Origin of the sequence: Bacillus sp. Au-Bac7 (assembly GCF_021341655.1) — a bacterium.
GTDB lineage: Bacteria > Bacillota > Bacilli > Bacillales > Cytobacillaceae > Niallia.
On the sequence record NZ_JAJTTG010000001.1, the window covers coordinates 115,343 to 173,013 of the forward strand.

The 57,671-nt window shown below is 39.0% G+C and carries 60 protein-coding genes (2 of these 60 running past the window's edge); 46 read left to right on the forward strand and 14 right to left on the reverse strand.

Features of this window, described 5'->3' with window-relative positions:
- The 24 genes from rpsU to LXM54_RS00715 all read left to right on the forward strand — a co-directional run.
- On the forward strand, positions 1 to 33 hold the final stretch of the coding sequence (rpsU, locus tag LXM54_RS00600) for a 30S ribosomal protein S21 (RefSeq protein WP_003152957.1). 141 nt of this gene lie to the left of the window's left edge; 33 of the gene's 174 nt are visible here — the last part of the coding sequence; its start codon lies off the left edge, out of view; the stop codon is at positions 31 to 33.
- Positions 34 to 48: 15 nt separating this feature from the next.
- Positions 49 to 492, forward strand: a complete 444-nt coding sequence (locus tag LXM54_RS00605) for a GatB/YqeY domain-containing protein (RefSeq protein ID WP_233313110.1) — start codon at positions 49 to 51, stop codon at positions 490 to 492.
- A 158-nt stretch (positions 493 to 650) separates the two neighbouring features.
- Complete coding sequence (locus tag LXM54_RS00610; protein WP_233313111.1) at positions 651 to 1,991, forward strand: NfeD family protein; 1,341 nt, start codon at positions 651 to 653, stop codon at positions 1,989 to 1,991.
- Complete coding sequence (gene floA / locus LXM54_RS00615; protein ID WP_233313112.1) at positions 1,991 to 2,992, forward strand: flotillin-like protein FloA; 1,002 nt, start codon at positions 1,991 to 1,993, stop codon at positions 2,990 to 2,992. The genes LXM54_RS00610 and floA overlap by 1 nt, the downstream gene beginning before the upstream one ends.
- Positions 2,993 to 3,017: 25 nt before the next feature.
- Positions 3,018 to 3,464 (forward strand): hypothetical protein, encoded by a 447-nt coding sequence (locus LXM54_RS00620; RefSeq protein WP_233313113.1) that lies wholly within the window; start codon positions 3,018 to 3,020, stop codon positions 3,462 to 3,464.
- Positions 3,465 to 3,558: 94 nt separating this feature from the next.
- Entirely contained in the window at positions 3,559 to 3,843 is a 285-nt protein-coding gene (yqfC, locus tag LXM54_RS00625) for a sporulation protein YqfC (RefSeq protein ID WP_233313114.1), read from the forward strand.
- Between the two features lie 14 nt (positions 3,844 to 3,857).
- Positions 3,858 to 5,051, forward strand: coding sequence for a sporulation protein YqfD (gene yqfD, locus LXM54_RS00630; RefSeq protein WP_233313115.1), 1,194 nt, complete (start codon positions 3,858 to 3,860; stop codon positions 5,049 to 5,051).
- Positions 5,048 to 6,013, forward strand: a complete 966-nt coding sequence (locus tag LXM54_RS00635) for a PhoH family protein (RefSeq protein WP_233313116.1) — start codon at positions 5,048 to 5,050, stop codon at positions 6,011 to 6,013. Before yqfD ends, LXM54_RS00635 begins: the two co-directional genes overlap by 4 nt.
- Before the next feature lie 290 nt (positions 6,014 to 6,303).
- The gene (locus LXM54_RS00640) at positions 6,304 to 8,457 is read left to right on the forward strand and encodes an HD family phosphohydrolase (protein WP_233313117.1); all 2,154 of its coding nucleotides are present in this window, start codon (positions 6,304 to 6,306) and stop codon (positions 8,455 to 8,457) included.
- A 14-nt stretch (positions 8,458 to 8,471) separates the two neighbouring features.
- Complete coding sequence (ybeY, locus tag LXM54_RS00645) at positions 8,472 to 8,942, forward strand: rRNA maturation RNase YbeY (RefSeq protein ID WP_233313118.1); 471 nt, start codon at positions 8,472 to 8,474, stop codon at positions 8,940 to 8,942.
- On the forward strand, positions 8,920 to 9,321 hold the full coding sequence (locus LXM54_RS00650) for a diacylglycerol kinase family protein (protein ID WP_233313119.1): 402 nt from the start codon (positions 8,920 to 8,922) through the stop codon (positions 9,319 to 9,321). The genes ybeY and LXM54_RS00650 overlap by 23 nt, the downstream gene beginning before the upstream one ends.
- A 409-nt stretch (positions 9,322 to 9,730) precedes the next feature.
- Positions 9,731 to 10,651, forward strand: coding sequence for a GTPase Era (era, locus tag LXM54_RS00655; RefSeq protein ID WP_233313120.1), 921 nt, complete (start codon positions 9,731 to 9,733; stop codon positions 10,649 to 10,651).
- Between the two features lie 131 nt (positions 10,652 to 10,782).
- Entirely contained in the window at positions 10,783 to 10,926 is a 144-nt protein-coding gene (locus LXM54_RS00660; RefSeq protein WP_233313121.1) for a YqzL family protein, read from the forward strand.
- 31 nt (positions 10,927 to 10,957) lie between these two features.
- Positions 10,958 to 11,716 (forward strand): DNA repair protein RecO, encoded by a 759-nt coding sequence (recO, locus tag LXM54_RS00665; RefSeq protein ID WP_233314703.1) that lies wholly within the window; start codon positions 10,958 to 10,960, stop codon positions 11,714 to 11,716.
- Positions 11,717 to 12,089: 373 nt separating this feature from the next.
- The gene (glyQ, locus tag LXM54_RS00670) at positions 12,090 to 12,968 is read left to right on the forward strand and encodes a glycine--tRNA ligase subunit alpha (RefSeq protein ID WP_233313122.1); all 879 of its coding nucleotides are present in this window, start codon (positions 12,090 to 12,092) and stop codon (positions 12,966 to 12,968) included.
- 5 nt (positions 12,969 to 12,973) lie between these two features.
- The gene (glyS, locus tag LXM54_RS00675; RefSeq protein ID WP_233313123.1) at positions 12,974 to 15,040 is read left to right on the forward strand and encodes a glycine--tRNA ligase subunit beta; all 2,067 of its coding nucleotides are present in this window, start codon (positions 12,974 to 12,976) and stop codon (positions 15,038 to 15,040) included.
- Positions 15,041 to 15,132: 92 nt separating this feature from the next.
- On the forward strand, positions 15,133 to 15,753 hold the full coding sequence (locus LXM54_RS00680; RefSeq protein WP_233314704.1) for a helix-turn-helix transcriptional regulator: 621 nt from the start codon (positions 15,133 to 15,135) through the stop codon (positions 15,751 to 15,753).
- A gap of 14 nt (positions 15,754 to 15,767) precedes the next feature.
- Positions 15,768 to 16,595 carry a pyruvate, water dikinase regulatory protein gene (locus tag LXM54_RS00685; RefSeq protein ID WP_233313124.1) on the forward strand — a complete coding sequence of 276 codons (828 nt, stop codon included), beginning with the start codon at positions 15,768 to 15,770 and terminating at the stop codon, positions 16,593 to 16,595.
- A gap of 320 nt (positions 16,596 to 16,915) precedes the next feature.
- Entirely contained in the window at positions 16,916 to 17,371 is a 456-nt protein-coding gene (locus LXM54_RS00690; RefSeq protein ID WP_233313125.1) for a YaiI/YqxD family protein, read from the forward strand.
- Between the two features lie 59 nt (positions 17,372 to 17,430).
- The gene (gene dnaG, locus LXM54_RS00695) at positions 17,431 to 19,239 is read left to right on the forward strand and encodes a DNA primase (RefSeq protein ID WP_233313126.1); all 1,809 of its coding nucleotides are present in this window, start codon (positions 17,431 to 17,433) and stop codon (positions 19,237 to 19,239) included.
- A gap of 37 nt (positions 19,240 to 19,276) precedes the next feature.
- Positions 19,277 to 20,401, forward strand: a complete 1,125-nt coding sequence (gene rpoD / locus LXM54_RS00700; RefSeq protein ID WP_127737424.1) for an RNA polymerase sigma factor RpoD — start codon at positions 19,277 to 19,279, stop codon at positions 20,399 to 20,401.
- A gap of 111 nt (positions 20,402 to 20,512) precedes the next feature.
- Entirely contained in the window at positions 20,513 to 21,046 is a 534-nt protein-coding gene (locus tag LXM54_RS00705; protein ID WP_233313127.1) for a hypothetical protein, read from the forward strand.
- A gap of 144 nt (positions 21,047 to 21,190) precedes the next feature.
- Positions 21,191 to 21,910: a tRNA (adenine(22)-N(1))-methyltransferase gene (locus LXM54_RS00710; RefSeq protein ID WP_233313128.1), complete on the forward strand. Its 720-nt coding sequence runs from the start codon at positions 21,191 to 21,193 to the stop codon at positions 21,908 to 21,910.
- Entirely contained in the window at positions 21,897 to 23,012 is a 1,116-nt protein-coding gene (locus LXM54_RS00715) for a Nif3-like dinuclear metal center hexameric protein (RefSeq protein WP_233313129.1), read from the forward strand. The genes LXM54_RS00710 and LXM54_RS00715 overlap by 14 nt, the downstream gene beginning before the upstream one ends.
- A gap of 41 nt (positions 23,013 to 23,053) precedes the next feature.
- Here the strand turns inward: LXM54_RS00715 and LXM54_RS00720 are convergent, their stop codons facing one another.
- Both LXM54_RS00720 and LXM54_RS00725 read right to left on the reverse strand, forming a co-directional pair.
- Positions 23,054 to 23,998 carry a 4-hydroxy-3-methylbut-2-enyl diphosphate reductase gene (locus LXM54_RS00720; RefSeq protein ID WP_233313130.1) on the reverse strand — a complete coding sequence of 315 codons (945 nt, stop codon included), beginning with the start codon at positions 23,996 to 23,998 and terminating at the stop codon, positions 23,054 to 23,056.
- Between the two features lie 230 nt (positions 23,999 to 24,228).
- Positions 24,229 to 24,804, reverse strand: coding sequence for a YqfQ family protein (locus tag LXM54_RS00725; RefSeq protein ID WP_233313131.1), 576 nt, complete (start codon positions 24,802 to 24,804; stop codon positions 24,229 to 24,231).
- 319 nt (positions 24,805 to 25,123) lie between these two features.
- Here LXM54_RS00725 and LXM54_RS00730 point away from each other — a divergent pair, with 319 nt between their 5' ends.
- Together LXM54_RS00730 and LXM54_RS00735 are read left to right on the forward strand one after the other, a co-directional pair.
- Positions 25,124 to 26,434: a DEAD/DEAH box helicase gene (locus LXM54_RS00730; protein ID WP_233313132.1), complete on the forward strand. Its 1,311-nt coding sequence runs from the start codon at positions 25,124 to 25,126 to the stop codon at positions 26,432 to 26,434.
- Between the two features lie 26 nt (positions 26,435 to 26,460).
- Positions 26,461 to 27,354: a deoxyribonuclease IV gene (locus LXM54_RS00735; protein WP_233313133.1), complete on the forward strand. Its 894-nt coding sequence runs from the start codon at positions 26,461 to 26,463 to the stop codon at positions 27,352 to 27,354.
- 56 nt (positions 27,355 to 27,410) lie between these two features.
- Here LXM54_RS00735 and LXM54_RS00740 read toward each other — a convergent pair whose 3' ends face one another.
- The 4 genes from LXM54_RS00740 to LXM54_RS00755 form a co-directional block, all read right to left on the reverse strand.
- Positions 27,411 to 27,743, reverse strand: a complete 333-nt coding sequence (locus LXM54_RS00740) for a hypothetical protein (protein ID WP_233313134.1) — start codon at positions 27,741 to 27,743, stop codon at positions 27,411 to 27,413.
- Positions 27,744 to 27,855: 112 nt separating this feature from the next.
- Positions 27,856 to 28,704, reverse strand: a complete 849-nt coding sequence (locus tag LXM54_RS00745; RefSeq protein ID WP_233313135.1) for a TIGR03943 family putative permease subunit — start codon at positions 28,702 to 28,704, stop codon at positions 27,856 to 27,858.
- A 12-nt stretch (positions 28,705 to 28,716) separates the two neighbouring features.
- Positions 28,717 to 29,583 carry a permease gene (locus tag LXM54_RS00750; protein WP_233313136.1) on the reverse strand — a complete coding sequence of 289 codons (867 nt, stop codon included), beginning with the start codon at positions 29,581 to 29,583 and terminating at the stop codon, positions 28,717 to 28,719.
- Between the two features lie 160 nt (positions 29,584 to 29,743).
- Positions 29,744 to 30,001 (reverse strand): DUF2624 domain-containing protein, encoded by a 258-nt coding sequence (locus tag LXM54_RS00755; RefSeq protein ID WP_233313137.1) that lies wholly within the window; start codon positions 29,999 to 30,001, stop codon positions 29,744 to 29,746.
- Positions 30,002 to 30,209: 208 nt separating this feature from the next.
- On the opposite strand from LXM54_RS00755, the gene LXM54_RS00760 reads away from it, so the two are divergent.
- Positions 30,210 to 30,623 carry a Fur family transcriptional regulator gene (locus LXM54_RS00760; protein WP_233313138.1) on the forward strand — a complete coding sequence of 138 codons (414 nt, stop codon included), beginning with the start codon at positions 30,210 to 30,212 and terminating at the stop codon, positions 30,621 to 30,623.
- A gap of 35 nt (positions 30,624 to 30,658) precedes the next feature.
- Here the strand turns inward: LXM54_RS00760 and LXM54_RS00765 are convergent, their stop codons facing one another.
- Positions 30,659 to 31,234 (reverse strand): 5' nucleotidase, NT5C type, encoded by a 576-nt coding sequence (locus tag LXM54_RS00765; RefSeq protein ID WP_233313139.1) that lies wholly within the window; start codon positions 31,232 to 31,234, stop codon positions 30,659 to 30,661.
- 148 nt (positions 31,235 to 31,382) lie between these two features.
- On the opposite strand from LXM54_RS00765, the gene LXM54_RS00770 reads away from it, so the two are divergent.
- The 3 genes from LXM54_RS00770 to LXM54_RS00780 all read left to right on the forward strand — a co-directional run bounded on the left by LXM54_RS00770 (position 31,383) and on the right by LXM54_RS00780 (position 35,539).
- The gene (locus LXM54_RS00770) at positions 31,383 to 31,826 is read left to right on the forward strand and encodes a DUF308 domain-containing protein (protein WP_233314705.1); all 444 of its coding nucleotides are present in this window, start codon (positions 31,383 to 31,385) and stop codon (positions 31,824 to 31,826) included.
- A 373-nt stretch (positions 31,827 to 32,199) separates the two neighbouring features.
- Positions 32,200 to 34,083, forward strand: coding sequence for a beta-glucoside-specific PTS transporter subunit IIABC (locus LXM54_RS00775; RefSeq protein ID WP_233313140.1), 1,884 nt, complete (start codon positions 32,200 to 32,202; stop codon positions 34,081 to 34,083).
- Between the two features lie 58 nt (positions 34,084 to 34,141).
- The gene (locus LXM54_RS00780; protein WP_267913249.1) at positions 34,142 to 35,539 is read left to right on the forward strand and encodes a 6-phospho-beta-glucosidase; all 1,398 of its coding nucleotides are present in this window, start codon (positions 34,142 to 34,144) and stop codon (positions 35,537 to 35,539) included.
- A gap of 105 nt (positions 35,540 to 35,644) precedes the next feature.
- On the opposite strand, the gene ispG is transcribed toward LXM54_RS00780, so the two are convergent.
- The 3 genes from ispG to LXM54_RS00795 form a co-directional block, all read right to left on the reverse strand.
- Positions 35,645 to 36,781: a flavodoxin-dependent (E)-4-hydroxy-3-methylbut-2-enyl-diphosphate synthase gene (gene ispG, locus LXM54_RS00785; protein WP_233313142.1), complete on the reverse strand. Its 1,137-nt coding sequence runs from the start codon at positions 36,779 to 36,781 to the stop codon at positions 35,645 to 35,647.
- A 153-nt stretch (positions 36,782 to 36,934) separates the two neighbouring features.
- Positions 36,935 to 37,261 (reverse strand): hypothetical protein, encoded by a 327-nt coding sequence (locus tag LXM54_RS00790; RefSeq protein WP_233313143.1) that lies wholly within the window; start codon positions 37,259 to 37,261, stop codon positions 36,935 to 36,937.
- 285 nt (positions 37,262 to 37,546) lie between these two features.
- Positions 37,547 to 38,323: a DUF1189 domain-containing protein gene (locus tag LXM54_RS00795; RefSeq protein ID WP_233313144.1), complete on the reverse strand. Its 777-nt coding sequence runs from the start codon at positions 38,321 to 38,323 to the stop codon at positions 37,547 to 37,549.
- A gap of 133 nt (positions 38,324 to 38,456) precedes the next feature.
- On the opposite strand from LXM54_RS00795, the gene LXM54_RS00800 reads away from it, so the two are divergent.
- Positions 38,457 to 38,939: a DUF456 domain-containing protein gene (locus tag LXM54_RS00800; RefSeq protein WP_233313145.1), complete on the forward strand. Its 483-nt coding sequence runs from the start codon at positions 38,457 to 38,459 to the stop codon at positions 38,937 to 38,939.
- 10 nt (positions 38,940 to 38,949) lie between these two features.
- Here the strand turns inward: LXM54_RS00800 and LXM54_RS00805 are convergent, their stop codons facing one another.
- Positions 38,950 to 39,645 (reverse strand): Crp/Fnr family transcriptional regulator, encoded by a 696-nt coding sequence (locus tag LXM54_RS00805; RefSeq protein WP_233313146.1) that lies wholly within the window; start codon positions 39,643 to 39,645, stop codon positions 38,950 to 38,952.
- Positions 39,646 to 40,072: 427 nt separating this feature from the next.
- Here LXM54_RS00805 and LXM54_RS00810 point away from each other — a divergent pair, with 427 nt between their 5' ends.
- From LXM54_RS00810 to LXM54_RS00825, 4 genes are all read left to right on the forward strand, one after another.
- Entirely contained in the window at positions 40,073 to 40,681 is a 609-nt protein-coding gene (locus tag LXM54_RS00810; protein ID WP_233313147.1) for a superoxide dismutase, read from the forward strand.
- 144 nt (positions 40,682 to 40,825) lie between these two features.
- Positions 40,826 to 42,061: an MFS transporter gene (locus LXM54_RS00815; RefSeq protein WP_233313148.1), complete on the forward strand. Its 1,236-nt coding sequence runs from the start codon at positions 40,826 to 40,828 to the stop codon at positions 42,059 to 42,061.
- A 142-nt stretch (positions 42,062 to 42,203) separates the two neighbouring features.
- Positions 42,204 to 44,291: a peptidoglycan D,D-transpeptidase FtsI family protein gene (locus LXM54_RS00820; protein WP_233313149.1), complete on the forward strand. Its 2,088-nt coding sequence runs from the start codon at positions 42,204 to 42,206 to the stop codon at positions 44,289 to 44,291.
- 183 nt (positions 44,292 to 44,474) lie between these two features.
- Complete coding sequence (locus tag LXM54_RS00825; RefSeq protein ID WP_233313150.1) at positions 44,475 to 46,556, forward strand: peptidoglycan D,D-transpeptidase FtsI family protein; 2,082 nt, start codon at positions 44,475 to 44,477, stop codon at positions 46,554 to 46,556.
- A gap of 44 nt (positions 46,557 to 46,600) precedes the next feature.
- Here the strand turns inward: LXM54_RS00825 and LXM54_RS00830 are convergent, their stop codons facing one another.
- Together LXM54_RS00830 and LXM54_RS00835 are read right to left on the reverse strand one after the other, a co-directional pair.
- Complete coding sequence (locus LXM54_RS00830; protein ID WP_233313151.1) at positions 46,601 to 47,104, reverse strand: hypothetical protein; 504 nt, start codon at positions 47,102 to 47,104, stop codon at positions 46,601 to 46,603.
- Positions 47,097 to 47,495 (reverse strand): hypothetical protein, encoded by a 399-nt coding sequence (locus tag LXM54_RS00835; RefSeq protein ID WP_233313152.1) that lies wholly within the window; start codon positions 47,493 to 47,495, stop codon positions 47,097 to 47,099. Before LXM54_RS00835 ends, LXM54_RS00830 begins: the two co-directional genes overlap by 8 nt.
- A 401-nt stretch (positions 47,496 to 47,896) precedes the next feature.
- Between LXM54_RS00835 and LXM54_RS00840 the strand changes: the two genes are divergently transcribed.
- The 7 genes from LXM54_RS00840 (at position 47,897) to LXM54_RS00870 (ending at position 53,559) form a co-directional block, all read left to right on the forward strand.
- Positions 47,897 to 48,592, forward strand: a complete 696-nt coding sequence (locus LXM54_RS00840) for a DUF4912 domain-containing protein (RefSeq protein WP_233313153.1) — start codon at positions 47,897 to 47,899, stop codon at positions 48,590 to 48,592.
- The gene (locus LXM54_RS00845) at positions 48,589 to 50,997 is read left to right on the forward strand and encodes a glycosyltransferase (RefSeq protein WP_233313154.1); all 2,409 of its coding nucleotides are present in this window, start codon (positions 48,589 to 48,591) and stop codon (positions 50,995 to 50,997) included. Before LXM54_RS00840 ends, LXM54_RS00845 begins: the two co-directional genes overlap by 4 nt.
- Positions 50,998 to 51,025: 28 nt before the next feature.
- Positions 51,026 to 51,652, forward strand: a complete 627-nt coding sequence (locus tag LXM54_RS00850; RefSeq protein ID WP_233313155.1) for a hypothetical protein — start codon at positions 51,026 to 51,028, stop codon at positions 51,650 to 51,652.
- Between the two features lie 68 nt (positions 51,653 to 51,720).
- Positions 51,721 to 51,870: a 50S ribosomal protein L33 gene (rpmG, locus tag LXM54_RS00855; RefSeq protein WP_101175018.1), complete on the forward strand. Its 150-nt coding sequence runs from the start codon at positions 51,721 to 51,723 to the stop codon at positions 51,868 to 51,870.
- Between the two features lie 94 nt (positions 51,871 to 51,964).
- A complete protein-coding gene (locus tag LXM54_RS00860) occupies positions 51,965 to 52,543 on the forward strand; it encodes a 5-formyltetrahydrofolate cyclo-ligase (RefSeq protein ID WP_233313156.1) in 579 nt (192 codons plus the stop codon).
- On the forward strand, positions 52,527 to 53,303 hold the full coding sequence (locus LXM54_RS00865; RefSeq protein ID WP_233313157.1) for a DUF92 domain-containing protein: 777 nt from the start codon (positions 52,527 to 52,529) through the stop codon (positions 53,301 to 53,303). Before LXM54_RS00860 ends, LXM54_RS00865 begins: the two co-directional genes overlap by 17 nt.
- 61 nt (positions 53,304 to 53,364) lie before the next feature.
- Positions 53,365 to 53,559 carry a hypothetical protein gene (locus LXM54_RS00870; RefSeq protein WP_233313158.1) on the forward strand — a complete coding sequence of 65 codons (195 nt, stop codon included), beginning with the start codon at positions 53,365 to 53,367 and terminating at the stop codon, positions 53,557 to 53,559.
- Positions 53,560 to 53,627: 68 nt separating this feature from the next.
- Here LXM54_RS00870 and LXM54_RS00875 read toward each other — a convergent pair whose 3' ends face one another.
- Positions 53,628 to 54,500: a hypothetical protein gene (locus LXM54_RS00875; RefSeq protein ID WP_233313159.1), complete on the reverse strand. Its 873-nt coding sequence runs from the start codon at positions 54,498 to 54,500 to the stop codon at positions 53,628 to 53,630.
- Between the two features lie 241 nt (positions 54,501 to 54,741).
- Between LXM54_RS00875 and LXM54_RS00880 the strand changes: the two genes are divergently transcribed.
- The 4 genes from LXM54_RS00880 to LXM54_RS00895 form a co-directional block, all read left to right on the forward strand.
- Entirely contained in the window at positions 54,742 to 54,945 is a 204-nt protein-coding gene (locus LXM54_RS00880) for a YqgQ family protein (protein WP_233313160.1), read from the forward strand.
- 16 nt (positions 54,946 to 54,961) lie between these two features.
- Positions 54,962 to 55,921, forward strand: a complete 960-nt coding sequence (locus LXM54_RS00885) for an ROK family glucokinase (protein WP_233313161.1) — start codon at positions 54,962 to 54,964, stop codon at positions 55,919 to 55,921.
- Between the two features lie 147 nt (positions 55,922 to 56,068).
- Complete coding sequence (locus LXM54_RS00890) at positions 56,069 to 57,256, forward strand: M14 family metallopeptidase (protein WP_233313162.1); 1,188 nt, start codon at positions 56,069 to 56,071, stop codon at positions 57,254 to 57,256.
- Between the two features lie 108 nt (positions 57,257 to 57,364).
- Positions 57,365 to 57,671, forward strand: partial view of a TolB family protein gene (locus LXM54_RS00895; RefSeq protein WP_233313163.1) — the beginning only. It continues 806 nt past the right edge of the window; 307 of the gene's 1,113 nt are visible here — the first part of the coding sequence; the start codon lies at positions 57,365 to 57,367; the stop codon falls past the right edge of the window.

The following is a 57,671-nucleotide window of genomic DNA, read 5'->3' on the forward strand; positions in this document are numbered from 1 at the left end:
AAATCAGAAGCAGCAAGAAAACGTAAGTTCTAAGAGAGGGTGTATTAATTGAGTCTTCTCGAACGCTTAAACAATGATATGAAGCAAGCGATGAAAAACAAAGATAAAGATAAACTCACTAATATCAGAATGCTGAAAGCTGCCATTCAAAATGAAAGCATTAAGATTGGCGGAGATCTTTCTGAAGAGGATGAGTTAACTGTCCTTTCTCGCGAAGTGAAACAACGCAAGGACTCCCTCCATGAGTTTGAAAAAGCAGGTCGCCAAGATCTTGTTGACAAAGTACGTGCGGAGTTAAAGCATGTTGAAATATATATGCCTGAACAGCTTTCAGAAGAGGAGTTAACAGAAATCGTTACTTCTGTAATTGCAGAAACTGGAGCTTCTTCAAAGAAAGATATGGGAAAAGTGATGGCTGCTTTAATGCCAAAGGTTAAAGGTAAAGCAGATGGTTCACTAGTAAATAAACTTGTACAACAACACCTTTCATAAATGAAATTGTTTTAAAGGCTGCAGTCTCAGACTGCAGCCTTTTTACATTGTGTTGGAAAGTTATGAAGAAGTCTATAATAATAATAAATGTATGAAACTTTTTTAAAAGTTAATCGTATATTTACTATAGCCACGATGTTCAGGAAAGGAGGAGGAACTTGAATAGGAAAAAAATATTGATTTTGCCTTTTCTTTTTAGTTTATTATTATCCTTTTTTCCTGTAGTCAGTTTTGCTAACGACCAATCATTAGTCTATATCATTCCAATAAAGAATACAGTGGAAAAAGGCCTGAGTGAGTTTATCGACAGGGGGATCAAAACGGCAGAAGAAAAAAAGGCAGACGTTATTATCTTTGACATGGATACACCTGGGGGGGCAGTTGATGCAGCTGCTGCGATCGGAAAGACGATTTCTGAAACAAAGATAAAGACAGTCACATATATCAATCAGGATGCTATCTCTGCAGGCTCTTATATTGCCTTAAATACAGATATGATTTATATGGATGAGGGCGGAAGATTCGGGGCAGCTGGTATCATAGATGGACAAGGAAACACTGCCGGCGAAAAAGCGCAATCATACTGGCTGTCTGCGATGAGAGGAGCCGCTGAAAAAGGAGGCAAAGACCCTCGTTATGCGATGGCTATGGCTGATAAATCGATTGCCATACCAGAGCTCGGTGATGATGAGAGTGAGTTTCTTACATTGACAGCTGCAGAAAGTCTTCACGTTGATTATTCAAATGGAACAGTCTCTAATTTGGATGAACTGCTTGGTGAGCTGGGCATGGAAAATGCAAAAGTCGAAAGAATGGATGAAAGCTTTGCCGACAAAGTGGCACGCTTTGTGACAAATCCGCTCATTATTCCGATTTTGTTATCAATTGGCAGTCTTGGTTTGATATTTGAGTTGTTTTCTCCAGGTTTTGGTGTTCCTGGCTTTGTGGGAATCTCTTCCCTGCTTTTGTTCTTCTATGGCCACCTTGTTTCAGGGCTTGCAGGATATGAAACAATCATTCTGTTTGCTGTAGGGATACTTCTTGTTCTGCTGGAGTTCTTTATAGTCGGCGGAATAGCTGGAACATTGGGCATTGTTGCAATTATAGGCAGTATCTTTCTTGCCGGAGGGAATGCTTATCATATTGCCATTAGCATTTGTATTGCGATAGCTGTATCGATTATCGCCACTATTCTTTTAGTAAAGGTGTTTGGTAGAAAAATGAAATTCTTCAAAAAAATTGTGCTGAGAGACTCTACGAGTACGGAAGAAGGATATGTTTCCAATAAAACAAGAAATGATCTTGTTGGCAAGACAGGTATAACTATGACTGCGCTTCGTCCTTCAGGAACGGTTGTTATTGGAGACGAACGAATTGATGTGGTCAGTGAAGGTAACTTTATTGGAAAAGATGTAAAAGTTAAAATTGTAAAAGCAGAAGGATCAAGAATTGTCGTTAGAGAATTCACCGATATTGATCTGCACAAGGAGGAAAATTAATGGAAGCATTAAGCGCAACGACAATCTTTTGGGTTGCAGTAGTAGTGATTGGAATTATCTTGCTTGGAATCCTGTTGACATTCGTCCCAGTTATGCTGTGGATTTCAGCATTAGCAGCAGGTGTAAGAATCAGCATATTTACATTGATTGGGATGAGGTTGAGAAGGGTAATTCCTAGCCGTGTTGTTAATCCGTTAATCAAGGCGCATAAAGCTGGAATTAATGTAACAATCAATCAATTGGAAAGCCATTACTTGGCTGGTGGTAATGTCGACAGAGTTGTCAATGCATTGATAGCTGCACACAGGGCAAATATTGAGCTTTCGTTTGAACGCTGTGCTGCAATCGATTTGGCTGGCCGTGACGTTCTCGAAGCGGTACAGATGAGTGTTAACCCGAAAGTTATTGAAACGCCATTTATTGCCGGTGTAGCAATGGATGGAATTGAAGTAAAAGCAAAAGCTAGAATTACTGTTCGCGCAAATATTGAGCGCCTTGTAGGGGGAGCTGGAGAAGAAACAGTTGTAGCTCGTGTCGGTGAAGGAATTGTCTCAACAATCGGTTCATCGAATAATCATAAGAAGGTCCTCGAAAACCCAGACATGATCTCACAGACTGTATTGTCAAAAGGTCTAGATGCTGGAACAGCGTTTGAAATCTTATCCATTGATATTGCGGATGTGGATATAGGCAAAAACATCGGAGCTGAATTACAGACAGAACAGGCAGAAGCTGATAAGAAGATAGCACAAGCGAAAGCGGAAGAACGCCGAGCAATGGCTGTTGCACAAGAACAAGAGATGAAAGCCAAAGTTCAGGAAATGCGCGCGAAGGTTGTCGAGGCAGAAGCAGAAGTTCCAATGGCGATGTCTGACGCTCTTCGTTCTGGAAATATGGGTGTTATGGATTATATGAACTTGCAGAACATTACCGCAGATACGGAAATGAGAGGTTCAATCGGCAAAGTAAATAATGAAAATAAAGATGAAGATAAAAAGTAAGGCACGCTGAAGGGAGTAGTCTCTCTTGGAATATATTTCAATTATTATCGTGATAGTAGGCTTCCTGTTCTCCTTATTCCAAAAAGAGAAAGAAAAACAGGAGGATAATGGCAAAAAGGCGAAGAAGAAAACCGCGCCTGTTAATATGCCTGATATTAAGAAGCAAGTAATGAAAAGAGTGGAGCAGGCATTGGAAGCACCTGTGAGAAAAGAAACAGTGCCAGTGCCGAATGAATTGGATGCCATTAAAAAAGAAAGAGATGCCCTCAAAAAGAAGCTGAAGCTGATGGAAAGAAATATCGCACGAAGCCAGCACGAGCACAAACAGCAGGAGATTCTGCCAATAGAATCAAAAGACCTGCTTAACGGTTCAAATCTTGCTGAGGCGGTCATTCTTTCGGAAATTATTGGGCCTCCAAGGGCTAAACGGCCCCATCCTGCAACCCGCAAGAAGCAAATGATTAAACAGTAAAAATATTTAGCAGCAATGCTGAATTTTCCTAAAAAATAGGTGCTAGAACCTTCCTTTTTCTCATACACATGAGATGAAAGGGGGTTCTTTTTTTATGGCTAAAAAATGGGGAAATACGGTACGGAATTGGATGATTAAAAACCTAGAGCTTCCTCAAGATGTCATGATGGACTTACCCAGGATCACAATGATTGGCCAAATCCATATTTATATTGAGAACCACCGTGGTTTGCTGACTTTTTCAGACAAAGAGCTAAGGCTGCTCTTAAAACAGGGACAGCTTTTAATAAAGGGCAAAGGCTTTGTCATAAAGACGATCTTGCCAGAGGAAATACTGCTGGAAGGAAAAATAGATCAGGTGATGTACATAAACGAATAACATGGGAGGAAGCTATGAAAAATCATTGGATAGAATTTTTTACTGGGATTGTAACAGTTAAAGCAACAGGGAAAGGGCTGGAGCGTTTTTTAAATAATCTGCTGAGAAAGAAGATTGCCGTCTGGAGTGTTAAAAAACACGGCCCTCACTCTATCACGTTTCAAATGGGCTTAAAAAGCATCCATAAGTTCCGAGAGGTTGTAAGAGGGAGTGGCATCAAAATAGAGTTTCAGCGTGGCGCTGGAGCTCCCTTTCTTTATAAAAGAATACTGAAAAACAGCGGCTTTGCGATTGGTGTCTTTTTATTCTTAGGACTAGTTCTCACCCTTTCCAATATGGTATGGGGCATTGAGATTAAGGGAGCTAATCCTGCAACTGAATATCAAATCCGCAAGCAACTGGATAAAATGGATATTAAAATTGGGGAATTTCAATTTTTCGCAAAAGAATTGGACGAGATACAAGCTGAACTGACCAATAATATTGACGCAATCACCTGGATTGGCGTGGAGTTAAAAGGGACAACTTACCACTTTCAAGTAGTGGAAAAGAATGAGCCTGATAAAGTAGAAGAGGAAAAACCGCAAAATCTTATCGCGGCTAAAAAAGCAACCATTGTAGATTACTTCATTGAAGAAGGAGACCAAGTTTTCAGCGTTCATGATGTGGTAAAAAAAGGTCAATTATTAGTAACCGGAACATATGGGAAAGATAAAGATACAAAAACCGTCTCAGCCAGAGGGGAGATATGGGGAGAAACCTGGTACAGCTCCACTGTGACAATTCCTTTAGAAAGTACCTTCCAAGTTTTTAATGGCAATGAAAAGCAAAAACATTACCTTAAAGTAGGCGGTTTTGAAATTCCTGTTTGGGGTTTTGGGAAGGTAGAGTACAAGGAATATGAAAAAGAGGAAAACGAAAAAAATCTTAAGTTCTTGAAATGGGAACTGCCAATAAAGGTTACAAATAAGACATACAGGGAAAAGGAAGAAGTGACGAGAAGCTATACGGAAAAAGAAGCCATTAAAGCAGGCAAGGAAAAAGCCCGTAAGGATGTGCAAAAGGAAATTGGCGAAGACGGAAAAATTAAGAAAGAAAAAATTTTGCGACAATCGGTAAAGAATGGTAAAGTAATACTGAATATAGATTTCACAACAATTGAAAATATTGCAGAAGTACAACCTATAACTCAAGGAGACTTGGAATGACAGAAGATTTAAAGACAATGAATGTAAAATTAAATGGCCCAGAAGAGGCAGTAGCCTTGCTTGGAACAGGGGATCGCAATCTGGAAATCCTCGAAAAGGAATTAGATTGCCAAATTGTTACAAGAGGCGAAACTTTGCATGTTTCCTCTACAAACCCAGACAGCATTGAATTGGTTGGAGACATTGTTGAAAAACTTTTGCAGGTAATACGGAAAGGTATTTCCGTTAGCCAGCGCGATGTCAGTTATGCAATTGAAATGGCCAGAAAAGGAACCTTGGAGTATTTTGGAGCACTTTATGATGAAGAAATTGCGAAAACAATTAAGGGAAAATCTATCAGGGTTAAAACAATTGGACAAAGTGAATATATCCGTTCCATTAAAAAAAATGACTTAGTTTTCGGGATCGGACCAGCTGGTACGGGTAAAACGTATTTAGCTGTTGTAATGGCGGTCAGCGCCCTTAAAAGCGGTAAGGTGAACCGAATCATCCTGACAAGGCCTGCTGTTGAAGCGGGGGAAAGTCTTGGTTTTTTGCCAGGTGACTTGAAGGAAAAAGTCGACCCGTATCTCCGCCCTTTATATGATGCTTTGCATGATGTACTTGGAATGGAGCATACTCAGCGTTTGATTGAGAGAAATACAATTGAAATTGCTCCGCTCGCATATATGAGGGGACGAACATTGGATGATGCGTTTGTTATTTTGGACGAGGCACAAAATACGACACAAGCACAAATGAAGATGTTTCTAACGAGACTTGGATTCGGCTCAAAAATGGTTATTACTGGTGACCGTACTCAAATTGATTTGCCGAAGGGTGTTAAGTCCGGTTTAGTGGCAGCAGAGCATATATTAAATAATGTTTCAGGGATAACCTTCAGTTATATGTCTGAAACAGATGTAGTAAGACATCCCCTTGTTGGGAAAATAATAAGAGCATACGATGCACAAGAGAGCTAATGTAAGTGTAAAAGGCAAACCATCTTAATCAGATAAGCATGGTTTGCCTTTTTCTTTGCGCCTATAGTTTGTTTCGTCTAGGTAGGGGTCAGACTAGGGATATTAGTCATTTTTTGCTAAAAAAACTGGATTTTTACGCTTAAACCCTGCTAGTAAAGCGATATATCGAGAAAAAAGATGAAAACATGGCGAAAAACTGATATTATTTTACATAAATATCAGGTTTAATAAGTATTTTTAAGTTTTTACATATAATCATGAGGTATCTGTCAGTTAGTTAGGAGGTTACAATGGGATTTCTTCAAAAAATCATACATAATAAGAACCGTTTTCTAAACAAAACAGCAATTCGGATCTTGCTATTTGTGCTTATTGGAGCGGTATTGTTTTTCTCGATGTACAGCAATGTTAAACCGGAAAAGTTAAATGTAGATGTGTTTACTGTCGCCAACGAGACGATTCGCTCTCCCTTAACGGTGGAAGATACGGAAAGCACGGAAAAGAAAAAAGAAGATAATAAAAACCAAGTGCAAGATGTATACGTTGTAAATAAAGAAATTGCCCAAAACCGTGTTGATTTAATTACCTCTATTTTCGATTCTGTGACAGAGGTGAACAATGAGGCAGATAAGGCAGCAGATAGTGGAGAAACAGACAGTAAAGCTACGAATACAAGCAGTATTACTCCTGATAAGAAACTTTCTTTGCTAAAGGAAAAGCTGACTGCAAATGTAACAAATGAGATTATGGACAGCACGCTTAAGGAGCTGCTTGCTTCATCTGAGGAAGAACTCGAAATTGCAGAGGATATTACAGTCACCGCGATTAACTCTGTTATGAGCAGCAAAATACCGGCAGATGATGTGGAAAATGCTAAAAAGCGAGTGGAAGACGAGCTGAGGAACAGCAGCGGCATTAACAGCGATATAAAAAGTGCTGTTATTGACTTAGGAAGATTTGCGATTATCCAAAATGAATTCTATGATCCGACAGGTACGGAGGAGCTGAGACAGCAAGCAGTAGACAGTGTAGAGCCTGTTAAAATACTGCAAGGGCAAATTCTTGTAGAAGAAGGACAGCTTATTAGCAGGGAGGTTTACCGTCAGCTTGGTTTAGTCGGCTTGCTGGATACAGAACACACGAGTAAGCCGTTTTTAGGGCTTGGCTTAATCGTCCTGTCTATTGTTTGTTTATTTTACTTTTATATAGCCGGCATTGACCGAAGAAACAAGGGGACTAAAGGCTATGATTTAATGTTCTCGATTATTTTCATCATTTCCATTCTCATTATGAAAGCAATCAGCCTGTTTCAGCAGGAGGACATTATTGAAATCGGCTATTTCTTCCCAGCAGCAATGGCTGTTATGCTGATAAAAATTTTAATTGAAGAGAAATTAGCAATCTTTGTAACCATTGCCCTAGCAGTATGCGGGATGATTATGTTCAATGAAGGAACGGCAGGAGCATTCCATGTCGGTATTGGAATATATATATTAGCAGGGGGAATTGCAGGCATCCAGTTTTTGAAAAAGCATAATCAGCGTTCCAATATTTTGCAGGCAGGCTTGCTAGTTGCACTGATTAATATCATTACAATCCTTGGCATGCTCTATATGCAAAATGGTCAGCTTGAAGCAACAGAATATGGATTTTATCTATTAAGTGCCATTCTATCAGGAATTATATCGGCTGTTTTGACAATAGGGATACTGCCGTTTTTTGAAACTGGCTTTAACATCCTGTCAACGATGAAGCTGATTGAGCTTTCAAACCCTAATCATCCGTTATTGCGAAAGATTTTGACTGAAGCTCCGGGAACGTATCACCACAGTGTAATGGTTGCTAATTTGGCGGAGGCAGCATGTGAAGCAATCGGTGCAAATGGTTTGTTAGCAAGAGTTGGCTGTTATTATCATGACATAGGCAAAACAAAAAGACCGCAGTTTTTTATTGAAAACCAGATGAATATGGGGAACCCCCATGACCGTCTTCCGCCTGCTGCCAGCAAAAATATTATTATTGCTCATGCAACGGATGGAGCGCAGCTTTTAAAAAGCTCAAAAATGCCGAAAGAGATTATTGATATTGCCGAACAGCATCATGGCACGTCCCTGCTAAAGTTCTTTTATTATAAGGCAAAAGAAAAAAATCCTGATGCTGCAGAAGACGACTTCCGCTACCCGGGACCAAAAGCGCAATCAAGGGAGGCAGCAATCATAGGAATTGCTGATAGTGTGGAAGCGGCTGTACGAAGTCTAAGCTCCCCTACACCAGATCAAATTGAAAGCCTGATTAAAAATATTATTGCAGACCGCCTTCAAGACGGGCAGCTCGATGATTGTGATCTTACCTTAAAGGAATTAGAACAGGTTCGCAACACACTCTGTGAAACATTAAAAGGGATATTTCATTCAAGAATAGAATATCCCGACATGAAGAAGTAAAGGATGAATTGAATATGAATTTAGAAATAGATTTTATTGATGAAACTACAAAGGTGGCAGCAGCAGACCAAGAATTAGTAGAGAAATTGTTGATGTTTGCGGCGCAAAAACAAAACTTGTCGGGAAATATTGAGCTTTCGGTTACATTTGTCGATAATGACCGCATCCAGGAAATCAATAAAGAATACCGCAATAAAGACCAGGCGACAGATGTTATTTCCTTTGCAATGGAAGAGCTTGGAGAAGGGGAAATAGAGCTTGTAGGAATGGATATGCCACGGGTGCTCGGCGATATTATCATATCTGTCGACAGGACAAAGGAGCAAGCAGAGGAATATGGTCATACTTATTCACGCGAGCTAGGTTTTCTAGCTGTTCACGGTTTTCTCCACCTGTTAGGATATGATCATCTTACAAAAGAGGATGAAGAAGTAATGTTTACTCTTCAAAAGGAAATTTTAGATGAATTCGGACTCCAAAGATAAAAGGATTCAGAAGAACAGTCAGCTATCTTCCTTTCGCCTTGCGTTCATTGGCATTATATCGGCTGTGAAGAAAGAAAGAAATTTACGGATACATTTATGTTTTACAGCGCTTGTCATATTGTTGGGATTTGTTTTTCATATTTCTGTACAAAACTGGATGTTCCTTTCTATTGCAATAGGGCTGGTCATCTGTATGGAATTGATGAACACTGCCCTTGAGCGTGTTGTAGATCTTGTAACAGAGAAATATCATCCATTGGCAAAACAAGCAAAGGATATTGCAGCAGGTGCAGTATTGTTTGCAGCCATCATTGCCCTTATAATCGGAATGTTCGTTTTTGTACCGGAAATAATGCAACTCATGAGCATTGGGATTTAAAACTCCCTTGCTCTTTTTTGTTTGTTGAATAGAATTACCTAGCAGGCTTGCTGGCTAATAAGCTTTCATCAGCAGAGAAGATAGTATATAATTTTAATAGGGCTATAAAAGGATATACATATGTGTGCAAATACAGAAATTACATCTGCTTATTTGAAAACGTTCTTTTCTTTTTATAAAATAGGGAACAGCCAAAGTCTTTTGGAGTAAAAAAACAAAAAGAGGCGAATATATGAAGCAGATGCGCTAACTACTTCCTTGTAGTACTAAACATAGTTGAATAAGCGCATGGGCGGTTGTCTTTCTGCCTTAGAGCATCACCGGCAATAAAACAGGAATCAGCAGACATTCAAAAAAATTTACAGCGGCGAAAATGCTGCTTAAAGAGCAATTTTATCGGAGGCATTAAATGGACTTAAATAATAACAGCAACAAGGAACATAAATCAGGATTTATCTCTATTATCGGACGGCCAAACGTCGGAAAATCAACCTTTTTGAACCGTGTAATCGGCCAGAAAATCGCTATTATGAGCGATAAGCCGCAAACAACTAGAAATAAAGTGCAAGGTGTGCTGACGACAGATGACTCTCAGCTGATCTTTATTGATACACCAGGAATTCATAAGCCGAAACATAGACTTGGCGATTTTATGATGAAGGTTGCACAAAACACCTTAAAAGAAGTAGATCTTATCTTGTTTATGGTTAATGCAGAGGAAGGATTCGGAAAAGGGGAAGAATTCATTCTGGAGAAATTTGATAATATCAAAACGCCTATTTTCTTAGTGGTCAATAAGATTGATACCATTCACCCAGATAAACTGCTGACGGTGATTGACTCATACAAGGAAAAATACCCGTTTAAAGAAATAATTCCTATTTCTGCTTTAGAAGGTAACAATGTGGAAACATTGCTAACCCAAATTAAAAAATATATGCCAGAAGGTCCACAGTTCTATCCGGCAGATCAAGTAACAGACCATCCAGAACGTTTCATCGTTTCAGAATTAATCAGGGAAAAGGCTCTGCACTTAACGAGAGAGGAAATCCCTCATTCTTTAGCGGTAGTTATTGAAAAAATGGAAAGAAAACAAAATGATGTTGTGCATGTAATGGCGACAATTGTTGTTGAAAGGGATTCACAAAAAGGAATCATTATCGGCAAGCAAGGCGGCATGCTGAAGGAAATTGGAAAAAGAGCAAGAACAGATATCGAAAATCTGCTTGGAAATAAAGTGTTCCTCGAGCTTTGGGTTAAAGTGCAAAAGGACTGGAGAAACAAGATGTCCCAATTAAGAGACTTTGGCTTTAGAGAAGACGAGTATTAATTTAAAGCGTAAATAGAATATACAGAAATAAAATTAGCAAAATTTTCGTCTCATGTTTTTATAAAGACAGGCTATGATAAGGTTAAGGCAATGATTAAGCTAGATTAAATCAAAAAAGGTGGGGGTTTATCATGTTAGACTTTACCTGGAAGGTTTTTTCGCAAACAGGTAGCATAGATACGTATCTACTTTTTAAGGAGTTAGAAAAGGCTAACCATGAGATACCGAATGCACAAGAAGAGGAACTAGCCGATATTGATTTTCCTATCTCATAGTCCTGTCCCATAGATAGGGATGGTGAGGGTGATGCTTGAAAAATGTGAAGGCATCGTCATTAGAACGACAGATTATGGAGAGACAAATAAGATTACAACATTATATACCCGTGAATGGGGTAAGGTTGGTGTAATGGCAAGAGGTGCAAAGAAGACGAACAGCAGGCTCTCTGCTGTTACCCAGCCTTTTACATATGCTTACTACTTGGTGCAGCGTTCAAGTGGTCTCGGGCTTGTGCAGCAAGGGGAAATGATTACGAGTTTTCGTGCCATTAAAGAAGATATCATGCTGACAGCTTATGCAAGTTATGTTGTTGAGCTGACAGACCGCTGTACAGAAGATAAGAAGCCTAATCCATTTCATTTTGAGTTATTGCAGCAAACATTAAATTATATGAATGAAGGCTATGATGCCCAGATTTTGTCTAATATTTATGAAATGAAGATGCTGAACGTACTAGGACTATATCCAGTTCTTGATAAATGCACAAATTGTGGTGCAACAGACGGTCAGTTTGCCTTTTCCATAAGAGAGGGCGGCCTATTATGTCATCGCTGTCTCGAACATGATCCATATCACTACAAAATGTCCCAGGCTGCTGTAAAGCTGCTGCGAGTCTTTTATTATTTTGACTTAGCAAGGCTTGGTAATATTTCAGTCAAAGACGCAACGAAAGAAGAGCTTAATACGATTATTTCAGCCTATTATGATGAATACTCAGGTTTGTATTTAAAATCAAAAAAATTTCTGCAGTCGATTAAAAGCTTTGGCAGTGACTTCACGAAGTGAGTAGTATATAGGATTTAAATGAAGATGAAGGTTGACAATTGAAATTTTTTTAGATAATATTTTTTGTAAATAAACAGTTGCGTTGAAAAGAAAGTAGTACTTAAACTCCTCTTGATCCAGCGAGCCTAGGATAGTGAAAGCTAGGTGCAAGAGCTTTAAGGAAGGCGTTCATGGAGCGACATTTACATGAAGGTGGCTGCACAAGTCTGCAGCAAATAGGGTGGAACCGCGGGTAAACTCTCGTCCCTATGTCAATAATTGGCATAGGGGCGGGAGTTTTTTTGTTGTCTTTAGGCAAAAAAATGATTACATAAATTCTTTTGACTTCTATCAATTGACAAGAAAAATAAATTTTTTGGAGGCTGAAGCTGACATGAATATTCAAAACATGATTTTAACATTGCAAAAGCATTGGTCAGATTATGGTTGTATTTTAATGCAGGCATATGATGTAGAAAAAGGGGCTGGAACAATGAGCCCTTACACTTTCTTAAGAGCAATCGGTCCTGAGCCTTGGAATGTGGCTTATGTAGAACCGTCCAGAAGACCGGCAGATGGACGTTATGGGGAAAACCCGAACCGTCTGTATCAGCATCATCAATTCCAGGTGATTATGAAGCCATCACCTGATAATATTCAAGAACTTTACTTGGATTCGCTTAAAGCACTTGGCATCAATCCTTTAGAGCATGATATCCGCTTCGTTGAGGATAACTGGGAGAACCCGTCATTAGGCTGTGCTGGTTTAGGCTGGGAAGTATGGCTTGACGGCATGGAGATTACTCAGTTCACTTACTTCCAGCAAGTTGGCGGTTTAGAGTGTAAGCCAGTTTCTGTTGAAATAACATACGGTATTGAAAGATTGGCTTCTTATATCCAAGATAAAGAAAATGTGTTTGATTTAGAGTGGACAGACGGCTTTACTATCAGAGATATTTTCTATCAGCCTGAATTTGAGCACAGCAAATACACTTTTGAAACTTCAGATGTAGATATGCTGTTTAACCTGTTTAGTGTCTACGAGAAAGAAGCACATCGCCAAATGGATGAAGGCTTAGTTCATCCAGCATACGATTATGTTTTAAAATGTTCCCACGTATTTAACTTGCTTGATGCTAGAGGTGCGATTTCTGTAACAGAGCGTACCGGCTATATTGGAAGATGCCGAACTTTAGCACGTAAAGTGGCCAAAACATTCTATGAAGAGCGTGAGAAATTAGGATTCCCTATTTTAAAAGGCAAGGAGGTTTGATTAGTATGAGTCAAAAAGATTTATTGCTAGAGATAGGTTTAGAGGAAATGCCTGCCCGCTTTGTAACAAGCAGCATGAACAGCTTAAAAGAGAAGGTGGAAGCATGGCTGAATGAAAAGCAGTTGCAATATTCCACTGTTGAAGCATTTTCTACGCCAAGACGTCTTGCTGTTCTTGTAAGTGAGCTTGACGAAGCACAAAAAGATATCGAGGAAGAAGCAAAAGGACCAGCTAAGAAGATTGCCCTTGATGAAAAAGGGGAATGGTCAAAAGCGGCGATAGGCTTTACAAGAGGGCAAAATGCTTCTGTTGAGGATATCTATTTCAAAGAAATCAACGGTGTTGAATATGTCCATGTGAAGAAATTTATAAAAGGGCAAGCAACTGTTGATTTGCTGCCTGCATTAAAGGACATTATCTTAAGCTTGTCATTCCCTAAAAATATGCGTTGGGCAAATAATGATCTTCGCTATATTCGTCCGATTAAGTGGATTGCTGCATTATTTGGCAACGAAGTAATTCCGTTCTCCATCACTGGTGTGGAGGCAGACCGCAAATCAACTGGTCATCGCTTCCTTGGTAAAGAAATCAGCTTTGCAGCTCCGAAAGAATATAAAGAAGCACTGCTTGGCCAATTTGTCATCGTAAACCCAGAAGAGAGAAAAGCGGCTATCCTTTCACAAATTAAAAAAATTGAAGAAGAAAATGATTGGGTTATTCCTATTGATGCAGATTTGCTGGAGGAAGTAAATAATCTAGTAGAATATCCGACTGCTTTGTACGGAAAGTTTGAAGAATCATTCCTAGAGCTTCCGACTGAAGTATTAATTACAAGCATGAAGGAGCATCAGCGCTATTTCCCGGTTAAGTCAAAAGATGATAAGCTGCTGCCTTTCTTTATTACTGTCCGCAATGGAGATCATAATCATTTGGACAAAGTGGCAAAAGGGAATGAAAAAGTGCTGAGAGCGCGTCTTGCCGATGCTGCCTTCTTCTATAAGGAAGATCAGAAGCAGGATATTGAAAAGCTGTTAACGAAGCTTCAATCAATTGTTTATCATGAAGAAATCGGCACACTTTCAGAGAAGGTGGCAAGAGTTCAAGGCCTAACAAACAAAATTGCTGAAAAGCTGTCCTTTTCTGCTGAAGAAAAGACAAATGCGGATCGTGCTGCGCAGATTTCGAAATTTGACCTTGTAACAAATATGGTCTATGAGTTCCCTGAGCTTCAAGGACTAATGGGAGAAAAATATGCAAGTCAAAAAGGAGAAGCTCCTGCTGTGGCTAAGGCAATTAATGAGCATTATATGCCTCGTCACGCAGACGATAATACAGCTTCAAGCAATGAAGGAGCAGCACTAGCGATTGCTGAAAAACTTGATACTATTGTTTCCTTCTTTGCAATTGGTATGATTCCAACTGGATCACAAGATCCGTATGCATTGCGAAGACAGGCTACAGGAGTCGTGCAAACTTTAATGGATAAAGATTGGAATTTGACAGTGGAAGAGCTTGTCGAATTGGCAATGAATAATGTTAAGGATATTGCAAAAACGCCAGAGCAAGAGCTGCAAAAGAATATCATGGACTTCTTTAAGGCGCGCATTAAGCATATCCTTCAGGAAGAAGGCATCCGCTATGATTTAATTGATGCTGTTCTTTTTGATCAATTAGGAAGCCCTGCAAGCCTGCTGAGAAAAGCTAATGTGTTAGACAGTCATAAAAACGATGCTGGCTTTAAAAACGGAATAGAAGCATTAGCGCGTGTTATAAATATATCTAAAAAAGCGGAAAGTAAAGGACAGGTAAATCCATCTCTGTTCGAAAATGAAGAGGAACGCAATCTTTACAGTGCTGTGCAATCAGTAAAAGAAAAACTGACAGACAATACAGATGAGGAAGCATATTTCCAACTTCTAACTTCTCTTGAAGGAACGATTGCATTGTACTTCGACAATACGATGGTAATGACAGATAATCCAGCTTTGAAAGAAAACAGATTAAACCAAATGTCAGAGCTTGCTGATATGATTACAAGATTTGCATATGTTTCGGAAATTTTGGTTAAATAAGCAAAAATAAAGCAGCTGTGGTGGAGGTTTCTCCACCTGCTTTATTTTTAAATTGCTTTCTAAAGCTTTATTTCAAAGGTGGTGAATGAACGATAAAACTGAATAGACGCCAACAGCAAATTGTGGAAATTGTGAAAGAGAATGGACCTATAACTGGAGAGCAAATTGCAGAATCCTTACATTTGACAAGAGCCACATTACGCCCTGATCTCGCTATTCTAACGATGGCAGGTTTTCTTGATGCAAGGCCTCGCGTCGGTTATTTTTATACTGGCAAGACGTCAGAGCAGACAGAAAACATTAATAATCTGCTAGTTAAGGATTATTATTCCAGTCCTGTTGTAGCAAGTGATACAACATCTGTTTATGATGCAATCGTTACAATGTTTACGATGGATGTAGGCACTATTTTTATCGTCGATGCAAACGAAATGCTTGCTGGTGTGGTTTCGAGGAAGGACATGCTTCGGGCAAGCATCGGAAAACAGGAATTGTCGTCATTGCCTGTTACCATCATCATGACGAGAATGCCAAATATCACTTACTGTTATTTGGATGATAAGCTTGTGGATGTTGGTAAAAAACTGATAGAACGGGAAATAGATTCTTTGCCAGTTGTGAAGGAAGAGCTTGATGGCCTAAAGGTAATTGGCAGAGTAACGAAAACAAATATAACAAAAGCACTTGTAGACTTATCCAATGAACAAATTTAAGAGGAGGGTGAATCATGACGGAAAGGCAAATCATTTATGTAGTTTCTGATTCTGTCGGAGAGACAGCAGAGCTTGTGACGAAAGCAGCAATCAGCCAGTTTTCCGGCCATAATGTGAATGTTTCCATTAAGAGGTTTCCATTTGTCGAAGACAAGTCCAATATACGCGATGTAATTCGCCAGGCGCGCCAAGAGCACGGCATGATTGCTTATACGCTTGTAAAGCCAGAAATGCGTAAATATATGCAAGAGCTGGCAGTTGAAGAAGGTGTATACGCTGCTGACATTATCGGGCCTATTATCGATCAGTTTCAGATGCTCTGGGGCAAAACTCCGTTGTTTGAGCCAGGTCTTGTCAGAAAGCTTGATGAAGACTACTTTAAAAAAGTAGAAGCGATTGAATTTGCAGTCAAATATGATGATGGCAGAGATCCGCGAGGCTTGGAAAAAGCAGATATTATTTTGCTTGGTGTATCAAGAACCTCCAAGACGCCTTTGTCCCAATTTTTAGCCCATAAGCGGGTGAAAGTAGCCAATGTGCCAATCGTGCCTGAAGTGGATCCTCCGAAGGAATTATTTGAAGTGCCAGCACATAAATGCTTTGGTCTAAAAATCAGCCCGAAAAAACTGAATAATATCCGCAAGGAAAGGCTGATCTCTTTAGGTCTAAGTGACAGTGCGAGCTATGCGCAAATTGAGCGGATCGAACAGGAACTAGAATACTTTGAAAGCATTGTGGACCAAATTAAATGTCCGGTAATCGATGTGACGAACAAAGCAGTCGAAGAAACGGCCAATATTATTTTCAACTTATATTATCGTGCCAAAAACACGCAGTTTTGATATTCTAAAACAAAGCAAAGAAGGATCCTGTTGGCGTTTATTGGCAGGATCATTTATTTTACGGAAAATTTTTATTTGAGCAGGAGAAATTGTTGTTGTTTTTTTCGGAAAACTTATGGTATTTACCTAATTTATGTACTATAATAGAAAATTGTGATAAAAAAGTATTGTAAATAGGTTTAGACTTGGCTCATAACGAATAAACTATTTACTGTGAGAAGTCAAGAGGAAGAAAAAAATAATTTTCGACAACATCTCTTTCAACGAAAAAGTATTCGTGAAAGAAGGAATATGTGGAGTGATGTAGAATTATTAGTACAATGGATAATTGCATCATATATGTTGACGCTGATTCTTGTCCTGTGAAAGAAGAAATTGTCGAAATGGCTACAAGCAAATCTATAGAGGTAATTTTTATCGCTTCCTATGCTCACATGAAACTGCATCAAGACGGAACAAACTGGAAATATGTTGACAGTAGCAAGGAAGCAGTAGATATGTTTATTATGAATGCCGTGAAGGCAAATGATGTTGTGGTAACACAGGATATCGGACTGGCGGCAACCTTGCTGCCAAAAGCTGTGCAAGTCTTAACCCCAAGAGGGATTATCCTCGAGGAAAAGGATATTGCCACAGCGCTGGATATGCGTTATCTTTCTGCAAAGGCAAGAAGAAGAGGTATATACGGTAAAGGACCAAGGCCATTCGAAGAAAAGGATCGGCAAAAGTTCAAAAAAAGTTTGGCAATCGTTTTGTCGAAAGTTGCAGGAGAATGAGCTGATTGTGTCGAATGTCTTATTTATAGGAAAGTTAGTAGTAGGGAGATGTGTTAAAAATGGTTGAGCGCATTCCTGATGAAAAGGTAAACGAGGTCAAACAGGCAATTGACATAGTTGACGTCATTGGGGAGCATGTAGCTTTAACAAAGCAAGGACGCAATTATTTAGGGTTGTGTCCATTTCATGGCGAAAAAACCCCGTCATTTTCCGTATCACCCGAAAAGCAGATATTTCATTGCTTCGGCTGTCATGCGGGTGGAAATGTCTTTACTTTCCTGATGGATATACACGGTTATTCCTTCCAGGAAGCCGCATTCCATTTGGCGGAAAGAGCTAATGTCGACTTAGGTGTGGAATTGCAAGAGTCAGGTGATAAGCCTGCCATTTCCAAAGATTTGCAGCAAATGATGGATGCGCATGATTTACTAGCTAAATTTTACCATCATTTGCTTCTAAACACAACGGATGGTGAGCATGCTTTACAGTATTTGCTTAACAGAGGCTTCACTAAAGAAGTAATTGAGAAATTCCAAATAGGCTATGCGCCGAATCAATGGGATTTCGCAGTGAAGTATTTAAAGAAATATGATGTTTCTTTACTGGTAAAAGCAGGTTTGATCATTAAAAGTGAAAAAGGGGATAGATATTTTGACCGTTTCCGCGATCGAATCATGTTTCCCATCTTTGACCGTAATGGCAATACTATTGCATTTTCCGGGCGTACATTAGGGGATTCAACTCCTAAATACTTAAACAGTCCGGAAACACCAATTTTTAATAAAAGCAGCACCCTTTATAATTTTCATTTGGCAAGGCCTGGCATGCGGAAAACACAGCATGCTGTCCTGTTCGAAGGATTTGCCGATGTCATTGCTGCAAGCCGTGCAGGTGTGGAAAACAGTGTCGGGACAATGGGAACATCCCTTACAGAAGAGCATATCGCTATTTTGAAGCGGAACTCCCGGACGATAACGATCTGTTATGATTCAGACTCTGCAGGGATTGAAGCGGCTTATCGGGCAGGAAAAATGCTTGTTGCCGCCAAATGTACTGTTAAGGTCGTCATGCTTCCAGATGGTCTGGATCCGGATGATTATCTTAACAAATACGGGGAAGAAAAACTGCAGCATGAAATCATGCAGGCGAGTGTTCCTTTCATGAGCTTTAAGCTCGTGTATCACCGCAGAGGAAAAAATCTGCAAAATGAAGGAGATAAGCTCGCCTATATAGAACAAGTATTGGGAGAAATTGCTCAGCTTGAAAATGCAGTTGAAAAAGATCTCTATTTAAGACAGCTGTCTTCTGAGTTTGCGATTTCTCTTGAAGCATTAAAAATGCAGGAGGAAGAGCTGGCCGGCAGGCGTATAATAAATAAGCCAAATAAAAGCATTAATGCACCAGTTAAGCAATATAGTGTTAAAAAAAGATCTAACAATTTGCTGCCGGCATATCATACTGCCGAAAGAAGACTGATAGCACATATGCTCAAAAATGAAGATGTCGCGTTAAAGGTGCGGGAAGCATTGCAGGACCGGACGTTTAATATTGATGAACATCAGGCAATCTTCACATACTTGCTGGCTTTTTATGAAACAGGACAAAGCTCAGATTCGAGCGCCTTTCTAAACTTTATTCGTGACGGTGAGCTGCAGCGGATTGTAGCTGACATTGACATGATGGAAGTCAATGAAGAAGTAAATGACCAAGAGCTTGCCGATTATTTAAAACAGCTGTTGAATTATGAAAAAATGCTTGAGATTAATGAAAAAAAAGCATTGCAAAAAGAAGCAGAGCGACAAAATGATTTTCTAAAGGCAGCAGAAATAGGAATGGAAGTCATGTTGTTAGTAAAATCATTAAAATAAATTTGATTGTCTTGATTTTTTGGAAGGAGGGGGACATATGGCTGAAAAGTCAGCCCGTTCAAAAGAGGTTGAAACGGAATTGACCCTTGATCAGGTAAAGGAACAATTAACAGAAGTTGGAAAGAAAACTGGGGTACTTGCATATGATGATATTGCAGAAAAACTAGCCAGTTTTGAATTAGACTCCCATCAAATGGATGAGTTCTATGAGGTATTAGGAGATCAAGGTATAGAGCTTGTAGGAGATGGCGAGGATGAGCCACCGAATGTTCAAGAGCTTGCAAAAGGCGAGGAAGAGTTCGATCTTAATGATTTAAGTGTGCCTCCTGGCGTTAAAATAAATGACCCTGTACGTATGTACTTAAAGGAAATTGGTCGTGTGGACCTGCTTTCCGCTAAAGAAGAGATTGTATTGGCAAAGCGCATTATGGAAGGCGACGAAGAGGCAAAACGCCGTCTTGCTGAAGCGAACTTAAGACTTGTAGTCTCCATTGCAAAACGTTATGTTGGCCGTGGAATGATGTTCCTTGATTTAATTCAGGAAGGAAATATGGGTCTTATTAAAGCGGTTGAGAAATTCGACTATGAAAAAGGATTTAAATTCAGTACGTATGCGACATGGTGGATTCGCCAGGCTATTACGAGAGCAATTGCGGACCAAGCCCGCACAATCCGTATTCCTGTTCATATGGTTGAAACAATCAATAAATTGATTCGCGTTCAGCGTCAGTTACTGCAGGATTTAGGCCGCGAACCGACTCCTGAAGAAATTGGAGAAGACATGGATCTGACTCCGGATAAAGTAAGAGAAATCTTAAAGATTGCGCAAGAGCCTGTTTCCTTGGAAACGCCGATTGGGGAAGAAGATGATTCCCATTTAGGTGATTTCATTGAAGATCAGGATGCAACATCTCCTTCTGAACATGCAGCTTATGAGCTTCTAAAAGAGCAGCTTGAAGATGTTCTGGATACTTTGACAGACCGTGAAGAAAATGTTTTAAGACTTCGTTTCGGTTTAGATGACGGACGTACAAGAACACTTGAAGAAGTCGGCAAAGTATTTGGTGTAACGCGTGAGCGTATTCGCCAAATCGAAGCAAAAGCACTAAGAAAGCTTAGACATCCGAGCCGCAGCAAAAGACTAAAAGATTTCTTAGAATAAAGCATGAACTGATATATCAAAGTTATCATTGCCAAGAAATAGTTTACTTCTTACAATAGAAGTGGCTGTTTCTTTTTTTTTAACCGTAAATACATGAAGGATGTGCTGCCCATGAAGGATAATAGGAAAACAGTGATTATCCAAGAAATACTTTATTGGAAAAAAAATAAAATGCTACCGGAGCATTATTGCGATTATTTGCTTACCCTTTACACAGAAGGCAATAGAATGAAGGAAGAAGAATTGCCAAAGCAAAAGCATATTATCTCCAGTGCAATCTTTTTATTGTTTATTCCGATAACAGTAGGTTTCTTATATTTTACTGAATTGTCTTTCATTTTGCAAATGGCTATTTCACTAATTTTTCTGATAATAACTGCAGCGGGCATTTTCTATTATCAAGTAAAAGGGCTGGGAAATGATATCCCTGTTACTGTAGCAGCGTTTATCGTTCTGTTGTTTAGCGTTAAAGCTGTTCTTCATTTTTTTCCAGAAAAAATAATATTCTTATATATTATTTTAACGATAAATTGTTTACTCTGGTTTATAGGAGGAAGAAAGTTTAAGCTAGTTTATTTTACGATTTCTTCCTATATTGGCTTCCTCTTGCTTGCAGTTCTCGTTTTTATGTCATTCCGCGCTTAATGGGAAAAATTACTATGTTCTATATAGGGACAAGCCTGCTGAAAAATCAGTTGTCTTGTGGCATTCCGTTAGCAAATATGTTACAAATAGGTAATAGATTAATCAACTTAGTATAAGAAATAGCAATGAAATGTGGTGTTTAGAATGAATACAGACAGATTATCTAATCGTCTTGAAACAGTAGCAAAATACATACCAGCAGGAGCATCATTCGCAGATATTGGTTCAGATCATGCCTATTTGCCCTGCTATATGCTGAAAAAGCAGAAAGCGTCATTTGCAATTGCAGGAGAAGTGGTGGATGGACCATTTCAATCTGCCCGCAGACAGGTCCAGCAAGAGGGACTTACAGATGTTATATCTGTAAGAAAAGGGAATGGACTAGAGGTAGTAGGAGTAGGTGAAGTCGATTGTATTACGATTGCCGGAATGGGCGGAGCTTTAATCGCTGCTATTCTTGATGATGGCAAACAAAAGCTACAAACTGTCAAAAGACTTGTTCTGCAGCCGAACGTAAGCGCCTATTCTATCAGGCTTTGGCTTATAGAGAATGGCTGGAAGCTCGTGAGCGAAGAGATAATAGAAGAAGATGATAAGATTTATGAAGTGCTCGTTGCTGAACAAGGAGTAGGAAAGGAGCCTTATACAGAGCAAATAGATGCAGAGCTTTTGCTTGGACCTTTTTTAAGCAGAGAAAAAAACCAAGCCTTCCAAAAGAAATGGACGTTAGAAAGACAAAATTGGCAGAGAATAATTGAGCGTATGCAAACAGCAACAGAAACACAAGAGACGGTTGCTAAACTACAGGAACTTAATTGGAAAATCGCACTTGTACAGGAGGTGCTCGGAAATGAAAACAATTAATGGATTTGAATTAATATCATTGTTCGAACAGTTTTCGCCAAAGGCTTATGCAATGGAAGGGGATAAAATCGGTCTTCAAGTCGGAGATTTGAGCAGACCAGTACATAATGTAATGATTGCCCTTGATGTAACCGAAAAAGTAGTAGATGAAGCAATCTCTTTGAAAACAGATTTAATTATTGCTCACCATCCTCCGATTTTCCGTCCCTTATCAAAAATAACGGCAGATAACCCTGCAGGCAGGCTGATGCAAAAGCTGATTAAGCATGATATTTCTGTATATGCTGCCCATACTAATTTAGATGTAGCTAAAGGCGGTGTTAATGATTTGTTGAGCGATGCATTAGGCTTAACAGATTGTGAAGTACTAGTTCCTACATATGAGGATAAGCTTAAAAAACTGGCTGTTTATGTTCCGGCTGACTACGCTGAGCAAGTGAAGGCAGCAATAGGGAATGCAGGTGCAGGTGCTATCGGCAATTACAGTCATTGCAGCTTTACTGCACAAGGAAAAGGTGAATTTAAACCAGGTCAGGATACAAATCCATTTAAGGGAGAGCCTGGTAAACTGGAGACCGTGGACGAGATGAAAATAGAAACTATCTATCCTCATTCCATTGAAAAAACAGTCATCAAGGCGCTCCAAAAAGCACATCCATACGAAGAACCGGCATTTGATATCTTTGATGTCCAGCAGCAAGGTGAGCAGCTTGGTCTTGGAAGAGTCGGTAAAATAGAAGAAATGACACTTGCGGAATTTGCTGAACACGTTAAAAAGCGCCTCGACGTACAAGGGGTAAGAGTGGTCGGTGATATGAAAGCAAAAGTAAAAAAAGTGGCTGTATTGGGCGGAGACGGCAATAAATATTATTCCCATGCCATCAGAAAAGGTGCGGATGTCTATGTAACTGGCGATGTGTATTATCATGTTGCGATTGACGCCAGTGAGCTTGGCTTGAATATAATCGACCCAGGCCATAATGTCGAAAAGGTGATGAAAAAAGGAGTTGCTTATAAGCTCGTTTCTCTTTGTGAGGAAGCAGGCTATAAGGTAAATATTTTCCCATCCAGTCTTCATACAGACCCATTTCAGTTTGTATAAGGAAAAAGCGGTAAAGAACCTAAGTTCTTTACCGCTTTTGTTTATTGTTTTGTCTTCACCTTCGGAAGAATCTTGTTTAATGGGACTTTCTTTTCTCTTTCCCATGTTTCTTCCTTTTCTGAATCATATTGCTCAAGGAAGTTAATCACTTCTTTAGTTATCGGTGTCGGGGTTGAAGCGCCAGCTGTCACTGCAACAGATTTAGCATTTTTAATCCATTCTAGTTTCAGTTCAGACACGTCAGCAATACGGTAAGCAGGTGTACCGGCAATTTCCTCAGAAACCTGTGCAAGACGATTTGAGTTATTGCTCATTGGGTCTCCTACCACAATCAAGACATCTGCTTCGCCAGCCTGCTGGGCTACAGCTTCTTGTCTAACTTGTGTGGCTAAGCAAATTTCCTTATGGAATTCAGCATGAGGAAATTTCGAATTGATGCTCTCCATCAAATCTGCAACATCCCATTGGCTCATCGTTGTCTGGTTTGTGACAAGAATCTTTTCTTGCTTAATATCGAGGTTCTCGATATCCTGAACTGTTTCAACTAATGATACGGCATGCGGAGCAACGCCAACAGCACCCTCTGGCTCTGGATGCCCTTTTTTACCAATGTAGATAATATAATAACCTTCTTTTTCTTTCTCACGAATTAAGTCATGTGTTTTTGTAACATCAGGACATGTTGCATCAAGAGTCACAAGGCCTTTTCTTTTCGCTATTTCCCTAATTTCAGGAGAAACGCCATGGGCGGTGAAAATAACAGTACCTGTATCAACTTGTTCAATAATATCCTTGCGATTTTTACCATCTAATGTAATAATGCCATCCTCTTCAAAAGCGTCCGTCACATGTTTATTGTGCACAATCATACCAAGGATGTAAATCGGGCGTGGCAATGTTTTATCTAAAGCCGCATTACGGGCGATTACCATAGCATCAACTACGCCATAGCAATAACCTCTAGGGGCAATTTTTATCACTTTCATTTGTAATCCTCCCACTAGGAACCTCTTTATCCGTCCAAAATACATCAACGTACGGATAAGTATTAGGACTCAGAGTATATCTTAACATATATTATTATATAAAACTTCTTAAAAGAAGACAAAAATATTGAGATAGTGATGGAGGATGGCAAAAATAAAAGACCCATTTTCTACTTGTTTGGGCTGTAAATTTAGATCAGCTGAAAAATAGAAATTTGGGTCTAACTTATTTATATATACATTCTAGGAACAGAAACTCCACTGTCCTGCGGCCCTCTAGCCGGTGTTTCTTCTACTCCCGGAACAGCAGTTGGCTCCGCTGTTTCATTGGAAGTTCCAGTAGCTTCTTGTGTCGTCTTTGTATTCTTCACCTTATTCGTATCAGCAGACTTGTCTGTGCTGGAATCGCTGCTGCTTGTTAAGCCCCTGTAAAGCTTCCACATTGCCGGGATATTTCGCACCATTGGTCCATACTGGCTGATCATCGGACCAACCTGGCTTGCTGTTTGCAGGAATTTTTGCGAATTGGCAAGTAATCCGTTGATGGATGCAGGATTCGTTAATGTCTTCAATATCCCTCCGCCAGTCGCGGCATTTCTTGAACTTGAGCTGCCTAGCATTGCAGCACCTCTTTGCACATTTGTATCTCCGCCTTTTCCCCCTCCAAGCAATTTAGAAAGAATGCCTCCACCATTACTGGTTTGAGCGCCGCCTCTGCCCATCATCTGTCTTTGATATGGAGCAGGGCCTTGCATCATTCTTCCCCCCATGCCTCTTGGCTGCGGCATACGCGGTCTTGGTGGCATGCTGCTGCCTCCTTTCTATAATAACCTGTATTCCTTATTAGCGTATGCTGTATAGTTGTCACTTGTTTAGGGTTTAAGCGGATAGTGCATAAAATCTGAGTGAATTGTCTTAATTAAAAAATAGAAAATATGGGAAAAATAAAAGGTGAAGCAAGTATATTTAGGAAAAAGGAATCAAAGTTTCGGGAGTAATCAACAGGTTTCGCGTTAATTACCTGAGAATTAGTGGTCTTTTCAGCAGATTTTGATTATAATAATATGATGGACTAGTGAAGCCGCGGCAAGTTTTTTATTGTCTGAATATAAAGGAGTTTTAAAAATGAGTCAAAATACATTCAACCGTTATAATTTAAAGCCGTTCATTTTGAAAGCAGTCGATGAACTGGGCTTTTATGAACCAACAGAAATACAGCAAAAAGTTATCCCATTGATGTTAAAAGGGGAAAGTGCTATTGGACAGTCACAAACGGGAACAGGGAAAACCCATTCTTATGTACTGCCAATTATGGAAAGAATTAATCCTGAGAGTAACACGGTACAAGCTGTAATAACTGCACCGACAAGAGAGCTTGCAACGCAGATTCATAATGAAATTGTTAAAGTGGCAAAGCATTCACCAGAAGCGATCTCAAGCCGCCTGTTCATTGGCGGGACGGATAAACAGCGTGCAATTGAAAAGCTTAAAAGCCAGCCGCATATTGTTGTCGGCACACCAGGAAGAATTAATGACCTTGTAAAGGAGCAGGCTCTGCATGTCCATACAGCTAATATGCTGATTGTCGATGAAGCAGATCTTATGCTTGATATGGGCTTCATTGAAGATGTGGACCAAATTGCTGCAAGAATGCCAAAAGATTTAAGTATCTTTGTATTCTCCGCAACAATACCGGAAAAACTGAAGCCGTTTTTAAAGAAATATTTAGAAAATCCTAAATATGTACATGTGGAGCCAAAGCAGCTGACTGCTGCTAAGATTGAACATGTGCTTCTACCTTCCAGACACAGAGATAAAATTACGACAGTATATGAAGCATTGACAGCTTTCAACCCATTTTTGGCAATCGTGTTCACAAACACAAAGCAAATGTGTGATGAAGTAGCTGCAGGGCTTTCGGAAAAAGGGCTGAAGGTTGCTAGAATTCATGGCGGGCTTACACCTCGTGAAAGAAAGAAAGTGATGAAGCAAGTCCTTGATTTGGAGTTTCAATATATTATTGCAACAGACTTAGCTGCACGAGGAATTGATATTAAAGGGATCAGTCATGTCATCAATTTTGAATTGCCAGCAGATCTTGATTTCTATGTTCACCGTGTCGGCAGAACAGCAAGAGCCGGTTCATCAGGAATTGCATTGACTATTTACGAGCAATCGGATGAGGATAAGCTAAACCAGCTTGAAAAGCTTGGCATCGAGTTTAAAAATATGGACTTGAAAAACGGTGAGTGGGTCGAAATTGAAGACAGAAACCGCCGAAAAAAACGTCAACGTACTGCAGATGAAATTGATGTGAAAGCAAAATCTCTTGTGAAAAAGCCGAAGAAAGTGAAACCTGGCTACAAAAAGAAGATGCAGCGAGAAGTAGAAGGCATTAAAAAACGGGAAAGACGTTTGAAAAGCAGAAATAAATAAGTAAAAGCTGAGAGGAGAGAGGATGAATGGTGAAACTAGGTTCCCATGTATCCATGAGCGGAAAAAAAATGCTTCTAGCAGCAAGTGAAGAAGCAGTATCTTATGGAGCAAATACCTTCATGATATATACAGGTGCTCCTCAAAATACAAGACGCAAAAAAATTGAAGATTTAAATATAGAAGCAGGAATGAGACATATGCAGGAAAACGGGATAGCAGATATCGTTGTCCACGCTCCTTACATCATTAATATTGCCAACACTACAAATCCGGCAACATTTGAACTAGGTGTTAATTTCCTACGAACAGAAATTGAACGGACAGAAGCGCTTGGTGCTAAACAAATTGTTTTGCATCCAGGCGCACATGTTGGTGCTGGTACAGATATAGGCATAAAAAAAATTATCGAAGGCTTAAACGAAGTGCTGACAGGCAAAGAAAATCTGCAAATTGCACTGGAAACAATGGCTGGTAAAGGTTCCGAATGCGGTAAAACCTTCGAGGAGCTAGCTATGATTATGGATGGTGTCACCTATAATGACAAGCTGTCTGTATGCTTCGATACATGTCATACTCATGATGCCGGCTATAATATTGTCGAGGACTTTGACGGAGTGCTTGATGAGTTTGACCGTATTGTCGGGATAGACAAGCTGAAAGTACTTCATATCAATGACAGTAAAAATGCAGTAGGGATGAGAAAAGACCGTCATGAGAATATTGGCTATGGTCATATCGGCTTTGACGCATTAAGCAAAATTGTTCATCATCCTCAGCTTATTGATATTCCGAAAATCTTGGAAACACCTTATGTCGGGGAAGATAAGACTAACAAAAAAGCTCCATATAAACATGAAATTGATATGCTGAAAACTCAGCAATTTAATGAAAGCTTACTTGACGATATTTTAAAAGGTTAAAGTAAATTAGGCCATTTCACATCATGTGAAGTGGTCTTTTATTTGCTTAAAATAGATTAGTTACTTGTGATGAAGGCTGTAGCAAGGCCGATAAGAAAAAATAATAGGGAGCCAACATTTAAACAATTTATGCTTAAGCTGCCAAGTTTTCTTGTTAATTTATAATTGTTTTTAAAACCAAGATAACTTTTTGCAGTAGTCATCTCACTGTAATTAGTAAATAAGCCTCCTGTGCTGGAGAAAAAGACAAAAATTAAGGTAAGACTCAAACCTACATAAAACATGGCATCTAAATAAAAAATATTCAATTTTTGTGCAACTAAATAAGAAATGCCAAATTCCAATAATATAACAACCATTGTAGCAATCACAAATTTCCCATATTTCATTGAATGCCCTCCTTTGGTAAATTCTTATAAATTTATTATAATACAAAATTTATTGATTTTTCAAAAAAATAGAAGCAAAGACTGCCGTCGAACGGCAGTTTTTGCTTCTATGTTAATTTTGACGATAAACATACGGATCATTAGGCTCGGTAACCTTTGTCCATTTTGTTACTTTGAGAACTGGAATGGTTTTTTTGAAAGGCTGGTAATAAATATTATCAAGAGTTCCTGTTATTTGCAGCCAATCATCATTGCTTGCTTTCAAATCATCAGGCAGGTCCAGAAGAATTCCGTAAACACCTGAATCAGCAATACAATGGATAATTCCGAATCTCAGCAGGAAGGCTTGGTTGGCTGCCAGCTCTTTATCTTTATAAGCAAAACCTGTCAGTGTTATTTCTTCCCCGATAAATTGACCTGGGTAATTGTAGATAGTTTCCAGATCGTTGAGGAAAGTATCTCCCTCCAGCTTAATGGAGTCTACTTTACTTAATTTCTTCAGACCCTTATCCATCATTTCAGAATAGCCTTCTTTTCCGTAATAGCTGCTTGTATCTGGTTGTAGAAACTGATGCTGGCTGTATTCATCTCCTTCCGCATAGACGGGAAAGGAGAGCCCTTTCTTTTCTACTATATTCGAATCAAGTGTGGCAACAGGCAGGAATAGTCCTGTCAATACAGGCGCAATCATAATGAGAAAAGCAATGGCTCTTTTCCACCAACGGTTTTCCTCTGCTGCATGATTATGTCCGCAATGATCACAATCATGCTCATGTTCATGATCGTGTTTATCTCCTTTTATATAAAAATAGATGGAGATAAGCGTAAACAAAATAAAGATATATATGGCAGACTCAGATATATAGGAATACTTCATGTTAATATATTTAGAAATATCGCCAGATGCATGCAGATGGAAAAAAAGGTATGTGAACCCGATTAGAACAAATATCCGAAACATATACATGCCTCCTTAAAAAACTAATGTCACAAGTAAAACAGTGATGGTAATAACGGTGCATAAGAGAGCGACAAATTTCGCTTTAAATGTACTGAGCAGCATCATTGTATTTTTGATGTCGAGCATAGGACCAAACAGCAAAAAAGCGAGAATCGAGCTTGTGGAAAAGCTGCCGCGAAAGCTTGCAGCAATAAAGGCATCAGCTTGTGAGCATAGGCTTAATACATAAGCTAGCCCCATCATCACAACATGGGAGGAAATGGTTCCGTTCCCAATGGAAACAAGTGTTGATGTTTTAATAGTCGTCTGTACAAGTGCCGCAATAAATGAACCTGCCACTAAATATTTCCCGACTGAAAAGAATTCGTCGATAGAGTGTTTCAGCATAGCAGAAATTTTTTCTGTAAAGGAATGATAATGAGCCGAATGGTTTTCTGTTGATTTTAACGGTGCCTCTTTAACGGTGAATTTAAGAACAATACCAATGATAATTGCCGCAAGTATTGCCAATAATCCACGATGTAACACCATGCTCCAGCTGTTGCCAAAAGCAATATAGGTGGAGAAAAGAACAATCGGATTAATAATTGGCCCTGTGATCATAAACGCTACAGCTGCAGGGATTGATACTCCTTTTAAAATAAGCCTTCTTGTTATCGGAATAATACCGCATTCACAGGCAGGGATAATAGCACCCATTACGGAACCAACCAAAATAGCGAGAATATTATTTTTCGGCATAATTCTTGCAATCATTTCTTCTGAAATAAAGACTTGGATGATTCCGGAGACGATAACACCAATCAAAATAAATGGCAGTGCCTCAATAATGATACTTATAAAAATGGTGTTTAATTGCAGTAATGTATCCATACTCATTATTTTTATTGCTCCTTTTAGCTTCCAAAAAATAAGATAATCTTGTCCAAGCAAACACTTTAGCATAGGCACATGAAAAAAAGATGAGAATAATAAATGTTTTTATTAAATAAAAAAAGCCTCTTCTTCCCATAGAAGGAAAAAGAGGCAGTCATAAAGCTTATTGGTTTGCAAATAGATTAAACAAGTTATTGACTTCCTTTGCTGTGGCTGGGCTGGTAATTGTCGCAAGCTCTCTGATTAACTGAGCTCTTTCATTTGGATTGAAAATGTTGATTTTTTTGCTGTTTAAATGCTTTGCCAGTGTCTCAGCTTCTCCATCATTAATAGGAATTTTGAATTGTTTGCTGTATTTCAGCAGCTCTGTTGCAGTAATCGTATGGATTTTATGGTTGATTATATTCTCAAAAATTTTCATGTCATCACTCCCCATTCTAACATATGAGGGTTAGGCGAAAATGTGTCATGAAAAATGCAAAAAATCTGAATGATTTATTCGAAAGTCGCCGTATCTTTACATTATCAGGGCATTCTTGTATACTAATTTAGATAAAGGATGACTTCCATTAGTTGAATAAATCGTAACGGTTACTATATATATTCCAGAAAATTGGGAGGTGTCACCATTGAATGTAGATCAAGCATTAGACATACTAAAAGAAGAGGGCTATAAGCATACCGGAAAACGAGAAGATATTCTAGAGCTGTTTGCAGCTAAAAATAAGTATATCACGGCTAAAGATGTACTGGATGCATTGAAAAATGATTATCCTGGTTTAAGCTTTGATACTATATACCGTAATCTTTCTCTTTTTGTGGAGCTCAATATATTTGAGATGACAGAGCTGAACGGAGAGAAGCATTTCCGGTTTACATGCTCACATCACCACCATCATCATCATTTTATCTGTCTGGAATGCGGAAAAACGAAAGAAATTATTACATGTCCGATGGCAGAACTGACAGACAACTTAAAAGGATATGATGTTTCAGGCCATAAATTTGAGATTTATGGAAAATGTCCTGAATGTATTCAATAAAAAATCTACTGTTAGCAAACAGTAGATTTTTTTTATTATTGCTTCGTTTTAATCCAGTTGTCCACCCATTTGGAAGCTTCCTGCCAGCTTGTCACCCGGATTACTCCATCAGGAATTGGCTCTCTATTGTACGGAGTATCAAATAAAATAACAGGAATTCCACATTCATGATGGATCATTACTGCATTATCATGCTTATCCTCAAAAAAGATGTCCACTTCATACTTTTTAACTGCTGCAATTTTATGATGTGTGCCAATTAAGTCAATATGATTATAAGCAATGCCGTTATTTACAAACCATTCTTTCGTAATGTCAAGGAGATGCTGTCCTCTTGCACTGATGAAGTATAGCTCGTGTTTGTCCGCCCAGCTGCTCAAAGCAACGCTTGCTCCCTCTGCAAGAGGAGAAGCAGTATAAATGCGTGGTTCATTATCTATAAACCATTTATCGAATTCCTCGTGTGAAACAGAAACAAGGGGATATAGATCATATTCTTTAATATCTTCTAACGTTATATTTAGTTGGAAGCTCTCATTTAAATAAGGAACGAAGGTATCCGGTCTTGTGACTGTCCCGTCAATATCTATTCCAAAACGCAATTTTTTCATTATGTACTCCTTTTACTGTTGTTTCTTCTAAATTTTTTACTAAAACTTATCCTTCTTTAGCTTATCAAAAGACATGGGAGAGAGAAAGGATTTACGTAAAAAAGTATGTTTCCAAGCTTTTACACTAATAAGGAGTGCTTAATTGGCCATGATAATAAATGCTCCTATTATAGAAAGCGAGGGAATGATCATGGCAGACTACAATAGCAATGAAGAAAAGAATCGCACCGATAGAGAGCAAGACGATTCACGCACAACAGATTATATGGAGGAGACATCTGCAGAGATTGTCAATCCAATGCCTTTTAACACAAGTGTCCCAGTTCGTCAGAGAGTGGAGACGACGAACGAAGAAGCAAAAATGGACACACAGCGCAAGGAACGTACAGAGAGCAATGGCAGAGGAATTGGGATAACAGCGCTGATTATTTCTATTATTTCTCTGTTTGTGATGCCGATTGTATTAGGCATCGTTGGGATTATTGTAGGGTTTGTAGCCCGCAGACGCGGAGCAGTAACGCTTGGATCATGGGCGATCGCTCTTGGAGCATTGTCTATTATCATCGGCATTTTTATTGCCCCGTTCTTTTAGCACAAACCTTTGACTTGTTTGGTCGGCAGCTTCTGTTAGAAGCTGCCGTTTTTTTATTGAAAAAATATTTTTTATAAAATAATATCGAAAGCGTTGACAAATATTTTAGGGCATGATAAATTTAGGTTGTAAAATTTAATGAAACCGCTTTAGGATTGTTACTGATTATGCAGGCAAAACCTAAACTTCGTTCGATAGGAGGATTTTTATATCCTTTATTATGGGCGTAGTTTAGGTTTTTTTTATGGAGTAAAAACGGAGGGATGTAAAAACATAAATAAGCAAGAAAAAAAAGCTGTATATGGGCTGCCACCCTCATACAGCTAAATCAAAGTATAACAATATTATTCCCCTACAAATAGGAGGTACTGTCATGGATTATAATAAATTATCAAAAGAAATATTGCAACAAGTTGGCGGTGAAGAGAACGTAGATAATGTCATTCACTGTATGACAAGATTGCGCTTTAACTTAAAAGACAACAGTAAAGCAAATCGCCCACAAATAGAGGCGCTTGAAGGTGTCATGGGAACAAACATCAGCGGAGGTCAATTCCAAATTATTATTGGGAATGATGTTCCGAAGGTTTATAAAGGAATTATAGATAACAGTAAATTAAGCGGAGAAAAGACAAGCGGCGGATCTTCGGGAGAAAAGAAAAATCCGATAAGTGCTGTATTTGATGTCATTTCTGGTGTGTTCACTCCTATCCTGCCAGCAATTGCTGGAGCAGGTATGATCAAAGGTATTCTAGCGATTCTAGTTGCGTTAGGCTGGCTTTCTAATACGAGTCAAACATATATCATCTTAACAGCTGTTGGTGACGGTGCCTTTTACTTCTTGCCAATCATATTAGCTGTAAGTGCTGCAAGAAAATTTGGAAGCAACATGTTTGTTGCTGCAGCAATCGGTGCAGCCATCCTGCATCCTGACTTAACAGCATTATTTACGGCAGGTGAACCAATTTCCTTTATCGGGCTGCCTGTTACGATTGCTACTTATTCATCAACCGTTATACCGATTCTGTTAGCAATCTGGATTGCTTCTTATGTGGAAAGATGGATAGATAAAGTTACACATGCGTCCTTAAAACTTATCGTAGTACCAAGTGTTACGTTATTAGTAGTTGTTCCGGTTACATTGATCACAGTTGGTCCGCTTGGTGCTATTCTAGGTGAATATCTATCTGGAGGAATCAACTTCTTATTCGACAATGCAGGACTATTTGCGATGATCCTTCTTGCAGGTTCATTCTCGCTAATCATCATGACTGGAATGCATTACGCATTAGTGCCAATCATGATTAACAATGTTACAGTAAACGGCTTTGACTATTTAATGCCAGCAATGTTCTTGGCAAATATGGGGCAAGCTGGAGCAGCATTTGCAGTTGCAATGAAAACGAAAAACAAAAAATTCAAATCACTTTCTTATTCTGTCAGTGTTACAGGATTAATGGGTGTAACAGAACCAGCAATGTATGGTGTTAACGTTCGTCTTAAAAAGCCATTTATCGCGGCACTAATTGGTGGAGCAGTCGGTGGTGCTTATCTAGGAATCACGAAGGTTGCAGCATATATCATGGGTGGTAGTGCAGGTATTCCAGGTGTTACATCATTCATTGGACCAGGACTTAACTTTGTAAACGCTCTAATTGGTATGGCGATTGCGTTTGTTGCTGCAGCAGTTGCGGCATATCTAATCGGATTTGAAGATGTACCTGCTGAAAACGCAGAAGAACCAGCTAAAAACAAAGATGCAGAAGCAGAAGCTGCTGCGACGAAAGAAGCAGGGGTTGTATCCGAACAAATTTTAAGCCCTATCGTAGGAAAAGCTGTTTCATTAAGCGAAGTGAATGATCCAACATTCTCCCAAGAAATTATGGGGAAAGGTATTGCTATCATCCCAGAAAAAGGGGAAGTGCTCTCTCCAGTAAATGGAGTTATTACAACACTTTTCAAAACAAAGCATGCTATCGGTATTACAAGTGATAAAGGAGCAGAAATCCTTATCCATGTCGGATTAGATACAGTTCAGCTTGACGGTGAGCATTTTACAGCACATATGAAAGAAGGAGACGCTGTCAAGGTTGGAGACAAAATCACTTCATTTGATATTGATGCATTAAAGAAAGCAGGATTTGACACAATTACTCCTGTTGTTATTACAAACACGATGGAATATAAAGATGTAACACCACTTAAAACTGGTCATACAAGCGCAAACGATGTAGTGCTTGACTTATCTGCAGTTTAAGAAATGTAGGGGGACTGGTTATTCAGTCCCTTTCTAATAACATGAAGAGGTGAATAGAATGGGGAAAAGATTTCCAGAAGGTTTTTTGTGGGGCGGCGCAGTAGCTGCTAACCAGCTTGAAGGTGCATATAAAGAAGATGGAAAAGGACTGTCCACAGCAGACGTATCTCCGCATGGAATTATGAGCCCGCCGGATGAGTCCATGACAGCTTATAATTTATATCATGATGGAATTGATTTTTACCATAAATATAAAGAAGATATCGCACTTTTTGCCGAAATGGGCTTTAAAGCCTTCCGTCTATCTATTGCTTGGACTAGAATATTCCCAAATGGTGATGAAACAGAGCCTAATGAAAAAGGTTTAGCGTTTTATGACAACGTATTTGATGAACTGAAGAAATATAATATCGAGCCTGTAGTAACAATTTCTCACTATGAAATGCCTCTGACTTTAGTAAAAAACTATGGCGGCTGGAAAAACCGCAAAGTTGTCGAGTTCTATGAACACTTTGCAAGAACGGTTTTCACACGTTATAAAGATAAAGTGAAATACTGGATGACTTTTAACGAAATCAATGTTATTCTCCATGCACCATTTACAGGTGGCGGACTGCTGTTTGATGAAGGGGAAAACAAGAAGAATTCCCAGTATCAAGGCGCACATCACCAATTTATTGCAAGTGCACTTGCCGTAAAAGCCGGTCATGAAATTATCCCAGGATCACAAATTGGCTGTATGATCGCTTCTATGGTCACATATCCATATACATCCAAACCGGAGGATATGTTCGCAGCAATGCAGCAAGACCGTCAGACGCTATTCTTCTCTGATGTTCAGGCAAGAGGAAGCTATCCTGGATACATGAAGCGCTATTTCCGTGACAACAATATTGAAATTGTCATGGAAGAAGGCGATGAGCAGCTTCTAAAAGAAGGCACGGTAGATTATATTGGTTTCAGCTATTATATGTCGTTTGTTGCTAGCACAGACCCAGAGCATCAGAAAACGAGTGGAAACCTGCTAGAAGGTGTCAAAAACCCATATTTGGCTTCGTCTGAATGGGGCTGGCAAATTGACCCTAAAGGCTTGCGAATTGTCTTGAATCAGCTTCATGACAGATATCAAAAACCACTGTTTATCGTAGAGAATGGACTTGGTGCAGTTGATACACTTAATGAGGATGGAACTGTCCAAGATGATTATCGGATTGACTATCTGCAAAGCCATCTTGAAGAAGTGCGAGAAGCGATTGAAGATGGAGTCGAACTAATCGGTTATACTTCATGGGGACCAATCGACCTTGTGAGCGCATCTACAGCAGAGCTTAGAAAACGCTATGGCTATATTTATGTTGACAGAGACAGTGAAGGTAAAGGAACAAATGACCGTATTAAGAAGAAGAGCTTCCATTGGTATAAAGAAGTAATTGAAACAAACGGAGAATCACTGTAACAAAACAAAACCCTTAAGCATATTGCTTAAGGGTTTTATTTTGTCTATAAGCTTCTAAAAATGGGTCACCCCCCATCAAATCAATGGGGGGTGACTCATTATAGCTTATTGTGTAAGCATATCCTGCTTCTTCTGTTTATCTTCAGCTTCTTCAGCCGCTTTTTTGGCAAAATATTCTTCAGCGATAGCATCTATTTCTTTTTTCAATTCGTCTACCATTGTTTCTTCTGGCACCTTACGGACTATTTTCCCTTTGCGGAACAATAGACCTTCGCCTCTAGCACCTGCGATCCCGATATCAGCCTCTCTCGCCTCTCCAGGACCGTTAACAGCACAGCCAAGCACGGCCACTTTAATCGGTGCTTTAATGGTGGATATATACTCTTCCACCTCATTAGCAATCGAAATAAGGTCAATTTCAATACGTCCGCATGTCGGACAAGAAATTAATGTAGCTGCATTTGCCGACAATCCGAAAGATTTCAATAGCTCACGTGCAACTTTTACTTCTTCAACAGGGTCTGCACTTAAAGAAATACGAACCGTGTTTCCGATTCCTTTGCTAAGAATCGCACCTAATCCAGCCGCACTTTTTACAGTTCCTGCAAACAATGTGCCTGATTCCGTAATCCCAAGATGAAGAGGATAATCAAAAGCTTTTGCCGCTTTTTCATACGCTTCAATCGCAAGATTTACATCAGATGCTTTCATGGATACGATAATATCATGAAAGTCAAGATCTTCGAGTATTTTGATATGGTGCAATGCGCTTTCAACCATGCCATCAGCTGTTGGATAGCCGTATTTTTCGAGGATTCTCTTTTCAAGTGAACCTGCGTTTACACCAATACGGATCGGAATTCCTTTAGCTTTAGCTGCTTTAACAACTGCTTCCACCTTTTCCCGTTTACCGATATTACCTGGGTTAATTCTGATTTTGTCTGCTCCGCCTTCAATAGCTTTCAATGCAAGACGATAATCAAAATGGATATCGACTACAAGCGGGATGTTGATTCTCTTCTTAATTTCTGCAATAGCATCGGCTGCACGTTCATCAGGACAAGCAACGCGGACAACTTGGCATCCAGCTTCTTCAAGTCGATTAATTTCTGCAACTGTAGCTTCGACATCATGTGTTTTTGTTGTTGTCATACTTTGGATAACAACCTCATTGTTTCCGCCAATGGTCAAATTGCCAACTTTTATTGGTCGGGTTTTAGTACGATGTATAATTTCACTCAATGGTGATTCGCTCCTTTAATAATTGGAGAACCCTTAAAAACTTAAGAAGGGTCTCAAATAAATTCAAAAGTACATTCCTATTGTAACAATGAAATACTTATATTGACAAGAAACTTGCTGACATTAACAAATGGAAAATTTGCCGGGAATCGTTTATTGCCCATTGATGTAATGAGGAAAGGTATAAACTTTTCCGACTTGGATATCCTCAGGAGAAACGCCGTCATTCCATTTTTTGAAGTCTGCTATTAAAGTATCAATGCTGACAGGAAGGGCTACAGACGTTTCATTCTCGATGATTGACAGGACCGTTTCGCCTGCTTTTACCTCATGCTCAAAATAGCCGGGGCTGTCAGATCCAGATGATGCCTGTACCTCAATCGCTGGCTCTTTATCTACATTCAATGTGCCGTGATTCAAATCAAAATAGATAACATAGATGGTCAACAGACAGATAAAAGTAATGAAGAGCTTTTTCATACATGATTCCTCCTGCTTTTTATGGATAGTTAAATGTATGTACAAGGAATTTTTAATAGAACCTTTTTCTAGTATTTTATCTATCATTATTTCTAAAAATAATAGATTATAATCCATAAAAAACCTGCTCTACTAATTTAGAGCAGGTCAGGACGCAAAATAGAAGGTGCTGGAGGGCGAGAAAGATTAAATAAAAAGACTGTCAACAGCTGTTTAGAAAGCTTGTCTACAGTCTTAGTGCCAATATAGATTTAGAGCAAACAAAAACGGGTATAATTCTAATGCTTATTCTTTTATCGGTTTTTTCGTTTCTATTTCTTTAATAGAAAGGAATACGATGAACAGGGAGATGAACCAATTAAGCATACTGCCGTTAGGTACATTTGTTTCCAAGCTATCCATGATGAAAAAGAAGATAGTCGGAATGGTCATACTGTAGACAGTAATCCTCCATGTTTGGCCATATGTTAATTCTCTTCCTAAAATTCTTGCAAAGACAGTTCCGAAAATCGCAAGAATGAATGCTTCAATTGCTTTAGAAGCTGCAAGGAAGATAAAGAAAATCACGGCCATTATACTCGTAAACAGTGGCACCATTGAATCAAAGGATTTCGCTAATGCTGCTAAATCGCTTTTAGATGCTTGGATATTTCCGAAATAGGAGTACTCAAACGACTGAGATTGTCCTGCTGTGACAATAACGAACTCTTTTGGAAGGAGAGCAACAGTATTGCCTGAAGAGCTGATGTTCTTTTCGTTATAGGTGCCTGTAGAATCAACGATAATTGTTAAGTCTTCTGTATTGGTTACGCTCGGCTCCTTCATATCAGAATGAAGCGTGTTGTCTTCAATTCGGAAGTCGGGAACATCTTCTTCCAATGTGGAAGCTAGTGTATGTATTCCTTCATTCATGCTTTTACTTAAATAATAGATGGTAGGGATAGAGGCGACAATCGAGAGGATCAGAAGAAAAGCGATTGTTTTCCAAATACCCTGTGAACGGAAGCTAGCTATATCTTTTGGTGAATAGATGCTCCGGTAAAACTGCTTAAAAATATTCATTCATTTGACACACCCTTATAAAGATTCATTACTATTTTATCTTTGCACAAATACATATACAAGCGTAAGCCGTTGATTGGCGAAAAAAACTATGTTAAACATAGGAAACTAAAAGATAATGGAGGCTATTAACGTGAATGTCATATATTGGGTTATTATAGGAGCTTTATTTGTAGTTGCGTATATAGGTTTGATTTATCCATTTATTCCAAGTGTTGTATTTATAATTGGAGGTTTTTTGTTGTATGGTCTTTTCTTTACCTTCCAAGAATTCTCTGTCTTGTTCTGGATTATTCAAGGGATGTTCGTTATTTTATTATTTATTGCTGATTATTTAACGAACCTTTTCAGTGTAAAGAAATATGGTGGTTCAAAGGCTGGTATTTGGGGTAGTACGATTGGTCTGATAGCAGGTCCATTTGTTATTCCTGTTGCCGGAATATTAATTGGTCCGTTCTTAGGAGCGGTTATCGCCGAATTGCTTGTAAATAAATCAAATTGGCAAGCAGCCCTTAGAGCAGGCGTCGGCTCTCTTGTCGGTTTTTTAGGAAGCGTCGCAGCAAAAGGGCTGATTCAGACCGTTATGATTGTCTATTTCCTTATCGCAGTTAATTAAAGAAACAGGACTAGTTTAGACCGCAAATCTCAATAGGGCAGTTTTGACAGTCTACCGCTTTTTTTAGGAAAGCAAGGTCCTTAACAGTAATTTTTTGAGAGGAGATAGAGATGATGCCGCCATCTCTAAGTTCCTTCATGGCTCTTTGAATAACTTCCCTTGTCCCAAATGTTAAATTTGCCAATTCCTGATGGGTAAGGGGGAAATCAATTAGTATACCATTTGCAGTTCTTTTTCCAAAAGAGTGACATAGCCGGATAAGAATGCTGTACAAGCTTCCTTTTTTACCATGCATGATTAAATCTTGGCATTTAATATTTGCTTTTAAGTAGCCTGTACTCAGCCATGCGGTAAGAGAGGCAAGCATTTTATGGTCATGCAGAGCAAAGTCTTCAAAGTCTGCTCTATCAATGATAAGAAGCTCAAAGTCTGTTATAGTTCTCGCAAAATGATAGTATTTCGGTGACTGCTTAAATAATAAGTATTCTAGCAGCAAATCCTCCTCATGGAGAATCTTCATGATAAATTCTTTGCCGTTTTCATGAATTCTGCCTACTGATAGTGTCCCCTCTAACAGGAGATAAATATTGGAAACAGGGTCACCCTCTTGAAACAGCAAGCTTCCCTTTTTAATGAATTGGACATTATTAATCGAAAAATAATGCTGCAATAGCAGACTGTAAAGCGATAGAGTCCCTTCCTTCATCTGTCGCACTCCCTTTGTTGTTTCTCTTTATGCTTCGATTAAAAAATATCGAGTATTTATTGTCAAATGGATTTTGTAATATATTGGAAGGTGAACCTGTCGTTTTTAAGTTAAAACCTATATATACCAACGAAAAGGAATAATGTGTCTATTTAGCGAATCTTTTGAAAGAAGGGATGTTTGTTTTTGCAACAATGTAGGTATAAAAGAAGAGTTCCTTTATATACTAAATTGGGGAATGACTGCAAAAACACAAAAGTCAGTTTTTCTTTTAAAAAATTCCTTGTAAATAAAGCAAAATAATTGAAAGGAATGGCTTAATTTGGTACTGTTTTATTTGAAGAACCTTCTCATGTAAATATTGTCAAAATAGTGATAAATTATATGGGAAGAAAAAAAATTACCTATACATAGGAGGAAAAAACAAATGGCTTTTTCATTACCGCAATTACCATACGCTTACGATGCATTAGAACCGCATATTGACAAAGAAACAATGAATATTCACCACACAAAACACCATAACACATATGTAACAAACTTAAACAACGCTCTAGAAGGAAATGCAGAACTTCTTTCTAAAACGGTTGAAGAGATCGTGTCAAACCTTGATGCAGTTCCAGAAGCAGCACGTACAGCTGTTCGTAACAACGGCGGCGGACATGCTAACCACTCTCTATTCTGGGAAGTTATTTCTCCAAATGGCGGCGGACAGCCTTCAGGTGATTTAGCATCTGCTATCGACAGCAAATTCGGAAGCTATGAAAACTTCAAAGAAGAGTTTGCTAAAGCTGCTACAACTCGTTTCGGTTCAGGCTGGGCATGGCTTGTAGTAAACAACGGTGAGTTGGAAGTAACAAGCACACCAAACCAAGACAGCCCGCTTATGGAAGGAAAAACTCCAATCCTAGGCTTGGATGTTTGGGAGCATGCTTACTACCTTAACTACCAAAACCGCCGTCCAGAGTATATTAATGCATTCTTCAATGTAATTAACTGGGAAGAAGTTACTAAGCGCTACACTGCAGCAAAATAAAACAAAAAACCTTGCTGGCCAATTTGGTCAGCAAGGTTTTTTGTTTTTCGCGAAAATCCTCCTATATCTGCACCATCCTTAATAAATGTTGTATAAGGAACACCCTTTTGTTAAAAACTAGCGAGACAAAGGGGAGTTTTTATCATGAAATTAGGGAATTTGATTGGCAATATCAAACTGACAAAGGAACTGGGACTGCTGCTGACAATCGGTGGACTTTATGCATTAAGCATAGCTCTTTCTAATACCTTTGTTAATATTTTCTTGTGGAAACAATCTGGAGAATTTAAAGATTTAGGGCTGTATAATATGGCTACAATTATTCTGCAGCTGATTACCTTCACCATTGCAGGCAGATGGGCAAAAAAAATTGACAGGGTCATCGTATTTAGAATTGGTGTCATTTTCCTGGCGTTGTTTTATTTGTCTGTACTGCTTATCGGTGATAAGGCATCTACTTATTTGCTGCTGTTAGGCTGTCTGCTTGGCATTGGCTATGGGTTTTATTGGCTTGCCTTTAATGTTCTGACATTTGAAGTTACAGAACCAGATACGAGAGATTTTTTTAACGGCTTTCTTGGCATTCTCGGCTCTGTTGGAGGGATGGTAGGTCCTATGCTGGCAGGGTTTATTATTTCAACCTTGAATAAAACAACTGGCTATATGATTGTGTTCGGAATTTCGCTCGGATTATTTTCATTAGCGGTGGTATTGAGCTTCTTTCTAAAACGAAGACCGGCAAGCGGCCAATATTTATTAAAACGAATTATCGAAGAACGAAAGAATGATGATAATTGGAAAAGTATTACCTATGCTCATTTTTTCCAAGGAATCAGAGAAGGAACGTATGCTTTTGTTATTACTGTGTTTGTGTTTATCGCAACAGGAAGTGAAATGGCGCTAGGCACATTTGGGCTCATTAATTCAGGCATTTCGTTCATCGCCTATTATATCGTGTCACGAAGCATCAAAAGTGAAAAGCGAAATAAGTCCATCCTGGTAGGCGGAATTCTGTTATTCTTGTCAATATTTATCATAGTATTTGACTTTTCATTCATTCGTCTTCTTATTTATTCAGGTATTATTGCCATTGCTTATCCATTAATCCTAGTCCCATATACAAGTCTGACATACGATGTAATCGGCCGCGGCTGGAATGCAGGGGAAATGCGGATAGAATATATTGTCGTCCGTGAAATGTTCTTGAATTTTGGACGGCTATTGTCTGTTCTAATCTTCATTGCAGGCGTAACTATGTTTAATCCGGAAAAATCCATCCCAGTGATGCTGTTTATTCTTGGAAGCGGACATTCAATCATTTATTTCTTTACGCGAAAAATTAAGCTTTCGCCTGCGCCTAGATTAAATGGGCAAGAATAGCAGGACACTATTTAACAAAGGTTCCTTATTTATAAGGAACCTTTGTTATTTTTGTGAATTTTGTTAAATTCTGATAGATAGAACCAGATTTTTACTTTAAAATAAAAGGAGTGAGAATGTCTAAAAAGAAAGGGTTAATTTTATGGGGGAAAAAAAGAGAAAAAGGAGATTTCAGCTGTCTTTACGGTTGAATCTATTATTTTTGCTGATATTTCTACTGTTTTCAACACTGATCCTTCGCTTAGGATTTGTCCAGATTGTTTACGGTGACGAATACAAGCGGAAAGTAGATAAAACAGAGGACATTGTTATCAGTACAACTGTTCCAAGAGGAGAAATATATGACAGGAACGGGAACAGCATTGTAAGCAATAAAGGGAAAAATGCCATTCTTTTTACAAACTGGAAGTATAAGCCGGATGAGTTGAATAAAACGGCAGAAAAGCTTGCAGACTTAATTGCTATGGATTCAAAGAAGGAGATTGACAAGATCACTGATATAGATAAAAAAGATTATTGGCTCTTATTGCATCCAAAAGAAGCAAAAGAAAAAGTAACTATTGAAGAAGATAATAAGCTAAAGGAAAAATTCAGCGAAAAGGACTATCAAAAGCAATTTAATGAGCTGCTTCGAAGCAAGGTAACGGCATCAGAAGTAGCAAGCTTATCTGCACATGACTTAGAATCCTTAGCCATTTACAGGCTGATGACGAGCGGCTATTATTATACGCCGATTGTCATCAAAAATGATGGTGTAACAGAAGAGGAGCTAGCTAAGGTCAGTGAGAATCTGTCCTCGATGCCTGGTGTCGATACAGCAAAAGACTGGGACCGAACATATGGGTATGGAGATACGCTGAAAACAGTTCTTGGGAAAGTCAGCTCCACGCAAAAAGGGATACCAGCAGAGCAAAAGGATGAATATCTCGCAAAAGGCTATAACATGAACGACCGTGTTGGTTTAAGCTATATTGAAAAACAATACGAAGATGTTTTAAGAGGGAAAAAGCAAGCAGTTGAATATGTGAAAGATAAAAAAGATCAAATTGTCTCATCTAATGTTATTTCAGAAGGTAAAGCGGGCAGTGATTTATTCCTGTCGATTGATATGAACCTCCAGCTTGAGGTTGAAAAAATTATTGAAGAAGAATTACGGAAGACAAAGGCAGGCTATGCAGGCACACAGTTTTTAGACAGAGCATTTGTCGTGCTGATGGACCCACATACAGGGGAAGTATTAACAATGGCGGGCAAGCAGCTTGTTAAAAACGACAAGACAGGTTTGCAGGAAGTACAGGATTTTGCATTAGGCAATATTACCACTTCCTATAATGTTGGTTCAGCAGTAAAGGGAGCAATGGTGCTTACTGGATATAAAGAAGGAGTTATTCGTCCTTACTCTATGATGCTTGATGAAGTGATGAGCATCAAGGACTCCCCTGATTTTAAATCTTGGAAGGTGATGAATACTATCAATGACCTTCAAGCATTGCAGCAATCCTCCAATGTATACATGGCCAAAACCGCCATTGCAATCGGAAAAGGCCATTATGCTAAAGGGCAGCCTCTTAGTGTGGAAACACAAGCATATACGACTATTCGTAATTCTTTTGGAGAAATGGGCTTAGGAGTTAGGACAGGAATTGATCTGCCTAATGAGATGGCTGGATTTAAAGGACCAGTAAAACCAAATCAGCCTGGGGATTTAATGTTCTTATCAATCGGTCAATATGACACGTACACAAATATGCAGCTTGCCCAATATATCTCGACAATTGCCAATGGTGGTTACCGAATTGAACCACATATCGTGAAGGAAATCAGAAGTTCTGGAAAAGGCAAAGAGAAATATGGTGTGATGGAGCATGAAATCAAGCCGAAGGTGTTAAATAAGCTAAATATGAAAGAAGAGTGGATGAATCAAGTGCAGAAGGGCTTCCGCATGGTGATGCAGCCTGGCGGAACTGGCAGTGTTTTTGCGGGAAGTTCTTATACTCCTGCAGGCAAAACAGGAACTGCACAAGCCTTTTATGACGGACCATTGCGAGAAAATTATGAAGAACCGCCCCAAGTAATGAATGTCAGCCTTGTTGCCTATGCTCCCTATGAAAACCCAGAGGTGGCAATGGCGGTAATGGTGCCTTGGGTCTATACAACAGACAACGGACCATCACCTAACTTAACAATCGGCAAGAAGGTAATGGATAAATATTTTGATATGAAAAAATAACAGGAATTTGCCTCGCAAATTCCTTGTTTTTTGTGTAATAATCGCTGTTTTTTCACAATATAGAAAGGTATTTAGAAGACAAATATCGACTTTGCAGGATATCCCAGCAGGTTATTAATAGAAATATTGAAGAGTTTCTATTACAATAGAGTGAGAAATGATTGTAGAAAGTGTGGTATTACATTGGGAAACAAGAAGAAAAAAAAGACGATTCCGATTCGCCTTAACATTATCTTTTTTGCTGTCTTTTTGCTCTTTTCTGCATTGATCCTGAGACTTGGTTTCGTGCAGATTGTATATGGTGATGAGTATAAGCGGGAACTGGAAAAAACAGAGGATGTAACAGTAGATACATCTGTGCCCCGCGGGAAAATCTATGATTCGACAGGAAAGGTTATTGTTGATAATCTCGCGAAAAATGCGATAACGTACACAAATACCGGTGTCTCTACTGAAAAAATGATGGAGACTGCCGAGGCGCTTGCGAAATATATAAAAAAGGATACAAAAAAAGTTACCGAACGTGACAAACAGGATTACTGGATATTAAAGCATCCGGAAGAAGCGGAAGCACTTGTTACGAAAGAGGAAAAAACTGCTCTTGCGGAAAAGTACACCGATTCAGATGAATATAACTCTCAAGTATATAAGCTGCAGCTTAAAAGGATCACGGAGGATAAACTAAAGTCTTTGACTGACGATGATTTAGAAGTTATAGCAATTTACCGAGAGTTTTCAAGCGGCTATAAACTGACACCACATATCGTCAAAAACGATAAAGTGACGAACAAAGAAATGGCAGTTGTAAGTGAAAACTTAACGTCTTTAAAAGGTGTCGATACAACAACAGACTGGGATAGAGATTACCCATTCGGCAAGACACTTGCTTCTGTTCTCGGCAGTGTGAGCTCTTCAGAGGAAGGCCTACCAGCTGAGTCGTTGGATTATTATCTTTCAAAAGGCTACAGCCGCAATGATCGTGTCGGCAAAAGTTATCTGGAACTTCAGTACGAAGATGTTTTAAAAGGACAGAAAGAAAAAGTCCGCAATGAGACAAACAGTGATGGAGAAATTACAGACACAGAAGTGATTACAGAAGGAAAACGCGGAAATGACCTTGTGCTTGCAATTGACATGGAGCTGCAGCAAAAAGTCGAAGACATCATTGAAAAGCAGCTGAAGGCAGCTAAACAAATGTCAGGAACAAAATTCCTTGACCGTGCTTATGTTGTTCTGATGGATCCAAACACAGGCGATGTGCTGACAATGGCAGGGAAAAGACTTGTAACAGAAGATGGAAAAACAAAGGTGAACGATGATGCTCTCGGCAATATTACGACATCCTACAACGTCGGATCTGTCGTTAAGGGTGCTACTGTTCTGACAGGCTATAATACTGGAGCAATCAGTCCGGGAACAGTTATTAATGATACACCTGTAAGAATAGGCGATACTATTAAGAGATCATGGACAACAATGGGGCCAATCAATGACTTAACAGCCTTGATGCGTTCATCAAACGTCTACATGTTCCAGACTGTTATGAAAATAGCAGGTGCTAGATATGTTTACGGCCAGCCTCTGTCTGTTGATGCAGAGGACTTCACAATAATGAGAAATGCGTACGCTCAATACGGGTTGGGAATTCGCACAGGCATCGACTTGCCGAATGAGCAGACAGGCTTTAAAGGAACAGAAACGTCAGTACCTGGTAAGCTTCTCGATCTTTCCATCGGTCAGTATGATACGTACACAAATATGCAGCTTGCCCAATATATTTCTACAATCGCAAATGGCGGGAACAGAATGGAACCGCATATCGTCAAGGAAATTAGAAGCCCTGTATCTGAAGAAGGCGAGCTTGGGGCAGTAGTTGACTCTGTTGAGCCAAAGGTTTTAAATACGATTGATGCAAAACCAGAGTGGATAAAAAGGGTGCAGACAGGCTTTAAGATGGTTGCCCAAAGTCCAAAAGGAACGGCATACACGTATTTAAGCGGCAAATCATACTCTCCTTCAGCTAAGACTGGTACGGCAGAGGCCTTCTATGATGGACCGCAAAAGAGCAACTATAAGACATTGCAGGAAGTAATGAACTTGAGCTTAGTAAGCTATGCACCTTCTGAAAATCCGGAAGTGGCAATGGCAGTCTTAGTTCCATGGGCATATAACGGCAGTGTTGACAATAAAGCAAACTTAAAAATAGGTGAAGAAGTATTAGATGCTTATTTTGATATGAAAAAAGAACGACAAAAAGAAAAATAAACGATAATGAGGGGCAGTCCAATTGGACTGCCCCTCATTATCGTTTATTTTGTTATCTTTTCAGCAATTTCTCTAAAGCTCATATCGCTGTATACACGGAAAGTGCCAACCTGCACTTTTGTATGATAGTCATTGTCAATTAAGAAAGCTTCAAACTCATCTTTATCTTTAATAATTTTCTCTTTTGTTAATGTATCAGCAATTTCGCCAGGACTCATACCACTTTTAATTTTGAGCTTATATGAGATTGGCTCATCAGCTTTCTCTGTTTCTGCTTGTTTTGCTTCCTCTGTTTCAGCTGCTTTTTTATCAGCTTTTGCCTGCTGGGCCGCTTTCTCGGCCTGTTCTTTAGCAGCAACGAGCTCTTCATAGTCTTCATTGGCAACTGTAGTAAAGCCTTTTGCAGAGAGAACTTTCTCTGCTTGCTCTGTTGTAATTTGTTTGTCTGTATCAGCCTTTTGGCTGCCAGTGTATACGGTGTATGCTCCAATGATGCTGGAGGCTGCGAACAGACCGAATGCAAAGGAACGCAAGCTTCGTTTATTCATTTGCAAATCCTCGCTTTACACCCTCTGTGATAATTTGCTGTACTTGACTAGTTGATAAGGAAGATTGAGAAGCAATTTTTTCAATGGAAACTCCTTGTGACGCAAGAGACCAAACCTGGTTTTTAATAATAGCATGAATGGGATTTGCACCCATTTCTATATTTGGCTGCTTGTCTGTAACAGGGATGGCAGGACTCATATCCATATCGTCTATCAACAGCTCTTCCTCAAGCACCTTCAGCTTCTTTTTTATTTTATATATTTCTTGTACTTGTTGGATGGACAGCTGGTCTATATCCTCTTGCAGCTTTTTATAGGGGTCCTTCATAAATAAAGATACAATAAAAAGAAGAACAGATATCCCCAATAAACTAAACATTAAAATGAACAAAATGAGACACCTCTGCTAAAAAATTTGTAATTTACAAGACTTTTTCATTCTACCACTACCTTTCAACATTTCCCAACAGTAATTTCAAGCAAGCAAGTGTGCGGCAGACAAGTTTATAAGCGGCAGCAAAAAATGTCGGATACAAACTAATTTTATTAATAGTCATTGTCGAATTGCTGTTTTTTATTCAACAGACAAAATTTTTTATGCTGCTTCAAGGTAATAGGGATAAACATTAGCATGATACGACAAATTCCGTTTATTGTGGCTTCTATCATTCGGTGATAACATATAGGAAGAAGGAAGAATCAGTAAATCGACACAAAAGGAATCCTGATAAATCAACCAATACGATAATAGCTAAAACATAATACAGTATTAAATGAAAGGTGCTGATTCCATTGTTAGAACAAATAGTTAATTTAAGGAAGGAAGGCTTGTCTTTCCGAAAAATTGCGAAAGAACTGGATATGAGCCTTGGAAAGGTGCAATATCAGTGGGGGAAGTATTTGAAAGAAGCGGAAAAGGCAGAGCAGACAGAAGGCGCTTCTCCTAAAGAATATGCCGATAACAGTGCTGTTATGTCCCCTTTTTTATGGACAAGCATTCAAACATTAAAAAAGAGTAATGGCATGGAAGCATGGCTTGCAGGAGAAAACAGAGCACTAATTTTCTGGAGCATACCAGCATCAAAGTGGAACTTAATTTCTTCCTACTGCGGCTTTCTTAATGATGACTTATCGCTAAAGCTGCGTGTCTATGATATCACGAGCATATATTTCGATGGCAGCAATGCACATGCTACCGATGAAATTCAGCTTGATCGTGACAAGAATCAACTCGTTTTGGAAGGATTACAGCCAAATAGAAGTTACTGTTTTGAAGTCGGGATACAGGATGGTAGCGGAGCTCTCATGCCAATTCTGCAGTCTAATCCTATTCATACACCAAGAACAAGTGCAGACCAAGCAGGTGAAAATGCAAAGGATGTAATAGCATGGAGCGAAGGAAAAACTCCACTTCCTAATTGGATTGAGCATGTTAGCACATACAGTTATTATGAGACAGCGGTAAAGGAGAGTGTGAAGAAGCAATGAACGTATCCTATTTTCAGCTAATCGTTCATGCAGAGCTTCCTGTCATGAATTATTATTCCAGCAATAAAGAAGACAGACAGTCTTTTCATATAGCTTCGATAGCTTTGCTTACTTTTTTAAAGAACATGGAAAAGAAGGCAGTGCCATACAGCGTTTCCCTTGCATTGCCACCGATTTATTTAGAATTGGCAGAAACAGAAGATTACCAAAAAGAAATAACTGAATTTTTAGAAAAAAATAAATGGAAATGGGAAGAAGAATACTCCTACTGGCTCAAGATTGACAGGAATATAACAGCAACCATTAAGAAATTGGTACATGACCATAAAATAGAGATATTGGCCACATCTGCGTCCTATTCCTCTCTTACAGCTCTGTCAACGGTAAATGGTGTGAAACTCCAAATTGAAACAGGAATTTCCATTATAGAAGACCATTTAAATATTCGTCCAAATGGATTTTGGCTTCCAAATGGCGCCTTTTCACCAGGCATTGATTTGCATCTTAAAAAGGCGGGGATTGGATATAGCTTTGTGTATGACAAAACTTTAGCCATCACAGATCCTGTTCCTAAAGCAGAAGGTTTGCCAGTGAAATCACCTCATGATATATGCATGATACCATTAAGACAATGGTCTGACGTCAAGGAGACGGGAAGTTTATTTACAGGTTTGCCGAAAACAAAAGATATTCCTGCGATGACAGCAATTGCTGTGAGTGTAGCCGAGATTAATGAGTTTTCACAAGAATTAACGAAGGACTTCGTGGAAAATGATTCGATTATGCCGTTATCACCAGAAGCATATATTCGTCAATTTAGCGGGAATTTAGAGAAGGTTCATATTAGTTCCTCCTTTTTTAATCAGAAGAAGTTAAATAGAATACACGAAGATGGAAAGAGCTATGCTAGACTGTCCTTCCTTGAAAAAGAGGTTACAGCCTGGCGGGAGCAGAAGCTTTCTGACTGTGCTGACAGGGTCGTTAAACAGCTGGAAAAGGAATGGCTCATGCTTCATGCTATTGTTAATCAACTGGATTATCCAGATAACCTGCAGCACAATCATTGGGAAGCAGCTGATAAGCTGAGTGTCTTTTTGAAAGACAGTATAGAAAAAGCATGGTTAGAAGAACGAGAAAGTAAACACGCTATCTTCCGTGCAGTTCCTGCTTACCAAAAGGAAATGAATAACCCCTTTGCACAAGGGGGAAGCAAGAAAAAAATTCTGATTCTTTCATGGGAATACCCACCCAATATTATTGGAGGACTTGGAACACATGTAGCTGGGTTAGCAGAAACATTAGCCAAACAATATGAAGTTCATGTAATCACGTCACAAGACATGAATCAAGAATTAGTTGATGAACAGGTAAGTCCTTCCTTGTATGTGTATCGAGTGAAGCCGCTGCATCAGCGGGAAAAGAACTTTATAACTTGGATTGGCGGCTTAAATATAAGCATGTGGGAAAAAGCCTTAGACTTAGCAGCTAACCATCATTTTGAGCTAATTCAAGGCCATGATTGGCTCATCGGAGCAGCAGCTACAGCAATAAAGACAGAACTAGGCATTCCGTTAGTTACAACTATGCACGCAACAGAGCATGGAAGAAACGGCGGCATCTATACAGAAATGCAAAAATTTATTCATGAAAAGGAACAGCAGCTAATCAATGCGTCCGATTCAGTAATTGTCTGCAGTGAGTACATGAAAACAGAAGTGTCTTCGTTATTTGCTGTAAGTGAAAACAAACTTAATGTTATTCCAAACGGAATTAAGTTGGAAAATAATCAGCCAGCCTTAAATTCAGCAGAAGAATTGGGATTGGATCCAAATAAGAAGACGGTTTTTGCGCTAGGAAGAATGGTGAAGGAAAAAGGATTTGAAACATTGCTTGAAGCAGCTACACGTCTTAAAATCAAGGATATTCAATTTGTTCTTGCGGGTGCTGGTCCAATGTTTAATGAATATAAACAATATATTGCTGCAAATGGTTTATCGGACAAGGTTCACTTGATTGGCTACTTACCGGAAGACAGAAAAAATGGTTTCTTCCAAGTAGCAGACATTGTTGTCATTCCAAGCCATTATGAACCTTTCGGCATTGTTGCTTTAGAATCGCTGTGTTTTGAGAAACCGACAATCGTATCCAACACGGGCGGCTTAAAAGGGATAGTAGAGCATGGTAAGACAGGGATGCTTATGGAACCAGGGAATACTGAAAGTATGTTAGAACAATTGCAATCCTTAATCGATGACCCACTTATGGCATTGGAGATTGGAAAAAATGGCAGGGCGATTGTAGAAAAGCTGTTTGGCTGGAACAGAGTCGGCGATGAAACCTCAAGGGTGTTTGAAGAAGCAATCCTAAATAAGAGGATGGCAGAAACGGCAGCTACTATGGAATAAAAAAAATAGGAAAAAAAGGTGAAGAAGGATGAAAACGGAGATTTCTTTACAGTCTGATTATCAGAATTTCGGCAAAGAAATGACAAGAGGAAAATTGGTCAATACTCCAGGCATTTGGATTAACGGCAAAATCTGCTGGCTTCAGAACGGTTATGAGAAATTACTGCCAGAATACGCAGTCTCTGTTCATGTAAAGAGCGTTCAAAAACATTCTAAAGTCCAATATAATGAGATATTTGTAAGAAATCATTCGAAAGAGGCTATAGATGTGAAGGTTCTGCTGCTAAGTTATTACTCCCAATCAAATCAGGACCACCTCGCCTTCGTTTCACCGACAGACAATGTTGTCTTCCATTCTGTCGATGACCAGCTAATACTAGTAAATGGCGAGTTTAATGGGAAGAGCTTGGAACAGAGAACCGTTCAGCCACTATGGAACGTTCATACAGATCTAATTTGGAAGAATCAGCAAAAAGGCAGCTTAAAATACTTACCAATGGGTAAAGGTGGATATGTCAGCATCTGTTCCCTTAACATGAATCTAGCAGCTCAAACCTCGAGTACGAGCAGAGCATGGACTATATATGGGAAAGATAAAGAAGAGCTTATGGATTTAAATCACATTCTATTGAAAAACAGTACTAGCATTTCGTGAAAAAAAATGTTATCATATAAAAGTCGTATGCACGAACTAGTATAGCAATAGTTTGGAGGGAAATAACCATGCGTGTCAACATTACGTTAGCTTGCACAGAATGTGGAGATCGTAACTACATTTCTAAAAAAAATAAACGAAATAACCCAGACCGTCTTGAGCTTAAAAAATATTGCTCAAGAGAAAAACGCACAACAACACATCGCGAAACAAAATAAGACAGAGGGGGGTATCCCTTCTGTTTTTTTTGTATATAAAAAAAATCCTAAAGCATTACATATGAAAAAAGCATAACCAAGGAGTGAAATCAAGATGACGGAGACAAAAAAAGAGATAAGAACAAGAATACTCAAAGAATTGCAGTCTTTATCTAAGCCTGTATATGAGCAGCTATCCTACGAAATTGCCCAAAATTTATACAAGCATCCATTGTTTCAAAATGCTCGTCATATTGGTTTAACCATTTCCAAATCACCAGAAGTGGATACACTGCAAATAATCCGCACAGCCTGGGCCGAAGGGAAAAAAGTCAGTGTGCCAAAATGTCTGCCGAGCACGAAAGAAATGGTATTTCGGCAGTTAGACCGTTTTGACCAGCTTGAAACTGTATACAGCGGGCTTTATGAACCAATTGAATCAGAAACAGCTTTAACAGAAGGCGATGAAATGGATCTGGTGCTTGTACCAGGAGTTGCTTATGCAGCAAACGGTTATCGAATTGGGTTTGGTGGAGGCTACTATGACCGCTATCTCCTAAATTATCATGGAAATACGATTTCATTAGCGATGGATTGCCAATTGGAAGATTCTATCCCGGCAGAAGCTCATGATATTCCTGTACAGCATTTGATTACAAATAAAGGAGTAATTGCTATTGGGACAAATAATTAGCATTCTCATTATCCTTATTGCTGTATACCTAGCATGGAAGGAAGGGTTTCTTAACAAAAGCGGCAGTATTGCAGCCTTTTTTGTCGGTCTAGGTATCCAATTAGGTTTCCACTATCAAGGATTTATCCTCCTAGGTGTTTTTTTTCTTACCTCCAGTCTTTTGTCAAAATATAAAAAAGACAAAAAAGCAAGAGTGGAAGAAATGCATGAAAAAGGCTCTACAAGAGACTATATGCAAGTACTTGCAAACGGTGGTGCAGCAGCACTAGTCAGTCTTTTTTACGGCTGGAGCGGAAGTCATGAGCTGATTATTCTTTTCGCTGTCCTGCTTGCCGCAGCCAATTCTGACACTTGGGCATCAGAAATTGGCCCTCTAAGCAAAAGCAAACCATTCTCGCTTAGAACCTTTAGCAGAGCAAAAGCTGGCACATCTGGGGCAATGAGTTTACTCGGTACAATAGCAGGTTTTTTTGGTTCCTTGTTGATTGGTTTTTGCGCTTATTTGCTATTCCCTATAAGTGTAAATGAATTTCTGCTGATTTCTTTATTTGGATTTATCGGCAATATTATTGACACCTTACTGGGGGCTTATGTTCAAGCAGAATATCAATGTACAGTTTGCGGAGCAAAAGTAGAAAAACGAGTGCATCATGCTAGAGAAGCAAAACAGATAAAGGGTTTTTCTTTTCTTAACAATGATGCTGTCAATATTTTGTCAGGTGTGCTTGCAGCCTGCCTTGCTGCTTTATTTGTTCTTTAAGCAAAAAAGTTTGGATAAAAAAGAGCGGCTTTTCCTAAACTAATCAATAGGAGGGATGAAAATGCCGAAAATTTTATCCATTTTATTGATTGGTATTGGCGGTTATTTTTTGTTAACTAGAAGATACCGAATTATTAACACGGTGTTAAAAAGTCCGATGATTAGACAATATTTAATCAAAATTGTCATGAATCTCCCAGGCTTACGCAACAAAATGATGAGCAATGTTTTCTCAAAACCAACTGTTTATCAATAAAAGACCTATTTAGGTCTTTTTTACTTGCTTAGTTCAACAAGAAAACCCCCATCACAGGGGGCTGAGGACTATAATGTGGAAATTTGCTGTCTTAATAGGACAGGCTGATTATCTCCCGTTGTAAACACTACAAGCAGATGATCTTTTGCTAACAGAATAACTGGAACAGTACTCCCAACAGGTTTTGTCACAGTTCCATCCTCTTTTGTAATTCCCAGGAAATAATTTTTATATAAACCTTCTGTAAGCTGACCGATAATCTTTGCCGTTTGTTCTTGTGTAAAACCTGGAATAGGTTTGTCATTATAGTCTGCAAGCTCTGTTAATAGTATTCTGTTTGGATATTCTGCCAAAGGTATAGAATAATGTTTTACAGCCTCATTTAATTGATACTCAATCACATCTGCTGTTTCGTCATCTAAAGTATTTTTCCATTGTTTTTCTGCCTCTGTCCGCGGTGCTGTAAAGCCGAGAGGGGTTTGGTCGAATTTTGAATTGATGACATACAAATGATTAGCGGAAAGTTTTTGAGAGCTGAAGATATTGTCATTTTCATCATGAATTTCGGCATAATGAAAGGCGACTGCCTGGAACAGGCGGCTATCTCGTTCGACGACCGTCTTATGCTCTGTCAGCTCCATTGTATTTTGCTTCCACGCTCCCATCGTGTTTATAAGTCGGCCGTTTGCATATAACAACCCCATGTTTTGTCTTAAATAGGCCTTTTTATTTACAATGCTTTTTGTCTCCCATTCGACACTATATTCATCATATCTTTGCTTTCCAAGCTGTAAATTCGTAACTGCTGTCGGAAAGGATACGCTCGGGTCAATTGGAAAATATGTAATGCTCTCTTTTGCAATTTGATTTTGCTGAAAAAAATAAACGGAACTTATAATGATAACAAGGCAAATGCTTAAAACGATAAAATCTTTTTTCAATAGCAGCACCACTTTTCCTGTTAGATAAACATTTTCAGGACAACCTTATACTCTTGTTCCAATATATGAAGAATCAGGTGCAGAAATTCGTTATTTTTGCAGATTTCCCTAGCAGACATAAATGAAAATGATTAATATCTCGTTCTTGAGTAAAAGCGATATTTGAATTATACTAAAAAATGAAAACGATTTAATTAGGAAGGATATTCCCTGATGTTTAGGGAGGTTTTTAGGGATAGAAATGAAGACGATATACGATGTGCAGCAATTTTTGAAAAGGTTCGGTACCATAATATACGTAGGAGACAGATTAGGTGATTTGGAGCTGATGAAAGCAGAATTAGAAGAGCTCCGTCATACAGAAATCATAGAGAAACAAGATTTTGATATGGCTGTTCTACTACTAAATCAAGGAATACAACAATTAAAAGAGAAACAGAAATAGAATGGGGAGAATGCAGATGCAGGAAAAATGGGTGGTTGGAATCGATCTTGGCGGTACGACTGTGAAAATTGCTTTCTTGACAACAGATGGCAATATGATTGATAACTGGGAGATCCCTACAGATAATTCAAATGAGGGTGCGAACATCACTAGTGATATTGCTAAATCTGTTCATGAGAAGCTTGCTGAATGGAATCATAACAAGGAAGATGTGCTTGGTGCGGGTATGGGAGCACCAGGTCCGTTTGATTATAAAACAGGTATCATCTACAATACAGTGAATCTTAGCTGGCCGGATAATTTTCCGCTGAAGGCTAATTTAGAGAGAGATCTTGGCTTGCCTGTCATCCTTGATAATGACGCAAATTGTGCAGCCCTTGGTGAGATGTGGAAGGGTGCAGGTGAAGGTTATAAGAATCTTGTTTGCGTCACATTAGGCACTGGAGTTGGCGGCGGTATTATCGTTGATGGAAAGATTGTTCAAGGGGCCAAGGGAGCTGCTGGTGAAATCGGCCACATTACTTCCATCATCGAAAATGGTGCACCTTGCAACTGTGGAAAAACAGGCTGTCTTGAAACGATCTCGTCTGCAACAGGAATTGTTCGGATTGCCAGAGAGCGATTGAATGAAAATCCTGATAGCAGTCTGCACCAAATCCTAACAAATAACGGTACAATCTCTGCAAAGGATGTATTTGATCAAGCAAATGCCGGAGATGAACTTGCAAATGAGGTAGTTTCCTTTGTAGCTTCACATCTAGGTTTAGCCCTTGCTAATATTGCAAACACATTAAATCCGGAGAGAATTGTGCTTGGCGGCGGAGTGTCAAAAGCAGGAGATATTTTATTAAAGCCTGTTAACGAGTACTTCCAGAAATATTCTTTCAAAGCTGTTGCCCAGTCAACACTTATCGATGTAGCTACATTGGGGAATACTGCAGGTGTTATCGGCGCAGCATGGCTTGCAAATAAATAATATTATTTTGATCTGTTCATATGAACAGATCTTTTTTATGTTACAGTTGGTATAAATTGGGTGTTGTTAGGAAGCGGATGTTTCATGAAGATGAATCGTTTTCTCCTTTTCATCATAAATATAGAGTGATGAAAGGAGTGTATATTTATGGAGGTTATAGCAAGAAACGGTGACACTCTATCGTACTACAGCAGATTGTTTATGATCCCGCTCCAGCTTCTTGCTGACAGCAATCAGCAAAGTGCTAAGGATGCTCTTAAAAAAGGCGATTGCATTCATATTCCAGGCTTTCAATCAGAAACACTTCAACTGAAGACGGGCGATGCTTTATGGAAAATAGCCGGAAGCAGAAATATCTCTGTCGACTGTCTTCTTTTACTGAATCAAAACACGAATATAAATGAGCTCCGAACAGGCGATGAAATTATTGCTCCGAAACGAATTATGGAAAGATTAGTGAATGCACGCAAAAAATATGATTCTCAGTCATTGCAAAATGATCTGGAAATTCTAAAAGAAAATTATCCTTTTATTCAAATTAATACATTGGGAAAAAGTGTTCTTGGCAATGAAATTCAAGAAATTCGAATCGGCCGCGGCAGCAAAAAAGTACATATGAACGGAAGCTTTCATGCTAATGAATGGATTACAAGTGCAATCCTGATGTCGTATGTAAATGATTTTCTGCTGGCCATTACAAATGGCGGAAAGATAAACAATATTGACACATTGCCTATTTATAGAAATGTAGACCTATCTCTTGTGCCAATGGTAAATCCTGATGGCGTGGATTTAGTGCTGAATGGACCTCCAGAGCATATGCGGTCGAAAGTGATTGCTATTAATGAAGGCAGCACAGATTTTACAGGCTGGAAGGCGAATATAAATGGTGTTGATTTAAATAATCAATTTCCTGCATTTTGGGAGATTGAGAAAGAGAGGAAGGAGCCAAAAACCCCTGCTCCTCGTGATTATCCTGGAGATGCACCACTTACAGAGCCAGAAGCAGTAATAATGGCACAGCTTGCAAACCAGGAGAAATTCAACAGAATGATAGCATTCCATACTCAAGGCAAGGAATTTTATTGGGGGTATGAAAATTTTGAACCATCTGAATCAGCACTAATTGCAAACGAGTTTTCCCGATTAAGCGGATATAAAGCGGTTCAAAATGTTGACAGCCATGCTGGCTATAAAGATTGGTTTATTCAGGAATTTAGACAGCCAGGTTTTACTCTCGAGTTGGGGAAAGGAATAAATCCTCTGCCATTATCACAGTTTGATGATATTTACAAAGATGTTTTAGGAATATTTGTGGCATCGTTATATTTGTAAAAAATAATGTTCAAGAAAATTAATGGTTTAGCCGATTTAATTCGGCTTTTTTATGTTAATATTCAATATAGTAAACACCAAAAAACATAATAAAAGGGTGTGAAAAGGATGACAGACCTTTCAAAGAGAAATGCGCATGGGTTTTTTCTTCTCTTGCTCATTTTCACACTTGTTTTATTTGGATGCTCCCATAAACAGAAGGAAACAACGAGTAAAGAGGAAGAGAAAGATAATCAAAAAAAAGAGAAAATCCAAGCATTGGCATTGCCGATGGAAGTGGATAATGGGGAATTTGTGGAAGTGTCTGGATGGCTTGATACCCATACAATATGCTATATCACAAGCAAGGGTAACAGCTATTATGTTTATACATTTGATATTTATTCAGGACAGCATAAACTTTTATATACGAGTG

Excerpts from the sequence above, each read along its gene's own strand:
- floA (WP_233313112.1), top strand. The coding sequence starts at position 1,991 with ATGGAAGCATTAAGCGCAACGACAATCTTTTGGGTTGCAGTAGTAGTG.
- yqfC (WP_233313114.1), top strand. The coding sequence starts at position 3,559 with ATGGCTAAAAAATGGGGAAATACGGTACGGAATTGGATGATTAAAAAC.
- yqfD (WP_233313115.1), top strand. The coding sequence starts at position 3,858 with ATGAAAAATCATTGGATAGAATTTTTTACTGGGATTGTAACAGTTAAA.
- LXM54_RS00635 (WP_233313116.1), top strand. The coding sequence starts at position 5,048 with ATGACAGAAGATTTAAAGACAATGAATGTAAAATTAAATGGCCCAGAA.
- LXM54_RS00640 (WP_233313117.1), top strand. The coding sequence starts at position 6,304 with ATGGGATTTCTTCAAAAAATCATACATAATAAGAACCGTTTTCTAAAC.
- ybeY (WP_233313118.1), top strand. The coding sequence starts at position 8,472 with ATGAATTTAGAAATAGATTTTATTGATGAAACTACAAAGGTGGCAGCA.
- LXM54_RS00650 (WP_233313119.1), top strand. The coding sequence starts at position 8,920 with ATGAATTCGGACTCCAAAGATAAAAGGATTCAGAAGAACAGTCAGCTA.
- era (WP_233313120.1), top strand. The coding sequence starts at position 9,731 with ATGGACTTAAATAATAACAGCAACAAGGAACATAAATCAGGATTTATC.
- LXM54_RS00660 (WP_233313121.1), top strand. The coding sequence starts at position 10,783 with ATGTTAGACTTTACCTGGAAGGTTTTTTCGCAAACAGGTAGCATAGAT.
- recO (WP_233314703.1), top strand. The coding sequence starts at position 10,958 with ATGCTTGAAAAATGTGAAGGCATCGTCATTAGAACGACAGATTATGGA.
- glyQ (WP_233313122.1), top strand. The coding sequence starts at position 12,090 with ATGAATATTCAAAACATGATTTTAACATTGCAAAAGCATTGGTCAGAT.
- glyS (WP_233313123.1), top strand. The coding sequence starts at position 12,974 with ATGAGTCAAAAAGATTTATTGCTAGAGATAGGTTTAGAGGAAATGCCT.
- LXM54_RS00685 (WP_233313124.1), top strand. The coding sequence starts at position 15,768 with ATGACGGAAAGGCAAATCATTTATGTAGTTTCTGATTCTGTCGGAGAG.
- LXM54_RS00690 (WP_233313125.1), top strand. The coding sequence starts at position 16,916 with ATGGATAATTGCATCATATATGTTGACGCTGATTCTTGTCCTGTGAAA.
- dnaG (WP_233313126.1), top strand. The coding sequence starts at position 17,431 with ATGGTTGAGCGCATTCCTGATGAAAAGGTAAACGAGGTCAAACAGGCA.
- rpoD (WP_127737424.1), top strand. The coding sequence starts at position 19,277 with ATGGCTGAAAAGTCAGCCCGTTCAAAAGAGGTTGAAACGGAATTGACC.
- LXM54_RS00705 (WP_233313127.1), top strand. The coding sequence starts at position 20,513 with ATGAAGGATAATAGGAAAACAGTGATTATCCAAGAAATACTTTATTGG.
- LXM54_RS00710 (WP_233313128.1), top strand. The coding sequence starts at position 21,191 with ATGAATACAGACAGATTATCTAATCGTCTTGAAACAGTAGCAAAATAC.
- LXM54_RS00715 (WP_233313129.1), top strand. The coding sequence starts at position 21,897 with ATGAAAACAATTAATGGATTTGAATTAATATCATTGTTCGAACAGTTT.
- LXM54_RS00720 (WP_233313130.1), bottom strand. The coding sequence starts at position 23,998 with ATGAAAGTGATAAAAATTGCCCCTAGAGGTTATTGCTATGGCGTAGTT.
- LXM54_RS00725 (WP_233313131.1), bottom strand. The coding sequence starts at position 24,804 with ATGCCACCAAGACCGCGTATGCCGCAGCCAAGAGGCATGGGGGGAAGA.
- LXM54_RS00730 (WP_233313132.1), top strand. The coding sequence starts at position 25,124 with ATGAGTCAAAATACATTCAACCGTTATAATTTAAAGCCGTTCATTTTG.
- LXM54_RS00735 (WP_233313133.1), top strand. The coding sequence starts at position 26,461 with ATGGTGAAACTAGGTTCCCATGTATCCATGAGCGGAAAAAAAATGCTT.
- LXM54_RS00740 (WP_233313134.1), bottom strand. The coding sequence starts at position 27,743 with ATGAAATATGGGAAATTTGTGATTGCTACAATGGTTGTTATATTATTG.
- LXM54_RS00745 (WP_233313135.1), bottom strand. The coding sequence starts at position 28,704 with ATGTTTCGGATATTTGTTCTAATCGGGTTCACATACCTTTTTTTCCAT.
- LXM54_RS00750 (WP_233313136.1), bottom strand. The coding sequence starts at position 29,583 with ATGAGTATGGATACATTACTGCAATTAAACACCATTTTTATAAGTATC.
- LXM54_RS00755 (WP_233313137.1), bottom strand. The coding sequence starts at position 30,001 with ATGAAAATTTTTGAGAATATAATCAACCATAAAATCCATACGATTACT.
- LXM54_RS00765 (WP_233313139.1), bottom strand. The coding sequence starts at position 31,234 with ATGAAAAAATTGCGTTTTGGAATAGATATTGACGGGACAGTCACAAGA.
- LXM54_RS00770 (WP_233314705.1), top strand. The coding sequence starts at position 31,383 with ATGATAATAAATGCTCCTATTATAGAAAGCGAGGGAATGATCATGGCA.
- LXM54_RS00775 (WP_233313140.1), top strand. The coding sequence starts at position 32,200 with ATGGATTATAATAAATTATCAAAAGAAATATTGCAACAAGTTGGCGGT.
- LXM54_RS00780 (WP_267913249.1), top strand. The coding sequence starts at position 34,142 with ATGGGGAAAAGATTTCCAGAAGGTTTTTTGTGGGGCGGCGCAGTAGCT.
- LXM54_RS00790 (WP_233313143.1), bottom strand. The coding sequence starts at position 37,261 with ATGAAAAAGCTCTTCATTACTTTTATCTGTCTGTTGACCATCTATGTT.
- LXM54_RS00795 (WP_233313144.1), bottom strand. The coding sequence starts at position 38,323 with ATGAATATTTTTAAGCAGTTTTACCGGAGCATCTATTCACCAAAAGAT.
- LXM54_RS00805 (WP_233313146.1), bottom strand. The coding sequence starts at position 39,645 with ATGAAGGAAGGGACTCTATCGCTTTACAGTCTGCTATTGCAGCATTAT.
- LXM54_RS00810 (WP_233313147.1), top strand. The coding sequence starts at position 40,073 with ATGGCTTTTTCATTACCGCAATTACCATACGCTTACGATGCATTAGAA.
- LXM54_RS00815 (WP_233313148.1), top strand. The coding sequence starts at position 40,826 with ATGAAATTAGGGAATTTGATTGGCAATATCAAACTGACAAAGGAACTG.
- LXM54_RS00820 (WP_233313149.1), top strand. The coding sequence starts at position 42,204 with ATGGGGGAAAAAAAGAGAAAAAGGAGATTTCAGCTGTCTTTACGGTTG.
- LXM54_RS00830 (WP_233313151.1), bottom strand. The coding sequence starts at position 47,104 with ATGAATAAACGAAGCTTGCGTTCCTTTGCATTCGGTCTGTTCGCAGCC.
- LXM54_RS00845 (WP_233313154.1), top strand. The coding sequence starts at position 48,589 with ATGAACGTATCCTATTTTCAGCTAATCGTTCATGCAGAGCTTCCTGTC.
- LXM54_RS00850 (WP_233313155.1), top strand. The coding sequence starts at position 51,026 with ATGAAAACGGAGATTTCTTTACAGTCTGATTATCAGAATTTCGGCAAA.
- rpmG (WP_101175018.1), top strand. The coding sequence starts at position 51,721 with ATGCGTGTCAACATTACGTTAGCTTGCACAGAATGTGGAGATCGTAAC.
- LXM54_RS00860 (WP_233313156.1), top strand. The coding sequence starts at position 51,965 with ATGACGGAGACAAAAAAAGAGATAAGAACAAGAATACTCAAAGAATTG.
- LXM54_RS00870 (WP_233313158.1), top strand. The coding sequence starts at position 53,365 with ATGCCGAAAATTTTATCCATTTTATTGATTGGTATTGGCGGTTATTTT.
- LXM54_RS00880 (WP_233313160.1), top strand. The coding sequence starts at position 54,742 with ATGAAGACGATATACGATGTGCAGCAATTTTTGAAAAGGTTCGGTACC.
- LXM54_RS00885 (WP_233313161.1), top strand. The coding sequence starts at position 54,962 with ATGCAGGAAAAATGGGTGGTTGGAATCGATCTTGGCGGTACGACTGTG.
- LXM54_RS00890 (WP_233313162.1), top strand. The coding sequence starts at position 56,069 with ATGGAGGTTATAGCAAGAAACGGTGACACTCTATCGTACTACAGCAGA.